Source organism: Aliarcobacter sp. (genome assembly GCF_041672065.1).
GTDB classification, from domain to species: domain Bacteria; phylum Campylobacterota; class Campylobacteria; order Campylobacterales; family Arcobacteraceae; genus Aliarcobacter; species Aliarcobacter skirrowii.
The window spans coordinates 1-56,511 of sequence record NZ_JBAZAH010000005.1; the positions used below are offsets into that span (position 1 = coordinate 1).

The 56,511-nt window shown below is 27.2% G+C and carries 58 protein-coding genes, 1 tRNA gene and 1 other RNA gene; 30 read left to right on the top strand and 30 right to left on the bottom strand.

The genetic code is table 11. The features are described from left to right. Window positions 1-103 precede the first annotated feature (103 nt). On the bottom strand, window positions 104-727 hold the full coding sequence (locus WC168_RS01415) for a class I SAM-dependent methyltransferase (RefSeq protein WP_372617129.1): 624 nt from the start codon (window positions 725-727) through the stop codon (window positions 104-106). Window positions 728-787: 60 nt separating this feature from the next. On the opposite strand from WC168_RS01415, the gene pgeF reads away from it, so the two are divergent. The 5 genes from pgeF to brnQ all read left to right on the top strand — a co-directional run bounded on the left by pgeF (window position 788) and on the right by brnQ (window position 5,347). Next, entirely contained in the window at window positions 788-1,456 is a 669-nt protein-coding gene (pgeF, locus tag WC168_RS01420; RefSeq protein ID WP_279134187.1) for a peptidoglycan editing factor PgeF, read from the top strand. Between the two features lie 64 nt (window positions 1,457-1,520). Next, complete coding sequence (locus WC168_RS01425) at window positions 1,521-2,774, top strand: malic enzyme-like NAD(P)-binding protein (protein WP_372617131.1); 1,254 nt, start codon at window positions 1,521-1,523, stop codon at window positions 2,772-2,774. Window positions 2,775-2,784: 10 nt separating this feature from the next. Then, complete coding sequence (gene purU / locus WC168_RS01430; protein WP_066356140.1) at window positions 2,785-3,618, top strand: formyltetrahydrofolate deformylase; 834 nt, start codon at window positions 2,785-2,787, stop codon at window positions 3,616-3,618. After that, window positions 3,618-4,088, top strand: a complete 471-nt coding sequence (locus tag WC168_RS01435; RefSeq protein ID WP_066161379.1) for a tRNA (cytidine(34)-2'-O)-methyltransferase — start codon at window positions 3,618-3,620, stop codon at window positions 4,086-4,088. The genes purU and WC168_RS01435 overlap by 1 nt, the downstream gene beginning before the upstream one ends. Before the next feature lie 5 nt (window positions 4,089-4,093). Then, window positions 4,094-5,347 carry a branched-chain amino acid transport system II carrier protein gene (brnQ, locus tag WC168_RS01440; protein WP_372617134.1) on the top strand — a complete coding sequence of 418 codons (1,254 nt, stop codon included), beginning with the start codon at window positions 4,094-4,096 and terminating at the stop codon, window positions 5,345-5,347. 31 nt (window positions 5,348-5,378) lie between these two features. Here the strand turns inward: brnQ and WC168_RS01445 are convergent, their stop codons facing one another. Together WC168_RS01445 and WC168_RS01450 are read right to left on the bottom strand one after the other, a co-directional pair. Then, the gene (locus tag WC168_RS01445; RefSeq protein ID WP_109066119.1) at window positions 5,379-5,645 is read right to left on the bottom strand and encodes a hypothetical protein; all 267 of its coding nucleotides are present in this window, start codon (window positions 5,643-5,645) and stop codon (window positions 5,379-5,381) included. Further along, window positions 5,632-7,395 carry a Na/Pi cotransporter family protein gene (locus WC168_RS01450; protein ID WP_372617137.1) on the bottom strand — a complete coding sequence of 588 codons (1,764 nt, stop codon included), beginning with the start codon at window positions 7,393-7,395 and terminating at the stop codon, window positions 5,632-5,634. Before WC168_RS01450 ends, WC168_RS01445 begins: the two co-directional genes overlap by 14 nt. 68 nt (window positions 7,396-7,463) lie before the next feature. Between WC168_RS01450 and WC168_RS01455 the strand changes: the two genes are divergently transcribed. The 3 genes from WC168_RS01455 to WC168_RS01465 are packed head-to-tail and all read left to right on the top strand — an operon-like array spanning window position 7,464 to window position 9,380. After that, window positions 7,464-7,868: a hypothetical protein gene (locus WC168_RS01455; RefSeq protein WP_167540776.1), complete on the top strand. Its 405-nt coding sequence runs from the start codon at window positions 7,464-7,466 to the stop codon at window positions 7,866-7,868. Window positions 7,869-7,870: 2 nt separating this feature from the next. After that, entirely contained in the window at window positions 7,871-8,536 is a 666-nt protein-coding gene (locus tag WC168_RS01460; protein WP_319082797.1) for a response regulator transcription factor, read from the top strand. Between the two features lie 31 nt (window positions 8,537-8,567). Beyond that, window positions 8,568-9,380 (top strand): sensor histidine kinase, encoded by an 813-nt coding sequence (locus WC168_RS01465; RefSeq protein WP_372617140.1) that lies wholly within the window; start codon window positions 8,568-8,570, stop codon window positions 9,378-9,380. A 19-nt stretch (window positions 9,381-9,399) separates the two neighbouring features. Here the strand turns inward: WC168_RS01465 and WC168_RS01470 are convergent, their stop codons facing one another. Continuing rightward, a complete protein-coding gene (locus tag WC168_RS01470) occupies window positions 9,400-11,361 on the bottom strand; it encodes a TonB-dependent receptor (protein ID WP_372617142.1) in 1,962 nt (653 codons plus the stop codon). A gap of 130 nt (window positions 11,362-11,491) precedes the next feature. On the opposite strand from WC168_RS01470, the gene WC168_RS01475 reads away from it, so the two are divergent. Both WC168_RS01475 and WC168_RS01480 read left to right on the top strand, forming a co-directional pair. Next, on the top strand, window positions 11,492-12,757 hold the full coding sequence (locus WC168_RS01475) for a DNA polymerase IV (RefSeq protein WP_372617144.1): 1,266 nt from the start codon (window positions 11,492-11,494) through the stop codon (window positions 12,755-12,757). A 49-nt stretch (window positions 12,758-12,806) separates the two neighbouring features. Further along, complete coding sequence (locus WC168_RS01480; RefSeq protein ID WP_066351625.1) at window positions 12,807-13,898, top strand: DUF475 domain-containing protein; 1,092 nt, start codon at window positions 12,807-12,809, stop codon at window positions 13,896-13,898. A 9-nt stretch (window positions 13,899-13,907) separates the two neighbouring features. On the opposite strand, the gene radA is transcribed toward WC168_RS01480, so the two are convergent. After that, complete coding sequence (gene radA, locus WC168_RS01485) at window positions 13,908-15,257, bottom strand: DNA repair protein RadA (protein ID WP_066161388.1); 1,350 nt, start codon at window positions 15,255-15,257, stop codon at window positions 13,908-13,910. A 114-nt stretch (window positions 15,258-15,371) separates the two neighbouring features. On the opposite strand from radA, the gene WC168_RS01490 reads away from it, so the two are divergent. After that, the gene (locus tag WC168_RS01490; RefSeq protein WP_066161389.1) at window positions 15,372-15,932 is read left to right on the top strand and encodes a YqiA/YcfP family alpha/beta fold hydrolase; all 561 of its coding nucleotides are present in this window, start codon (window positions 15,372-15,374) and stop codon (window positions 15,930-15,932) included. 7 nt (window positions 15,933-15,939) lie between these two features. Here WC168_RS01490 and WC168_RS01495 read toward each other — a convergent pair whose 3' ends face one another. Genes WC168_RS01495 through WC168_RS01505 form a run of 3 tightly spaced genes read right to left on the bottom strand, consistent with a single transcriptional unit; the run spans window position 15,940 to window position 18,303 of the window. Further along, a complete protein-coding gene (locus WC168_RS01495) occupies window positions 15,940-16,824 on the bottom strand; it encodes a hypothetical protein (RefSeq protein ID WP_319087250.1) in 885 nt (294 codons plus the stop codon). A gap of 11 nt (window positions 16,825-16,835) precedes the next feature. Continuing rightward, complete coding sequence (gene ftsY, locus WC168_RS01500; protein ID WP_066161391.1) at window positions 16,836-17,762, bottom strand: signal recognition particle-docking protein FtsY; 927 nt, start codon at window positions 17,760-17,762, stop codon at window positions 16,836-16,838. Between the two features lies 1 nt (window position 17,763). After that, entirely contained in the window at window positions 17,764-18,303 is a 540-nt protein-coding gene (locus WC168_RS01505; RefSeq protein ID WP_066161392.1) for a TlpA disulfide reductase family protein, read from the bottom strand. Window positions 18,304-18,362: 59 nt separating this feature from the next. Here WC168_RS01505 and WC168_RS01510 point away from each other — a divergent pair, with 59 nt between their 5' ends. From WC168_RS01510 to WC168_RS01525, 4 genes are read left to right on the top strand one after another with little or no spacing between them, the layout of a single operon-like run. Next, window positions 18,363-18,899: a 5-formyltetrahydrofolate cyclo-ligase gene (locus tag WC168_RS01510; protein ID WP_066161393.1), complete on the top strand. Its 537-nt coding sequence runs from the start codon at window positions 18,363-18,365 to the stop codon at window positions 18,897-18,899. A 6-nt stretch (window positions 18,900-18,905) separates the two neighbouring features. Next, window positions 18,906-20,450 (top strand): ribonuclease Y, encoded by a 1,545-nt coding sequence (gene rny / locus WC168_RS01515; RefSeq protein WP_066161394.1) that lies wholly within the window; start codon window positions 18,906-18,908, stop codon window positions 20,448-20,450. Between the two features lie 19 nt (window positions 20,451-20,469). Further along, window positions 20,470-21,063, top strand: coding sequence for a 16S rRNA (guanine(966)-N(2))-methyltransferase RsmD (rsmD, locus tag WC168_RS01520; protein WP_066161395.1), 594 nt, complete (start codon window positions 20,470-20,472; stop codon window positions 21,061-21,063). After that, window positions 21,063-21,863, top strand: coding sequence for an ABC transporter permease (locus tag WC168_RS01525; RefSeq protein ID WP_066356126.1), 801 nt, complete (start codon window positions 21,063-21,065; stop codon window positions 21,861-21,863). The genes rsmD and WC168_RS01525 overlap by 1 nt, the downstream gene beginning before the upstream one ends. Here the strand turns inward: WC168_RS01525 and WC168_RS01530 are convergent. Next, on the bottom strand, window positions 21,860-22,681 hold the full coding sequence (locus WC168_RS01530) for an SDR family NAD(P)-dependent oxidoreductase (RefSeq protein ID WP_372617150.1): 822 nt from the start codon (window positions 22,679-22,681) through the stop codon (window positions 21,860-21,862). The genes WC168_RS01525 and WC168_RS01530 overlap by 4 nt on opposite strands. Before the next feature lie 54 nt (window positions 22,682-22,735). Between WC168_RS01530 and WC168_RS01535 the strand changes: the two genes are divergently transcribed. Beyond that, entirely contained in the window at window positions 22,736-23,512 is a 777-nt protein-coding gene (locus tag WC168_RS01535) for a TIGR02757 family protein (RefSeq protein WP_319087244.1), read from the top strand. Here WC168_RS01535 and WC168_RS01540 read toward each other — a convergent pair. The 3 genes from WC168_RS01540 to WC168_RS01550 form a co-directional block, all read right to left on the bottom strand. Then, window positions 23,513-23,596: transfer RNA gene (locus WC168_RS01540), tRNA-Leu, on the bottom strand. A 69-nt stretch (window positions 23,597-23,665) separates the two neighbouring features. Continuing rightward, window positions 23,666-23,941 carry an HU family DNA-binding protein gene (locus tag WC168_RS01545; protein ID WP_279134244.1) on the bottom strand — a complete coding sequence of 92 codons (276 nt, stop codon included), beginning with the start codon at window positions 23,939-23,941 and terminating at the stop codon, window positions 23,666-23,668. Window positions 23,942-24,040: 99 nt separating this feature from the next. Beyond that, window positions 24,041-24,619: a class II aldolase and adducin N-terminal domain-containing protein gene (locus WC168_RS01550; RefSeq protein WP_066161519.1), complete on the bottom strand. Its 579-nt coding sequence runs from the start codon at window positions 24,617-24,619 to the stop codon at window positions 24,041-24,043. 56 nt (window positions 24,620-24,675) lie between these two features. Between WC168_RS01550 and rsmH the strand changes: the two genes are divergently transcribed. Beyond that, window positions 24,676-25,581 carry a 16S rRNA (cytosine(1402)-N(4))-methyltransferase RsmH gene (gene rsmH, locus WC168_RS01555; RefSeq protein WP_066407569.1) on the top strand — a complete coding sequence of 302 codons (906 nt, stop codon included), beginning with the start codon at window positions 24,676-24,678 and terminating at the stop codon, window positions 25,579-25,581. After that, a complete protein-coding gene (locus WC168_RS01560) occupies window positions 25,574-25,828 on the top strand; it encodes a hypothetical protein (RefSeq protein WP_066161517.1) in 255 nt (84 codons plus the stop codon). The genes rsmH and WC168_RS01560 overlap by 8 nt, the downstream gene beginning before the upstream one ends. Here WC168_RS01560 and WC168_RS01565 read toward each other — a convergent pair whose 3' ends face one another. Next, the gene (locus WC168_RS01565) at window positions 25,829-27,130 is read right to left on the bottom strand and encodes an SH3 domain-containing protein (protein ID WP_372617154.1); all 1,302 of its coding nucleotides are present in this window, start codon (window positions 27,128-27,130) and stop codon (window positions 25,829-25,831) included. A 77-nt stretch (window positions 27,131-27,207) separates the two neighbouring features. On the opposite strand from WC168_RS01565, the gene WC168_RS01570 reads away from it, so the two are divergent. Then, window positions 27,208-27,606, top strand: coding sequence for a hypothetical protein (locus WC168_RS01570; RefSeq protein ID WP_066161515.1), 399 nt, complete (start codon window positions 27,208-27,210; stop codon window positions 27,604-27,606). Window positions 27,607-27,623: 17 nt separating this feature from the next. On the opposite strand, the gene WC168_RS01575 is transcribed toward WC168_RS01570, so the two are convergent. The 3 genes from WC168_RS01575 to mltG form a co-directional block, all read right to left on the bottom strand. Next, window positions 27,624-27,905 (bottom strand): cytochrome c, encoded by a 282-nt coding sequence (locus WC168_RS01575; protein ID WP_372617156.1) that lies wholly within the window; start codon window positions 27,903-27,905, stop codon window positions 27,624-27,626. 132 nt (window positions 27,906-28,037) lie between these two features. After that, complete coding sequence (locus tag WC168_RS01580; protein WP_372617158.1) at window positions 28,038-30,230, bottom strand: NADP-dependent isocitrate dehydrogenase; 2,193 nt, start codon at window positions 30,228-30,230, stop codon at window positions 28,038-28,040. A gap of 117 nt (window positions 30,231-30,347) precedes the next feature. After that, a complete protein-coding gene (gene mltG / locus WC168_RS01585; RefSeq protein ID WP_119184236.1) occupies window positions 30,348-31,361 on the bottom strand; it encodes an endolytic transglycosylase MltG in 1,014 nt (337 codons plus the stop codon). A 34-nt stretch (window positions 31,362-31,395) separates the two neighbouring features. Between mltG and WC168_RS01590 the strand changes: the two genes are divergently transcribed. Then, window positions 31,396-34,323: an AsmA-like C-terminal domain-containing protein gene (locus WC168_RS01590; RefSeq protein ID WP_372617160.1), complete on the top strand. Its 2,928-nt coding sequence runs from the start codon at window positions 31,396-31,398 to the stop codon at window positions 34,321-34,323. 10 nt (window positions 34,324-34,333) lie between these two features. Here the strand turns inward: WC168_RS01590 and WC168_RS01595 are convergent, their stop codons facing one another. Next, on the bottom strand, window positions 34,334-35,539 hold the full coding sequence (locus WC168_RS01595; protein ID WP_115588299.1) for an ABC transporter permease: 1,206 nt from the start codon (window positions 35,537-35,539) through the stop codon (window positions 34,334-34,336). Between the two features lies 1 nt (window position 35,540). Beyond that, a complete protein-coding gene (gene secA, locus WC168_RS01600; RefSeq protein ID WP_372617162.1) occupies window positions 35,541-38,159 on the bottom strand; it encodes a preprotein translocase subunit SecA in 2,619 nt (872 codons plus the stop codon). A gap of 59 nt (window positions 38,160-38,218) precedes the next feature. Between secA and lolA the strand changes: the two genes are divergently transcribed. Then, window positions 38,219-38,749, top strand: coding sequence for a LolA-like outer membrane lipoprotein chaperone (gene lolA, locus WC168_RS01605; RefSeq protein WP_372617164.1), 531 nt, complete (start codon window positions 38,219-38,221; stop codon window positions 38,747-38,749). Between the two features lie 14 nt (window positions 38,750-38,763). Beyond that, window positions 38,764-39,083: RNase P RNA component class A (rnpB, locus tag WC168_RS01610), an RNA gene on the top strand. 50 nt (window positions 39,084-39,133) lie between these two features. Here the strand turns inward: rnpB and WC168_RS01615 are convergent. The 4 genes from WC168_RS01615 to WC168_RS01630 are packed head-to-tail and all read right to left on the bottom strand — an operon-like array spanning window position 39,134 to window position 42,013. Beyond that, complete coding sequence (locus WC168_RS01615) at window positions 39,134-39,706, bottom strand: 2-oxoacid:acceptor oxidoreductase family protein (protein WP_066161508.1); 573 nt, start codon at window positions 39,704-39,706, stop codon at window positions 39,134-39,136. A 9-nt stretch (window positions 39,707-39,715) separates the two neighbouring features. Beyond that, window positions 39,716-40,549: a 2-oxoglutarate ferredoxin oxidoreductase subunit beta gene (locus WC168_RS01620; RefSeq protein WP_372617167.1), complete on the bottom strand. Its 834-nt coding sequence runs from the start codon at window positions 40,547-40,549 to the stop codon at window positions 39,716-39,718. Window position 40,550: 1 nt separating this feature from the next. Continuing rightward, on the bottom strand, window positions 40,551-41,681 hold the full coding sequence (locus tag WC168_RS01625; protein ID WP_372617169.1) for a 2-oxoglutarate synthase subunit alpha: 1,131 nt from the start codon (window positions 41,679-41,681) through the stop codon (window positions 40,551-40,553). 2 nt (window positions 41,682-41,683) lie between these two features. Next, a complete protein-coding gene (locus WC168_RS01630; protein WP_066161505.1) occupies window positions 41,684-42,013 on the bottom strand; it encodes a 4Fe-4S binding protein in 330 nt (109 codons plus the stop codon). A 143-nt stretch (window positions 42,014-42,156) separates the two neighbouring features. On the opposite strand from WC168_RS01630, the gene WC168_RS01635 reads away from it, so the two are divergent. The 4 genes from WC168_RS01635 to trpC are packed head-to-tail and all read left to right on the top strand — an operon-like array spanning window position 42,157 to window position 45,373. Further along, the gene (locus tag WC168_RS01635) at window positions 42,157-42,873 is read left to right on the top strand and encodes a tRNA1(Val) (adenine(37)-N6)-methyltransferase (protein WP_066350894.1); all 717 of its coding nucleotides are present in this window, start codon (window positions 42,157-42,159) and stop codon (window positions 42,871-42,873) included. Further along, the gene (locus WC168_RS01640) at window positions 42,866-43,249 is read left to right on the top strand and encodes a YkgJ family cysteine cluster protein (protein WP_066161503.1); all 384 of its coding nucleotides are present in this window, start codon (window positions 42,866-42,868) and stop codon (window positions 43,247-43,249) included. The genes WC168_RS01635 and WC168_RS01640 overlap by 8 nt, the downstream gene beginning before the upstream one ends. After that, the gene (locus WC168_RS01645; RefSeq protein ID WP_372617172.1) at window positions 43,225-44,595 is read left to right on the top strand and encodes a hypothetical protein; all 1,371 of its coding nucleotides are present in this window, start codon (window positions 43,225-43,227) and stop codon (window positions 44,593-44,595) included. The genes WC168_RS01640 and WC168_RS01645 overlap by 25 nt, the downstream gene beginning before the upstream one ends. Next, window positions 44,582-45,373: an indole-3-glycerol phosphate synthase TrpC gene (gene trpC / locus WC168_RS01650; protein WP_066407534.1), complete on the top strand. Its 792-nt coding sequence runs from the start codon at window positions 44,582-44,584 to the stop codon at window positions 45,371-45,373. The genes WC168_RS01645 and trpC overlap by 14 nt, the downstream gene beginning before the upstream one ends. Window positions 45,374-45,417: 44 nt before the next feature. On the opposite strand, the gene WC168_RS01655 is transcribed toward trpC, so the two are convergent. From WC168_RS01655 to WC168_RS01685, 7 genes are all read right to left on the bottom strand, one after another. Then, window positions 45,418-45,888, bottom strand: coding sequence for a polymer-forming cytoskeletal protein (locus WC168_RS01655; protein ID WP_082946376.1), 471 nt, complete (start codon window positions 45,886-45,888; stop codon window positions 45,418-45,420). Further along, the gene (locus tag WC168_RS01660; protein ID WP_372617174.1) at window positions 45,801-46,745 is read right to left on the bottom strand and encodes a M23 family metallopeptidase; all 945 of its coding nucleotides are present in this window, start codon (window positions 46,743-46,745) and stop codon (window positions 45,801-45,803) included. Before WC168_RS01660 ends, WC168_RS01655 begins: the two co-directional genes overlap by 88 nt. Before the next feature lie 64 nt (window positions 46,746-46,809). After that, window positions 46,810-47,253 (bottom strand): GatB/YqeY domain-containing protein, encoded by a 444-nt coding sequence (locus tag WC168_RS01665; RefSeq protein ID WP_066161499.1) that lies wholly within the window; start codon window positions 47,251-47,253, stop codon window positions 46,810-46,812. Between the two features lie 43 nt (window positions 47,254-47,296). Continuing rightward, on the bottom strand, window positions 47,297-49,246 hold the full coding sequence (gene abc-f / locus WC168_RS01670) for a ribosomal protection-like ABC-F family protein (RefSeq protein ID WP_372617177.1): 1,950 nt from the start codon (window positions 49,244-49,246) through the stop codon (window positions 47,297-47,299). 65 nt (window positions 49,247-49,311) lie between these two features. After that, window positions 49,312-50,097, bottom strand: coding sequence for a ribonuclease H (locus WC168_RS01675; protein ID WP_372617179.1), 786 nt, complete (start codon window positions 50,095-50,097; stop codon window positions 49,312-49,314). An 11-nt stretch (window positions 50,098-50,108) separates the two neighbouring features. Next, the gene (locus tag WC168_RS01680; protein WP_066161496.1) at window positions 50,109-50,576 is read right to left on the bottom strand and encodes a DUF2721 domain-containing protein; all 468 of its coding nucleotides are present in this window, start codon (window positions 50,574-50,576) and stop codon (window positions 50,109-50,111) included. Next, the gene (locus WC168_RS01685; RefSeq protein WP_109158398.1) at window positions 50,576-50,953 is read right to left on the bottom strand and encodes a DUF302 domain-containing protein; all 378 of its coding nucleotides are present in this window, start codon (window positions 50,951-50,953) and stop codon (window positions 50,576-50,578) included. The genes WC168_RS01680 and WC168_RS01685 overlap by 1 nt, the downstream gene beginning before the upstream one ends. 76 nt (window positions 50,954-51,029) lie before the next feature. Here WC168_RS01685 and WC168_RS01690 point away from each other — a divergent pair, with 76 nt between their 5' ends. From WC168_RS01690 to WC168_RS01700, 3 genes are all read left to right on the top strand, one after another. After that, entirely contained in the window at window positions 51,030-51,407 is a 378-nt protein-coding gene (locus tag WC168_RS01690) for a hypothetical protein (protein WP_066350872.1), read from the top strand. A 66-nt stretch (window positions 51,408-51,473) separates the two neighbouring features. Beyond that, window positions 51,474-53,549, top strand: a complete 2,076-nt coding sequence (locus WC168_RS01695; RefSeq protein WP_372617182.1) for a TonB-dependent receptor — start codon at window positions 51,474-51,476, stop codon at window positions 53,547-53,549. 11 nt (window positions 53,550-53,560) lie between these two features. Then, on the top strand, window positions 53,561-54,976 hold the full coding sequence (locus WC168_RS01700; protein WP_372617184.1) for a 4Fe-4S binding protein: 1,416 nt from the start codon (window positions 53,561-53,563) through the stop codon (window positions 54,974-54,976). Here the strand turns inward: WC168_RS01700 and aat are convergent, their stop codons facing one another. Continuing rightward, complete coding sequence (gene aat / locus WC168_RS01705) at window positions 54,977-55,651, bottom strand: leucyl/phenylalanyl-tRNA--protein transferase (protein ID WP_372617186.1); 675 nt, start codon at window positions 55,649-55,651, stop codon at window positions 54,977-54,979. Between the two features lie 52 nt (window positions 55,652-55,703). On the opposite strand from aat, the gene WC168_RS01710 reads away from it, so the two are divergent. Further along, window positions 55,704-56,453: a pseudouridine synthase gene (locus tag WC168_RS01710; RefSeq protein WP_372617188.1), complete on the top strand. Its 750-nt coding sequence runs from the start codon at window positions 55,704-55,706 to the stop codon at window positions 56,451-56,453. The last annotated feature ends 58 nt before the right edge of the window (window positions 56,454-56,511 follow it).

Below are 56,511 nucleotides of genomic sequence, written 5' to 3' on the forward strand. Positions count from 1 at the left end.
CTTCAAAAATCAAACATCAGCAAGAAATATTTACTTGCAAATGTTCTTTAAAAATATATTGTTAATAAAATATTGCCTTTTTTAATTTTCTCTTCATTTTAAGTTATTCTTTATAAAAAGGCTTTTTAGCGTAGAAGTTAAATAGTGGAAAATCTCCATAATCTCTTTTGAAAACAAAAACTCTTTCATAAATAAAATTAGAAAAACCAAGTTCAAAACAGATTTCTTCTAACTCTTCTTTTGAAAATCCAAAGTGATAAACACCTTCGTTATTATATTTTTTATGAAAAGTTCCATCCTCTTTTTCTAAATCATTTATACAAAGAGTTCCACCAGTTCTTAAAGCTTTAGATGCTTTTTTAAAAAAAATATCTAAATTTTTTATATGGTGAAGTGACATTGAAGTTACTATTAAATCAAAACTATTTTCTTCAATAGAGTCGTTTTCTATGTCGTGTTTAAATGCTTTTATATTATCCAAGGCTCTCTCTTTTGCTTTATTATTAAACTCTTCTACCATTCCAATTGAATTATCAAATCCAATAACTTTATTTGAGTTATTTTTTAAAGCAAAGGATACAAGACCAGTTCCACAACCATACTCTAAAATATTTTTTACATTTTTTAAATCTACATTTTTTCTAATATTTTCTATACAAGCTTCTGTTCTATCAAGTGTTGTTTGCTTTTTATCCCAATCTTTAGCTCTATCATCAAATTTGCTCAAATCTTATCCTTAAACTAATTTTAGGCAAGATTATAACTAAAAGTGAATTAAGAGAGCAAAATGAGCATAAGATATTTTTTTAGTAATAAAAGTGATGGAAACTTAGCATTTCATGTTGATGATGATATAAAAAATGTAGAAAAAAATAGAGAAAATTTAGCAAAAAAATACTCATATAAAAATGAAAATTTAGTATATATGAATCAAATACATAGTGATAATATTGTAATTGTAGATGAAAAAAGTCCAAAATTAATTGATAGTTGTGATGCAATTATTACAAATAGAAAAAATCTTCCACTTATGGTAATGGTTGCAGATTGTATTCCAATAATAGTTTTTGATGAAAAAAAAGGTGTAATTGCAGCTATTCATGCAGGAAGAAACTCAACATTTATGCAAATAGCAAAAAAAACAGCCAAACTTTTTATTGAAAAATTTAACTCAAACCCAAAAGATATTAAAGCAATTTTAGGTCCATCTATTCAAAAGTGTTGTTATGAAGTAAGTATTGAGATGGCAAAAATTGTTGAAACATCTTTTGGAAAAGATTTTGTAAATGAAAGAAATATAGATTTACAAGGAATAAACAAAGCTCAATTAAACTCTTTAGGAGTTGAAGATATAAAAGTATCACATATTTGTACAAAGTGTGGTGGCTTTGACTATTTTTCATATAGAGAAGATAAAAAATGTGGAAGATTTGCTGCTGTTATAATGATTGAATAAACGGCACTATTAAGCTATTTTTTGATACTATCCTTGCTTATTAAAAACCAATTAGGGGAGAAGTATGAGTTTTAAAGTTACAAAAGAGTTGGCTCTTGATTATCATAAAAATGATAAAGCTGGAAAAATTGGTGTTTACACAACAAAGAGCTTTAAGAATAGAGATGATTTAAGTCTTGCATATACTCCTGGAGTTGCTTATGTTTGTGAAGAGATAAAAAGTAATCCTCAAGATGCTTTTTTATATACAACAAAAAGAAATCTTGTAGCTGTTATTTCAAATGGAACTGCTGTTTTAGGACTTGGAAATATAGGAGCACTTGCATCAAAACCTGTTATGGAAGGAAAGGCTGTATTGTTTAAAGAGTTTGCAAAAGTTGACTCTTTTGATATTGAAGTAGATGAAGATGATATTGATAGATTTTGTGATGTTGTAAAAGCAATTAGCCCAACTTTTGGTGGAATTAATCTTGAAGATATAAAAGCACCTGAGTGTTTTGCTATTGAAGAGAGACTCATTGAAGAGCTTGATATTCCTGTTATGCATGATGATCAACACGGAACGGCAATAATTACAAGTGCAGCACTTTTAAATGCTTGTGAAATTTTAAATAAAAGAGTTGAAGATTTAAAAGTAGTAGTTGTTGGAGCAGGTGCTGCTGCAATTGCTTGTTCAAAAATGTATAAAGAGCTTGGAATTACAAATTTAATTATGTGTGATTCAAAAGGTGTTTTAAATGAGACAAGAGATGATTTAAATCAATATAAAAAAGAGTTTGTAAGCGATTATGAGACTATGGAAGATGCTTTTAGAGATGCTGATATGGTTTTAGGGTTGTCAAGACCAAAAACTTTTACTCTAAAACATATAGAGCTTATGTGTGATGAACCAATTGTATTTACTCTTGCAAATCCAACTCCTGAACTATTTCCAGATGATGTAAAAAGTGTAAAACCAAAAGCAATAACTGCAACTGGAAGGTCTGATTTTGCAAATCAAGTAAATAATGTATTAGGATTTCCATTTATCTTTAGAGGTGCTTTGGATGTTCAAGCTATGAAGATTACAATGAGTATGAAAATAGCTGCAGCAAAAGCTATATCAAATTTAGCAAAAGAGCCAATAACAGATGAAGTAAGAGCTATTTTTGGAGATTTGAGTTTTGGAAAAGATTATATTATTCCAACTCCTTTTGATAAAAGATTACTTATTGAAGTATCATCAGCTGTTGCTCTTGAAGCCTTTAATTTAGGAATTACAAGAGTTAAAAAATTTGATGTAGAAAGCTATAGAAAAGAGCTTGAAAATTTAAAATAGTATGGAAAATATGGAACAATATATATTAAAAATTGCAACAAATGATGCAAAAGGACTTATTTATAATATCTCAAAAGTTCTTTTTGCAAATAATTTAAATATTGATACAAATGCTGAATATGTAGATCCCCAAACAAAAAATTTCTTTATGAGAAGTTTAATATCTGGTAATGTATCTTCAAATATTTTATTAAAAGAGTTAAAAGAGGTTTTACCGCAAGGTTCTCAAATAACTTTAAATAAAAGAACAAAAAAAGATGTTGTACTACTAGCTACAAAAGAGGCTCATGTTTTAGGTGATTTACTTATAAAATATATATCAAATGAGTTAAATGCAAATATAAAAGCTGTAATTGCAAATCATGAAGATTTAAGAAATTTAGTCGAGAAGTTTGATATTCCATTTTTCTGTATTAGTGCAGATAATCTATCAAAAGAGCAGCACGAAGAGCTTTTAAAATCAAAAATAGATGAGTTTAATCCAGAACTTATAGTTTTAGCAAAATATATGAGAATTTTAACACCAAATTTTGTTGAAAAGTACAAAGGTAAAGTTTTAAATATCCACCACTCATTTTTACCAGCATTTATAGGTGCAAATCCATATAAACAAGCCTTTGATAGAGGAGTTAAAATTATTGGTGCAACAGCTCACTTTGTAACAAATGATTTAGATGAGGGACCAATTGTTTATCAAGATGTTGTAAGAGTAGATCACACTTACTCTTGGGAGGATATGAGAAATGCTGGAAGAGATGTTGAGAAAGTAGTACTTTCAAATGCCTTTGAACTTCTTTTAAATGATAGAGTTTTTGTATTCAAAAATAAAACGGTGATTTTATAATGTTCAATATAGTACTTCATGAGCCAAGAATTCCTGGAAATGTTGGAACTATTGGAAGATTAGCCTTTGCTTTAAATTGTAAACTACATTTAATAAAACCTTATGGGTTTAAAGATATTACAGAAAAAGAGTTAAGACGAGCAGGGCTTGATTATTGGTTTGATTTGGATGTTTTTGAGTATGAAAATATTGATGATTTTTGGCAAAAAAACCCTCTCTCATCAAGACACTTTTTAGCAACAACAAAGACAAAGAGATTATACTTTGAGGAAAAATTTGAAGTAGGGGATTATTTCTATTTTGGAAGAGAGGATGCTGGATTGCCTGAAGAGATATTAAAAAAAGCAGAAAATAGTTTGGTTACAATTCCAATGACAAATAGGGCAAGAAGCTTAAATCTTGCAAATAGTGTATCAATAATAACTTATGAAGCTCTAAGACAAAATTACAACTTTTTTGAGATAAGTTAAATATAATGAAGCAAAATAGTGTCTATAAAGATAGTTTAATTCTAGGATTTGCAATATTTTCTATGTATTTTGGAGCTGGAAATGTTATTTTTCCTCCATACTTAGGATTAATTAGTGCAAGTGATTGGAAAATATCATTTTTTGCATACTTTTTAGCTGATATTGGATTTGCTACTATTGCTATGTTTGCTTTATTAAAAGCAGGTGGAAATGTTGATAATCTTACTTCAAAACTTGGAAAAATAAATGGTAAGATTTTAATGGCAATAGTAATATTGTGCATAGGACCATTGATTGCACTACCAAGAACAGGAGCTGTTACTTACGAGATGCTTATAATTCCATATTTTGGAGATAGTAGTCTAAATTCGATAATAACTTCAATTTTTTATTTTGGGCTTATTCTGTTTTTTACATTAAAACCAAGTAGTATGATAGAGATTTTGGGGAAGGTTTTATCTCCTTTGCTATTTATATCTTTGCTTATTCTTATTATAAAAGGGGTAATTACACCTTTAGGAGATATTGTAAAAAATGATAAAAATGATACTATATTTTTTGATGGATTGATTTTAGGTTATCAAACACTTGATATGTTGGCAGCTTTAGCTTTTGGAATTATTGTTGTTAAGCTTTTAAAATCAAAAGGTTATAGTGATAATAAAACAACATTTAAAGTTGTTTCAAATGCTTCAATCTTGGCTGCTTTTGGAATTATGCTTGTATATTTTGGTTTAGCATATTTGGGAGCAACTACAAGCTCTTTATATGGATCTGATATTGAAAAAGTAAAACTACTTAATTTAATCATATATAATCTTTTTGGAAGCAATGCATCAATTGTTTTAGCATTTGTTGTATTTTTAGCTTGTTTTACAACAGGAGCTGCACTTGTTAGTGTTACAGCTGAGTATTTTTCAAAAATAAGTAATGGTAAGTTTAGCTATAAACAGTTGGTTGTTTTAACATCTTTATTTGCAATATTTATTACAAATTTTGGTTTAGAAAATATTATAAATTTTGCTGCACCAATTTTATTTATAGTATATCCAGCAGTTATTGTTTTGGTTTTTTTAACTTTTTTTGATAAATATATTACAAATCAAAATATATATAAATTTACAAGCTTTGCAACTATTTTTTACTCTATTTTTGAACTTATTTCAAACTCATATTTTAAATTTGAGTTTATGCAAGAAATACCATTTTATAATGAAGGATTAGCTTGGATTATTCCAGCAATATATTTTTATTTGTAGGATATTTTGTAAAAGATAAAAAGCGAAACTCTTAAGATAGAGTTTCACTCTTTTTTGATGATTTAGATATTAAAGATTCACTCTTTTTAATAAGAATATTAATAGCTTTTAGTTTCTTCTCAAGCTCTATACTCTTTTTTAAATCATAATCTTTAAGTTCACTTATTTCAAGTTTTATCTTCTTTTTTCTTAATTGTAGATTTTCAAGAATCTCACTTATTTTCTCTTCATGAGAGTTTTTTAATATATCTTTTTTAAGATACTTTTTTACCTTATCTACAACTTTACTTAGTTTCATTTTTCACCTCACTAATTTTTTTGATAAGTTCACTATTTAAAAATAAAATACTAGCAACTTCAACAAGTTTTTTCTGAATAGCATAACCAGTTGCACTATCATTCATATATGAAGTTGCCATTGTTGATTTGATTTTATCTTCTCTAATTAGTGCATCAATCTCTTCGCTACTTGCTAAATCATTTTGTACTAATTCAGATTTTATAAACTCAAATTGAGTTAGTTGCTCTGCATCATCTTCCAAAGATTTAAGAGTATCAATATCTATTAAAATCTCTGCAAGCTCTTTTCTTAAGATATTATACTCCTCTTTAATAAAGCTATTTCTACTTTTTAAATAGAAGTTTACATTTTTTTGAATATCTCTTGTATCTTTTAAAACTTCAACAATTAAAGAAGCAGCTTTTTTGAGCTCTCCAGCCTCTTTTTGTTGAAAATCAAACATATTTGTTTGAGCAAGTGATGAGTATTTTATAATTTCACTATATAAAGATTTTAAATTTGTTTGATAAATTTCATCTATATTTGTATCAATTACTGTAAACTCTTTGTTTAGTTGAACTGCTAAAGTCTCTTTATTAAGTCCAGTCGTATGAAGACTAAGTGCGTGAAGCATTGCTTTTTGACAATTTTCATAAAGATTTATTATCTCTTTTTTTATAGATACTAAAGCAGCATCTGGACTTTCTAAAACAATAGGAGTTAAGAATTTTGGTTTTGAAGCAGATGAAACTTTTTGAGGAAGAATTCTCTCTAAAAATCTTGCTATAGAAGGTATAAAAGGAGATAAAACTAAAATACCAACTAAACTAAATAGAGTGTGAAATAGTGCAAGTTTCATTCCATAGTTATTATCACTAATTCCAAAATATGGAGCAATTAAATCAACAAAATCTTTAAATTGGTAGATAAAAATAGTAATAATAGAAGCTGTTACAAAGTTAAAAATAACATGCGAACCAGCTACTCTTTTTGCATCTTGAGTGGAAGTAAAAGATGCTACAATCGCTGTTAAAACTGTACCAAGATTTGCTCCAATTGCCAAAGATAAAGCATTTATATATGAAATACTATCTGCATTTAAAGCTGTAATAACAATTGCTAAAGTTGCTGCACTTGATTGAATAACAATTGTTACAAAAAGACCTATTAAAATATATAATAAAATTCCAGCATAACCATCCATTGCATAGCTTGCTAAATCAATTTGATCTTTAATTACATCAAATCCATCTTTCATATATGCAATTCCTAAGAAGATAAAACCAAGTCCTAAAAGAACATTTCCAGTTCCTTTAAATGAGTTTGTTTTAAAAAATCTTAAAATTACACCAAATACAAGCATAGGAAATGCATAAGCTGAGATTTTAACATCAACTCCCAAACTTGAAACTATCCAAGCTGTTGTTGTACTTCCAAGGTTTGAACCAAATATTACTCCAATTCCTTGAACTAAAGTAATTAATTCAGCTCCCACAAAAGATATTGTAAGAAGTGTTGTTATTGTTGAACTTTGAACTATAGAAGTTGCCACAAGACCAGTTGCAATTGCATAAAAACTATTATAAGTAAACTTTTGTAAAAGTCTTTCTAAAAGACCTCCTGATAGTTGTTTGAAACCATCTTGCATAAAGAACATACCAATAATAAAAATGGCAATTCCACTTAAAAGTACAGTAAAGTTTTCATAAGTGATTACTAAATAACCAAGAAGTAAAAACCCTAAACTCATAGAGATATTTTTTACCAATCAAGCCCCCTGAAGTATATTTAAAAATAAATGGGATTGTAGCCAAAAATTAATTAATAAGCAGTTTTTTGATACTATTTAAACTAAAATTAAAAGAGTGGATAAAGATGAGTTCAGTTGATATTTCAATATATATTTTTTTAATATTTTTTATGATTTTTATAATTAAAAAATATAATGTTTTCTCTATCTTATCTTATGGTGGAAAAATTAATAAAAACTTTGAAGAGTGTTATATTATAAGCTATCCTAAAAAAGCAGAACTACACAACAAAGGTGATATTTTTGAGATTGATTTGGATGAGTTTTTTAGATTAAATCCAAAACTAAAAGGGAAAATACCTGTTGAGAAAAGAAGTGGATTAAAAAGTGCCGATGAGTACGATATAAAACAAGAGATAAAAGATAGAAAACAGATACAAAATAAGTATAAAAAACTTGCAAGACAAAAAACTAAAGATAAGAAAAGATAGTTATGTATAATATTTTGATTTTGGAAGATGACTCTTTATTTGCATCTAGTATTGAGGATTTTTTAAATTGTGAAAATTTTGAAGTTGATATCGCAAAAGATTCAGAAGAGGTATTTTCATATACATACTCAAAAAATTATGACCTATATTTGTTTGATATAAATGTTCCAAAACTAAATGGACTTGAAACTTTAAAGATGTTAAGACAAAGCAATGACAACACCCCTTGTATTTTTTTAACTTCATATAAAGATAAAGATACTTTAAAAAGTGGTTTTATATCTGGATGTGATGATTATATAAAAAAACCTGTTGATTTAGATGAGTTAAATTTAAGATTAAGAGCTATTTTAAGAAGAGAAAACAAAGGTTTTTCAAAAGTTATTTTAGAAGATAATCTATATTTTAATCAAGAGGATAAAAGAGTCTATAAAGATAATGAAGATTTAAATCTTCCTTCAAAAGTTTTAGAACTACTTGAGCTTTTTATTGAAAATAGAAACAAAATTGTTACAAAAGAGATGATTTTTTCAAGACTTTATAGCAAAGAGCAGACTCACAGTGAAGGTGCTGTAAGAGTCTATATAAATCAGATTAAAAATATTTTTGAAATAAAAGATGATGTGATAAAAAATATAAAAGGTGTTGGATATAAATTTGAACTTTAAAAGACTCTTTTTTCATCTATCAAATTTTATATTGATATTTTTTTTACTTCTTTTAATACTATTTTTAAACTCTTTTTTAACTGTTAGGTTTGATTTTTTACAAAATAGTATTGTTTTTATCATTTTTTTATCACTTTTAGGTTCAATTTTATTTTTAATATTTTCAAAAAAGATTTTAAAATCACTTTTAACAAGTGATGAGAGCTTGAAAAATAGTATAAAAAATACTCTTCATGAGTTAAATATTCCAACTTCAACTATTAAAATAAATACTCAATTACTAAAAAAAAGTATAAGCGATGAAAAAACGCTTCAAAGAGTAGAGAGAATTGAAAAAGCAAATGAGAGTTTGTTTGAACTTTACAAAAATATGGAGTATGAGTTTCAAAAAGTTCTTGAAAATATAGATAAAGAGGAGTTTTGTCTGCTTGAATCTATAAATAAAACCTTAGATAAATTTGAAGATATAAAAAAAGATACAAAGATAGATTTAAACTTAAAAGATATTAGTTTATATAGCGATTATAAGGGTTTTTTAATAGTTTTAGATAATCTTATATCAAATGCAATTAAATATAATGATAAGAAAAATCCATATATAAAAATTGAATTAAATGAAAATATTTTATCTATTTTTAACAAAGGAGAAAAAATTGATGCAAAAAATTTAATGCTAGTTTTTGATAGATTTTTTCAAGAAGACTCTTCAAATATTGGTCATGGAATTGGACTTGCAGTTGTAAAAGAGTATTGTGATAGAAATAGAGTTGCTATAAATATAAACAATATTGAAGATGGTGTAAAAATAAGTTTAAATCTTAAAAACATAGTTAAACAAGCCTAAAATTGGCTTGTTTAAAATATTAGAAACTATATTTTAAATTTATATAACCATATCTTCCTGGGTCATTAAATAAAATTTCATCTCCTCCAACAGTTGTTACATATTTAATATCTTGATAAGTATTTGTTGAGTTATAAACTTTGTCAAATAGATTATCAACTCCTAAAGTTAATTCAAAGTTTTTAAATAACTCTTGAGAATATTTTAAATTTACAAGTGCATATCCAGCAATTTCCTGCTCTTTTGCACTTGCATCATAGCTATCCCATCTATCAACAGCAATTACTTCTGCTTTAAATTTTGCTTTTTTATACTCATAGTTTAAAGCAAAATTTGCTTTAAGTGGTGGAATTTCTGCTAAATCTTTATCTGTATAGTTGCCATCTTTTTTTCCTCTTAAATAAGCAAGTGAAAAATCAAGTGATAAGTCATCTGTAAAATAGTAATATCCACTTACATCTGCTCCATAAATTTTTGCATCTATATTTTCAAATTTTGAACTATTATAGATATAATCTTTTAACTCAGAGTAAAATACTCTTGGTTTAATATTAAAGTTTCCAATAGTTTTCTCAAATCCTAAATCTACCTCATAGTTTTTTGTTTGTTCTAAGTTTGGATTTGATGAAGTTGTTTGTTGATATAACTCTCTTGCATCTGGAACTCTAGAAGATTTTCCAATACCTGCAAAAACCTTATTTTTCTCATCAAAATTATATGCTGTAAACAGATATCCATTTAGTCCAGTATATTTTTTATCATCTACATTTGGTCTTTGAGTCTCTATATCTGTGTAGTCATATCTTAAACCAGCTTCAATATCTAAATTTCCAATAGATTTTTCAACCTTTGTAAAAATTGCTTTATTTGTAGTATCTGTATCATACATCCTATTCATTGTAGCATTTGGAGTAACTACACCTGTAGCTATATTTGTAGAGTGCATTTGACCTCTCCAGTTTCTAACACTTGTATCAAGACCAAGAGTAATTAAACTATCACTAATTTCTAAAGAGTTTTTAACTGTTGCTCCCCAAACTGAAGTTTTTAAGTGGTTTGTCATATATGAAGTTCCATTTCCATTTCTTAATTTTCCACTCATAGGATGATCTACTTTTGAGTAGTAATAATCCAAATTTAACTCTTTAGAAAAACTTCCTAACTCTCTTATTGTATATCCTAAAGTGTAAATATCACTATCATCCCAATCAGCATCCATAGGTCCAGCTGGATACAAAATACCATCACTTCTATTTGCACTATATGAAAGTTTTAAATCTTGATCATCTGTTAGATTAAATTGTAGTTTTGACAAAAAACTATCTTTTTCAAATGCATCTATATCATCACTTTTATATTGAGTTGCAAGAGGAACTCCTCTTTTTCTTTGTTGTTCTAAAAAGTTATCACCATTTCCATCTTTATATGGATCACTTTTTTCAGTTGAAGCAGAGATTAAAGCTTTAACTTTATCATTTCCACCTTCAATTGTTACACTTGCTTTTTTATAGTTAAAACTTCCAGCATTTAAGTTCAATTCACCATGAAATCCCTCTTTTGGATCTTTTGTTTCAACTTTTACAAGACCACTTAAAGTTCCAAAATTTTCAACATCATAAGGTCCTTCAATAATCTTTACACTTTTAATATTATTTGTAACTACATGAGAAGTTGGTGGATCCATTCTATTTGGACAAGCACCATATATTTTAGCACCATCAATTAAGATATTAATATTATCTTTTTTTTGCCCTCTTAATATAATATCATTTGCAATACCATTTCTTCTTACAATTGATATATTTGCAGAGTTTTTCATTAAAGCTTCAGCTAAATCAGCACTTTTTAACTCTTCACTATTTATATCTTTTATAAGTTTTGAGTTTGATTTTTCAACAATATTTACCTGCTCTAATTTAACAGCTTCATTAGCACTTAAAATTGCAGCTAAACCAAAAGATAAAGTAATAATCTTTTTCATAAATTTTCCCTTTTTGAAATAAATTTTGTGAAGTATTGCAAAGAGGTGTTAATTTTATATTAATTAATGAATAAATTTTATAAATTTCTCTAAATAGTTCTATTTATACATAATATAGTAAAATTTCACCATGTTTATTCACCTTGATTTAGATTGCTACTTTGTCTCTGCTCATAGAACTATTGATAAAACTTTGCTAAACATTCCAGTTGCTGTTGGAGGAAAGAGTAATGTTGATATTTTTTCAAATAAAAAGGTTCATAGAAAAGTTGCAACTAACCGTGCTAGTTTTTCAAGTAAAATTTTAGATAGTTCAAGTGTTGAAGATAGAGACTATTTTGTAGATGAAAATGGAAAAATTAGAGGAATTATAACAACTGCATCTTATGAAGCAAGAGCTTATGGAATAAAAACAGCCATGAGTGTAAATGAGGCATTGAGAGTTTGTCCAAAATTAAAAATGATAAAACCAAATTTTGAGTTATATGATAATTTATCAAATAATTTAAAAAATCTTTTAGAGCTTGAAATCCCACTAATTGAGCAATTTTCAATAGATGAGTTTTTTGGAGATTTAAGTGGATATATAGAAGAAGATGAGGCTTTTGATTTTGCCAAAAAATTAAAAGAAAAAATTGAAAAAGAGTTGGATCTTCCAGTCTCTATTGGAGTTGCACCAACAAAATATCTATCAAAACTTATGACAGATTTTGCAAAACCAAATGGAGTTAAAGTTTTAAAACAAAACGATATAGAGAGTTTCACAAAAGATATTGAAATATCAAAATTTACAGGTATTGGAAAATCTTTTGTTGAAAAACTATCTGGTTATAATATTAAAACTTTAGGAGATATTAGAAAAAACAGAACTCTTTTTTACTCTTGGGGTAAAGTTGGAGTTGATACATACAATAGAGTTTGTGGAATTAGAGATAATAGTTTAACAATAAATAAAGAGAGAAAATCTCTTGGAATTGGAAGAAGTTTTGATCCAATTTTAAGTAGAGATGAACTTAAAAGAAGAGTTATGATTTTAAGCAGATATCTTAGTTTTATTGTAAATAAAGAGGGTTATAATCCTTTGTCATATCAGTTGCAAATAAGATATGAGTACAATACAAAATCAAAATCACAATTAAATACAAATACAATTTTTAATGAATTTGATTTTAAAAACTATATGCAAGATCTATTTTTAAAAGCAGATATACATAGAAATTATAGAGTTGTACAACTTTATATAACTGTATTTAATTTTGCAAAACAAAATAGTCATACATATAATCTTTTTGAGTATGAAGATGATTTAAAAAAAGAGAAATTAACTAATAAACTGCAGATTTTAAGAGAGAAATTTGGAGTTGATATTGTAAAAAATGGTTCAGAGATAATCTAAAATAGATTCTTTTTTCGATACAATCACAAAAAAATTTTAAGGAATAAGTTTGAAACAAAAACCTATAATTTCATATTTTTATGGTCTTTTTGCAGTTTGGTTTGTAGCTTCTGTATTATTGTATTTGTATGGTGGTTTTTTTGCACTTTATCAAGGTACTATTTTATCAGTTTTGGAGCTTAGTCTATCTTTTGATAATGCAGTTGTAAATGCAACAATTTTAGCAACAATGGCAGTTGTTTGGAGAAAAAGATTTCTTATTTGGGGTATGATTATTGCTGTTTTTGGTGTTAGATTTGTATTTCCTATTTTAATTGTATATTTCTCAACTTCAATGGGACTTCTTGACTCTTTTAATTTAGCAATTAATAATCCAAGTGAGTATGAAAAAATAATTCAAAGCTCTCATCATATAATTATGTCTTTTGGTGGAATGTTCCTTTTAATGCTATTTTTAAAGTTTATTTTTGATGAGAATAAAGATGTTCATTGGATTAAATATATTGAAAATATTGCTGTTAAGTTATCAAAAGTAGGTGATATTAAAGCTTTGTTTGTTATGTTTTTAATGTTAGCAATTACCTATATAGCTCCAAATGAAGTTGTTATGGGAGATAAGTTGGTAACTATAAATAAATTAGAGATTTTAGTTCCAATGATTGTAGGTGTTATTGCTTTTTATTTGCTTGAGCTTTTAAAAGGTTTTATAGAGTTAAAAAGTGGAAATCATAAAAATAGTGACACTAAAGTTACAGAGTTAAGTGGTGGATTTATATCATTTATGTATTTAGAGATGATAGATATGAGCTTTTCACTTGATGGTGTTTTAGGGGCTTTTGCTATTACTCAAAATGTTGTAATTATTATGCTTGGACTTGGAGTTGGAGCAATGGCTGTAAGAAGCCTTACAATTTATATGGTAGAAAAAGAGGTTGTTGCTAAATATATCTATTTAGAACATGGAGCTATGTGGTCAATTGGACTTCTATCTTTATCTATGTTGATACAGATTTTTTATCATCTACCACCAATGCTAATTACAACTTTTGCAATAGTTCCAATATCTTTAGCATTTATACACTCAATTTATAAAAATAAACAGTTTATTTTAGACAATGAAAATAGTACTAGCGACAAATAGAGTCGCTAGTTAAAATAACTCTATCATCTTAGATACTTCATCAACTGCAAACACTTTTATACCAAGATCTTGTTTTATTTTTTGAGCAACAACAGCTTTTTTAATTCCTTGAGCACTTGCCTCTTTTAGTCTTATATCCAAAGAGTAAACATCTTTTATCTCACCTGTTAAACTAACCTCTCCAATAAATACAGACTCTTTTGAAATAGGTCGATTTCTAAATGAGCTAATAATTGATGCAATTACAGCTAAATCAGCACTGCTCTCTTTTATTTTTATTCCACCACTAATATTTACAAAAACATCATAGTTGTTTAGTGGTAAATCTAGTTTTTTCTCTAAAAGTGCCAAAAGCATAGTAAGTCTATTTGCATCAAATCCTGTTGCACTTCTTTTTGGATTTGGATAAGTACTCTCTGTTACAAGTGCTTGAACTTCAAGAATAATTGCACGACTTCCCTCCATAGAGACTGTTAAGCTTGAACCACTTTGGCTCTTATTTTTATCAAAAAATTTACTAGCAATATCTTTAGCACTTATAAGTCCCTCAGCAGTCATTTCAAAAATTCCAATTTCACTTGTACTTCCAAATCTATTTTTAAAACCTCGAAGCATCCTAAGCTCTCTGCTAGCTTCTCCTTCAAAATATAAAACAGTATCAACCATATGCTCTAAAACCCTAGGTCCTGCAATACTTCCATCTTTTGTGATATGTCCAATTATAAACATAGCAATATTTGACTCTTTTGCTTTTCTCATAAGCTCAAAAGTAATCTCTCGAACCTGTGAAACACTTCCAGGGCTTGAGTTTAAAAGGCTTGAATATATTGTTTGAATAGAGTCAATTATGCATACTTCATAGTTTTCTCTTAGTAACTCATCCATAATCTCTTCAAGTTTTATTTCGCTAAGTAAAAATAGATTTTCACTATTTGCATCAAGTCTATTTGCTCTTAATTTTATCTGTCCAGCACTCTCTTCTCCCGATACATATAAAACTTTTTTACCACTTTTGGCAATACTTCCAGCTACTTTTAATAAAAGTGTTGATTTTCCAACTCCTGGACTTCCACCAATAAGTGTTAAACTTCCAGGAACAACTCCTCCTCCTAAAACCAAATCAAACTCATAGTTAAAAGATGAAAATCTTTCTACATCATCTTGTTTTATATCTGTAATTGGTCTTGCTTTTGAAGCTTCACTGCTTACTTTAATAGTCTGCTTTAAGACCTCTTGTTGATCTGCATTGAGTTCTAAAAAACTATCCCATGAGTCACAATTTGGACATTTTCCAAGCCATTTGCTAGATTGTTCACCACAATGTTGACACTCAAATAGTGTATTTTTTTTCTTTGCCATAAAAAACCTTTTAAAATTTGAGTGATTCTATCGAAAATATTTTAAAAAGAGTAAAAATATTGCAAAGTGTAATCTTATTCTTAGTACAATTTATAAATTTTTTTAAGGTTTAATATGATTTTATATCTTCATGGTTTTTCAAGTTCAGGTTTTGGGAAAAAAGCTTTAGAGTTTAAAGAGTATTTTAAAGATGATTTAATACATCCTTCACTTCCTACTATTCCAAAATTAGCAATTAATAATTTAGAGCAAATAATTGAAGTTTTTTTAAAATTAAATCAAAATGTTCATTTAATTGGTTCATCTTTGGGTGGGTATTATGCACTATATTTAGCAAATAAGTATAGTTTAAAAGCTGTTTTAATAAATCCAGCAATAAAACCTCTAAATACTTTAAGTCGCTATGAAGGTGCAAACTATATAAAAAACTATTTTGATGATTCAAAGTTTGAATTTACTAAAGAGCATATAAACTCTTTAAAAGATTATGAAGTAAAAGAGCTTAAAAATCCTAAAAATATATTTACTCTTTTGCAAAGTGGTGATGAAGTTTTGGATTATAAAATTGCAGAAAATATTTTAAAAAATACAAATTTGATAGTAGAAGAGGGTGGTAATCACTCTTTTGAAAATATAGATAAATATTTTCAAAAGATAGAGAGTTTTTTAGAGTAAAATCTTATTAAAAGTTTATTTTCATTCTATAGTATCTTGGAAAAATTCCTTTTATACTCTCATCAATTTCAAGAGGAAAAACATTTTGAATCTGCTCTTTTATCATGTCGTAGTTATAGATACTACCATCTACAAAGATTAACTCCTCATATCCACCATTTTTTAAGATAGTTACTCTAATATTTACATGCTTACCTTTTTCTAAAGCAGAAGAGGGGATATTCTTTTTGATATTTTCATAAACCCTATTTCTAAAGTTAGTAAATAGTTCACCTGATTTTTTTACATCAATACTATTTTCATCTCTTTTGTAGTTTTTAGGAACTTTTTTTTGTTCTTCATTTTCTGTTATATTAAAAGATATCTCATTCTCTTTGCTCTTTTGTTCTTGAGTGTTTTCACTTAACTTTGTTTCTTCAACAACTTCAGCTTTTTCTTCTGATATTTGAGTTATATTCTTCTCTTCTAAAGAGTTAATATCATTAGTATTAGATTCTTCTTGATTTAACTCTTCTTCGCTTAAACTCTCTTTTTCTAACTTTTCTAAATTCTCTTTAGCTGATATATCTTCATTTCTAATTGATAATATTTTTTCTCTTGAGTAGTTTAGGTAGTTGTTATTTGAATTTAACTCTTCAATATTATGTATATTTTGAATATTTCTTAGCTCAATTTTTTCTTGACTTTGAATATCTGTAAATAAAGACTCTTTTATCTCTTCATATAGATTTTTAAAAAATCTATTCTCTTTTGAAACGGCAGTTGTAACAGGCTCTTTTGTTTCATTGTTATCTTTAAAAACAAAAAAATAGATTGCATAAATAACTACTAAAATTAAAGATACTAGTAGTAAATCTTCAAAAAACCCCTTAACTCTTTTTTGTTTTTTCATAACTTTCCCCCTTATTCTTCTTTTAAATATATCTCATCAAGTAAACTATCAACAAATGAATCAGGACTAAATTCAATTAAATCATCCTCTTTCTCTCCAATTCCTATATAAAAAATTGGAAGTTCTAGTTGATTTGATATTGAAAATAGTGCTCCACCTTTTGCTGTTCCATCAAGTTTTGTAACAATAATCCCATCAACTTTTACCATCTCATTAAAAGCTTTTGCTTGAGCTATTGCACTGTTTCCTTGTGTTCCATCAAGAATCATGATTTTTAAGAATGGTTTATTATTCAAAGCTTTTTCACAAATTCTAACTATTTTTTTCAACTCATTGTTTAGATTTGTTTGAGTTTGAAGTCTTCCTGCTGTATCAATTATTACATTATCAATATCTCTTGAGATTGCTGAATTTATTGTATCAAATGCAACAGCACTTGAATCGTGACCTTGTTTTGTTTTGATTATTGGAATATCAAGTCTGTTTGCCCAAGAGCTTAATTGCTCAATTGCAGCTGCTCTAAATGTATCTCCAGCTCCTAAAATAACACTTTGCCCACTTTTTTTAAGCCTATTAGCAAGTTTAGCAATAGTTGTAGTTTTACCAGCTCCATTAACTCCAATTATAAGTCTTACAAAAGGTTTTTCAAATTTTGTAAAATCAACATCAACACTATGCTCAAAAAGCATTACAAGTCTATGTCTTAACTCTCTTCTTGAAATCATTGAAGGAAGTCCATTCATAGCCTTTTCAATAATCTCATACTCAACATCAGCTTCTATTAAAAGCTCTTCAATATCTTCAAAACTAATCTTCTCTTTTTTTTGTGGAACAATAGTTTTTATAGATGAAAAAGTTTTATCTAAAGCTTTAGATAAAAAGTTTTTATTTTCAGCTTCAGTGGAACTATTTTTATCTTTTTTTAAAAATCCAAACATCTTATCTCTCTAATAATTTTTTAATTTTAATATCTAACATCTCTGTTGGAGATATCCCTGTAATTGTCTCAAATATATTACCCTCTTTATCCAAAATAAAAAGTTTTGGAATTGCTTTTATTCCACCTAACTCTTTTGCTAGTTCAATTCCATTTGAAGAGTTTGTAATAGGATGGTTTATATCATACTTTGTAATAAATTGAAGAAGCTCTTCATCTGATTTTAAATCTTCAAGTAAAATTCCAACTATAATTATATCATTTTGAAATATATCTTGTAGTTTTACTAAATTTGAAAATTGAGCCTTACAAGCTGGGCACCATGTAGTAAAGAAGTTTAAAAGAACTATCTTATTGTCACTATTTTCTAATAAAATTTTATTATCTTTTAGAGTTATATTAATTGTAGAGTTATCTGTAGTTTTTAAAGAGTATTTTTTAAACTCTTCAACTTTTTTTATCTCCTCTTTTGGTTTATTCTCGCATGCTGTAAAAAATATTGATATAAAAATTATAAAAATAGATAAAATTTTAAACTTCATTTCAATTCCTTTAGGTAAAATTGTTAATTAGGTAGTGATTTTACCTAAGAGAGGCTTAAATGATAACAAATCAAAAGAGCAGTTTTAGAAAGTTGTGTTTAAAAAGATTAAAATCTATTGCGCAAAGTTCAAGGTACTCAAAAAGTAAATTAGTTGTTAATAATTTAAAAAAAATTATCAAAAAATATAATGCAAACAATATAATGCTCTATTTGCCTTTAGATTTAGAGGTAGATATTAAGCCTTTAATTCAAGAGCTAAGAATGAATAGAAAAAATATTTATGTACCTTATATGTTTGAAGATAGCTTTAAAATTGTAAAGTATAGATTACCTTTAAATAAAAAAAGCTTCAACATAAAAGAGCCAAACAATTCATTTATAAAACCACCAAAAATAGATTTGGCAGTTGTTCCAATAGTTGGTGTTGATAAACTTAATAAAAGAATCGGTTTTGGAAAAGGGATGTATGATAGATTTTTTGATAGATTAGATTATAAACCTACAATAATATTTACTCAATTAGTACTTTGTAAAAGTGAAGAGATTTTAAGTGATAATTACGATATAAAAGCAGATTATATAATTACGGGATAGGTTAAAATGGAGAGTATAATATTAGCAATAGTTGTAGCTTTTTTAAGTTCTGCAATTACTGTTTTTGTTGTTAGAAAAATACATAAAGCAAAGTTTGAAGTATTTATTGAACAAGCAAAAGCAAAAGCAAGAATAATTGAGCATGAAGCTGAAGTTGCACTAAAAGACGCTCAGCTAAAAGCAAAGTTTGAGTGTGATAGGGAGTTTAAAAATGCTAGAAAAGAGTATGAGAATATGCTCTTTAAGATAGAGAAAAAAGAGAAAGATTTAAATGAACATTTAGAGAGTGAATTAAAAGCTATAAAAAGAGAAAAAGAGCAGATTGAAGAGAATAATAGAAAAATTAGAACTCTAAAAGATGGTTTAGAAGAGCAAAAAAAGGCTTATGAACAAAAAACTTTAGAAGCTATGAAGATCTTAGAAAATGGTTCTGGTCTTACAAAAAGTGAAGCAAAAGAGTTGATGTTAAAAAAAGTTGAAGAGGATTCACGAGCTACAATATCTTCAATATTTAGAAAAAAATATAAACTTGCTGAGCAAAACTCAAAACAGGAGATTAATAATATTTTGTCTCAAGCAGTTACTAGATATGCAGGAGAGTTTGCAGCAGAGAGACTTATAAATAATATTCCTTTAAATGATGAAGAGACAAAAGGAAAGATTATTGGAAAAGAGGGTAGAAATATAAAAGCATTAGAGATGCTTTTAGGTGTTGATATTATTATAGATGATACTCCAAATACAATTACGGTTTCATCTTTTAATCTATACAGACGTGCCATTGCTACAAGAACAATTCAAGAGCTACTTGAAGATGGAAGAATTCAACCAGCAAGAATTGAAGAAATTTACAAAAAAGTAAAAGCTGAATTTGATAAAAATATTCAAAAAGAGGGTGAAGATGTTGTTATGGAACTTGGAATTAAATCTATGCATCCTGAACTTATCAAACTTGTTGGAAGATTAAGATATAGAGCAAGTTATGGACAAAATGCACTTGCACATACACTAGAAGTTGCTCATTTAGCAGGTCTTATTGCTGCACAAATGGGTGGAGATGCAATACTTGCAAGAAGAGCTGGACTTATGCATGATATTGGAAAAGCTTTAACTCATGAAGCTCCTGGAAGTCATGTTGATTTAGGTGCTGATATTTGTAAAAGATATGGAGAGTGTGAAACTGTGATAAATGCAATTTATGCTCATCATGGTCATGAAGAGCCAATAAATGTTGAAAGTGCAGCTGTTTGTGCAGCTGATGCTTTAAGTGCTGCAAGACCAGGGGCAAGAAGAGAAGTTTTAGAGAGCTTCTTAAAACGAGTTGAAGAGATTGAAAATATAACTACAAGTAAAATTGGTGTTACAAATGCTTATGCTATTAATGCTGGACGAGAAGTGCGAGTTATAGTAAATGCAAATCTTGTAAATGATGATGAGGCAGTTTTATTGGCAACTGAGATAGCAAAAGAGATTGAAGAGAAAGTTCAATATCCAGGTGAAATAAAAATAAATGTAATAAGAGAGTTAAGAGCTGAAAGTTACGCTAGATAATCTTATAAAAGGCAAAAATATGAAAGAAGCAAAACCAACAACAAAAATTATAGCAGGTGCTTACAAAGGAAAAATTTTAGATTTACCATCTCTTGATGTTACAAGAAGTTCAAAAGCTGTTTTAAAAGAGTCAGTTTTTAATGTTTTACAATTTGATATTATTGATAAAATATTTATAGAGTCATTCGCTGGAAGTGGTTCTATTGGTCTTGAAGCTATTAGTAGAGGTGCAAAAAGAGCTTATTTTATAGAACTTGATAAGAACTCTTACTCAATTTTATTAAAAAATTGTAAAAAAGTTGATATTGAAAAGTGTCAAACAATCCAAGGAAATGCCTTTGTTCAAACACCTTTAATTTTAGACTTTTTAAAAAATTCTAAAGATGAGATAGTTTTATATGTTGATCCACCTTTTGACTATAGAGATGGAATGAATGATATTTATGATAAATCTTTTAGAATGATTGAAAATATAGAGTCAGATAATATTTTTAAAATCATAATTGAGCATGAGTCAAAACTTGAAGTTCCAAAGATTCTAGGAAAATTTAGTTTAGAAAAAACTAGAAAATTTGGCAAAAGTTCACTATCTTATTATAGTTATACTATTTGATGTTTAGATTTGCCTTTATTTTGTTGGTAACTGTTAGTTTGGCAATGTTTATTTTGCCAATTTTTTATACAGTTTCACCTTATGAGTTAAATCCACAAAAGATTCTTTTAGCCCCTAGCTTTGAACATATAATGGGAACAGATAGATTAGGAAGAGATGTTTTTGCTAGGGTTTTGCAAGGTGGTCAAACTTCACTGATTATTGGATTTTTAGCTGCTAGTTTTTCATCTTTTTTAGGACTTATTGTTGGAATAACTGCAGGTTATTTTAAAGGAAATGTTGATAAAGCAGTTACAATTATAATTGATCTATTTTTAACTTTTCCAACATTCTTTTTGCTTTTAGCATTAGTTTCATATATTGAAGCAAACACTCTTATTTTAATTGTTGTTATTTCAATAACGGGTTGGATGGGTATGTCAAGAATGATAAGAAGTGAGAGTTTTGCACTATCAAATAAACCATTTATAAAGATTCTAAAAGTATCAAGTGTGAGTAAAACAAAAATTATCTTAAAATATTTTGCTCCACTTTTAGCGCCTATTTTTTTAATCTCTTTTTCCTTTGGAGTTGCTGGTTCAATTTTAGCAGAATCAGGGCTTTCTTTTTTGGGACTTGGAATTAATCCACCACAAATGAGCTGGGGAAGTTTGTTAAGTGATGGAAAAACTGTAATAGATATTGCTTGGTGGGTTAGTTTTTTTCCTGGATTTATGATATTTATTATAACTTTTTGTCTAATTCAAATAAGTGATTATCTGCAAAATATAGCAAATAAGAAAGAGCTTGTAAAAAATTAGATTTTTACAAGCAATTTATCAAGCCAAGATGTACTTAGAACTCTCTTTGCAAAACCTAATATATATGTAGCTTTTGTTACATAGTATCTTGGTTTTGGATTAGGAGAGTTTAAAATTTTTAAAACAACTTTTGCAACGCTTATTGGTGGAAGTGTAAAAGCTCCTTTATCATCACTACTTTCAAGTCTTGCTTTTAGTTCACTCTCATAAGAGTTTTTCCAGAAACTACTTTTTATATCAATTTTTTCTTTAAAATTTTTTAAAGAGTTTTCTCTAAATTTTGAAGTAACGGATCCAGTATTTATTGTGCTTACATAAATATTACTATTTAAAGTTTCAAGTCTTAAAGTATCACACAATCCTTCAATTGCATATTTACTAGCATTATAAGCTCCTCTAAATCTTAAAGAGATAATTCCCAAAACTGAGCTGTGTTGAATAATTTTTCCATATCCTTGAGTTCTAAATATCTTCATAGCTTGAGTTGTAATCTCATGAAGTCCAAAAAAGTTTGTATCAAAAAGCTCTTTTAAATCATCAGTTTTTATATCTTCAATAGCCCCTGGAATTGCAAAACCAGCATTATTAAAAACAGAATCAAGTTTTTTATCCTCTTTTAAAATTTCATTTAAAGCAAAACTTATTTCATCTTTTTTTGTAACATCAATCTTAAAAGTTTTAAAACCTAAATTTTTTAAAATCTCTACATCTTTTTCGCATCTTGCACTTGCGTAAACTTTAATATTGTTGTTTTTTAAAAATAGTGCAGTTTCAAGTCCAATACCACTTGAACAACCTGTAATTAGTATATTTTTCATAAGATTCCTAATAAAATTTTGGCTATTATACCCAAAACTAATTTTGGAATTTAAATGACACAAAAAGATATAGAATTAAAAGAGCTTTTAGATATTGAAGTTAATGCTAGAAATAATATTTTTGAAGTAAGCTATGAAAAGCCAGATCCATTAATTGTTGCAAAAAGACAAAAATGTCACTATTCTATTTTGCTTTGTGCTTTGTTTGCTTATGGAAATGCAAAATTAATAGTTAAATTTTTAGATAGTTTAGATTTTTCGCTTCTTGATAAAAGTGATGAAATTATAGAAAAAGAGTTAAAAAATCACTACTATAGATTTCAAAATAGCTCTGATGTGATAGCTGTATTTAAAACTTTTAAAAGATTAAAAGATAAAACTAATTTAGAAGAGTTATTTTATAAAGCTTATAAAAATGAAAATAGTGTTTTAGAGGGTATTGATTTTGTTATAAAAAATATTAAAGAGGAGTCAAACTACTCATCTGCTGGATTTGATTTTTTAGTTGGAAATAGTTTTAAAAGAGATAAAAATGGAAATATAAAAGAGTCAAATTCTCCATATAAAAGATGGAATATGTATCTTAGATGGATGGTAAGAGATGATAATATAGATCTTGGGCTTTGGAAAAATATAGATAAAAAAGATTTGATTTTACCTTTAGATACTCATACTTTTAAAGTTTCACAAAAATTAGGACTTCTAAAAAACAAGACATATAATCTAAAATCAGCTTTAGAAATAACAAAAAAATTAAAAGAGTTTGAAGCAAATGATCCTATAAAATATGATTTCGCAATTTATAGATTAGGTCAAGAGAAGATTTTTTAGTGGTACCAGTGGTCGGACTCGAACCGACACGCCTTACGGCAAAAGATTTTGAATCTTCCAAGTCTACCATTCCATCACACTGGCATAATTTTAAAATTAAAAAAGAGTTTATCTAAGATAGATAAACTCTTTTACACTATAAAATAAGCGAACTTATTTTGCAACTGCTTCTTTTAAAGCTTTTCCAACTTTAAATTTAGCAACAGTTGTTGCAGGTACATTTACAGTTTTGTCTGTTCCTGGAACTTTTGCAACTCTAGCAGCTCTTGCAGCTGTAGTAAATGTTCCAAATCCTATAAAGCTTACAGAATCTTTTTTAACTAAAGCTTCTGTTATAGTTTCTAAAGCTGCATCAACTGCACCTTTTGCATCTTTTTTAGATAATCCCGCTTTTGCAGCAACTGCATCAATAAATTCAGCTTTGTTCATAGGGTAACTCCTCATATAAATTAAAATTTTAAAACTTTATTCTATTTAAACTTTAAGTTTCCTAAAATTATTATCAATTCGATGTTTTTATATAAAAAACTACTTAAAGCTACTTTTGATACTCAAAAGTCTGCAAGAATTCTCTAGTATAGCTACCTTTTTAACAAGTTCATGAATATTTCTATCATAAATATAAACCCCAATCCCTTTTATAACTAAAAGATTATGTTCTGTTTTTTTTATCTCTTTTGTTATTTCAAGTGCACTTCTTTTGCTCCATGTTTTTAAATCTCCAGGATTGTATATCCCAAGTTCTCCAAAAACCATTTTCCCAATATAATCTTCAAAAACAATATTATCATGAACCAATGTATAAGCAGTTGTATAAATAGGAGTTGCAAATGCAATATATTTTGCTTCATGAATATTTGTATAAATTGTTGAGTGAGTATATGAATCAAGACTTGCTATATTCCACCTATAGTCAACTTTATTCATATTTAAAGTACAAAATGATTTTTCATCAAGGTTATCAAACACTGCATCTTTTGAATTTATTACAAAGTGATCAAAATCTAATTTTGCAGATATTGCTCCTTGATATATCCCAAAAAAGTTTTTTGTAAACATTGATAGTGATAATTCTGATAGAAGTTTTATAGTATCTTGATTTAACATCTTATGCCTTAAATTATTTTTTGGTATCATACACCATTTTTAATAAAAGGATTAAATTGCAAGAAATTCCACATATTCCAGTTTTGTATAATGAGGTCTTGGATGCTTTTAAAACTATAAATGATGGATTTATAATAGATTGTACAACAGGCTATGCAGGACATAGTAGTGGATTATTAAAGCAAAACGACAATATTAAATTGATTTGTAATGATCAAGATATAGAGGCTTTAGAATTTTCAAAAATAAGATTAAAAGAGTTTGAAAAAAGAGTTGAGTTTAGTTTTTCAAATTTTGAAAATGTAATATCAAATTTTAAAGAGTATCCAATAAAAGGTGTTTTAGCAGATATTGGTGTATCTTCTTTACAGTTAGATAAGCTTGAAAGAGGCTTCTCTTTTAACTCTGAAAATCTTGATATGAGGATGAATCAATCTCAAAATTTAGATGCTTCAGCTGTTGTAAATAGTTATTCACAACTACAATTGGAAAATATATTAAGAGAATATGGAGAGATTAAAGAGTATAAAAAAATTGCTAATTTGATTGTTTCAAATAGACCATATTATAGCTCAAAAGAGCTTTCTGAATTTTTTTATAAAAAACTTCCAAAAGGAAAAATTCATCCAGCAACACTTATTTTTCAGGCAATAAGAATTGAGGTAAATGATGAGATTGGTGTTTTAACAAGACTTTTTGACTCTATTGAAAAAGCAAAATTTAAAAATTGTATAGTTGCTATCATATCTTTTCATTCACTAGAAGATAGAGTTGTTAAAAATTACTTTAAAAAATGGAGTCAAAGTTGTATTTGTCCAGCAGCAGTATTTAGATGCGAATGTGGAAATAATAACTCTTTAGGAAAAGTAATAACTAAAAAACCAATTGTTGCAAGCTTTGAAGAGATAAAACAAAATCCTAGAAGTAGAAGTGCAAAATTAAGGATATTTAAATTTGATTAGTTTAAATAGTAAAAACTCTTTAAAAATAGCATATTTGATATTTTTTTTATCAATACTAATATTTTTTCCAAGAATTTATGTAAAAAATAATATCTACTATACAAGCAAGGATATAAATAGACTTTATGCACATTATGTAGCATTAAAAGAGGAGAATAGCTTTTTAAGTATGCAACTAGAAGAGTTAAAATTTAAAAATCAAGTTCTTGATTCAATGATTGTAAATCCTCTATTTGATGAAGAGTAACTAAAAAATAGTTACTCCTAAAACTCTACTTAAAATACTATTTTCACTATCATACTCTTCTAGCTCTTTTCCAATTTCAAGAGTAGATATTACAGTTTTTCCAACTATTTGTCTCTTTTCATTATTATCTTTATCTTTTAGTTTTATACTCCAAATATTGTGAACTAAAAGTGGTTCACCATCTAAATTTCCAATATAAAGCATTATATGCCCTTGAAGATATACTAAAGTTGAGAATGGTTTTGCACTATTTTTTATAAATCTTTTTTTCTCTTCGTTTGATTTATCACTCAAATCAATATACTCTCCAAATGAAGTTTGAGCCTTTGAGTTTCTTGCAATTAATTTTCCAAAAATAGAAAAGTAGTCTTGAGTGAAACTAGAGCAATCTCTGTTTGTTAAAAGTCCACCCCAACCATAAGGCTCATTTAAAAACTCTTTTAATACTATTACTCTATTTTCTAAATTAAATTCAAGTGGAAAAGAGCTAATATAATCATCTTTTATATCTATAAAATCGATTCTTGCATTCATAAATCTATCTTTTGTTGCTATTAAATATCTATTCTCTTTTTTAGGAAAAATTGTGCTAGCTTTTATATATTCAATAAAATTTGGATTGTAAATTGCAAAATCTTCTTTTATAGTAATAAAATAGTTTTCATTTTTAAACTCATTTATAAATTTATCATCAACAAAAGCAATATCATCTATTTTAACCCAACCATAAACAAATCCTGATTCAATAAAAGCCCAAGCTCTGTCTTTTGAAAGATGAGAAACCATTAATGGAGAGTTTATTTTTAGAAGTGAATTTTGATTATAATCAAATGGAAAACCTTCTCCTAGAGTTTCTGGATTTTTAAATATAGGTGATATTGTAGGAAAAACTCTTATATTTGTATTTTTTATTGTTATTGCTTTTTTATTTAGAGTATTAAACTCTTCAAAATTTGAATTAATCTTCTCTTTTTCTAGCCATTCTGAGTCTATTTTAGAGAAGTTTTCTAAATATCTTGTAACATCTTTGATTGAAAATCCCCATAAAGCATCCTCTTTAGAGATACTTATATTATCTTGTTCCCAAACTAAAAAATATTTTTTTAAAAACTCTTTGCTCTCTTTTTCTTGATCAATTGCACTATTTTTTGCTTTTTTTGATAGTGATAAAAGTTCAATATCCTCAAGCTCAAAAATTGTTTGAGTCACTTTTTTATCACTAAAAATATAGAATAGAATAGATGCTAAAGCAATAAAAACTAATAAAATTTTCACTCTTTTACTAAAAAAACTTTTAATCATAAAACTACCTTTTTTATTTTATTTTACCATTTATAAAGTTATTTCAATATAATAGAGCTTTTAAAAAGAGGTGGGTTTTGTATAAGTTATCTATAAATAAAGATTTATTTGAAAAAATATATTTAAAAAAAGAGAAAACAGTAGTTAAACCAGCAACAACTTACTGGAAAAAAGAGTTGTTTAATCCAAAAATAATTGATGATGCAATTTTTTATGAAATAAAAGATATAAAAAAATTGTTATTACAAAACAGTTTAGGTGAAGATAAGCCACAAATTGTAATTGAGTGTAATAAGCTAGAGTATAAAAAAGATGATAATGTTTTTTTATTTCATTTAGGAAAGATTTTGGAGCAAAAAAATATAGAAAATATTGAAGATGACAAAGATATTATTATAAAAAACTTGTTAAAAGAGAGAGAAGATTTAAAAAAATTATTAGAAGAGTTAAAATATATAGGATTAAAAAATAGCTAGATAACTAGCTATTTTTATTATTTTATAATTATATCTGCAATCTCTTTCATTGTAGCTTCATCCATTCCTTTTACTTGAGGAATCATTAAAGCTTTTTGTGCTCCACCATAAGTTCCATTTTGATAACCTTTTAAAGCAGCTATAAAATCCTCTTTTGTCATATCTTTAATGATTTTAGATTTTCCACCTGGAGCTACTTTTTCTCCATTTGCACCATGACATACCGCACATTTTGCATAAGGATTTGCAAATGCAAATGTTGCTGCTAGAATTGTTGAAACTATAACTATTTTTTTCATTTTTTCCCTTTTTTATGAAGTAATAAATTATAGATTAAAGAAAATTAAAATTTGTTGATTTTTGTCAAGAAATATTTAAAAAATAGATTAAGAGTAAAATAATTCAAGAGAAAACTCTCTTGAATTAAAAAATTATCCAATAATTTTGTTTAAAGTTGCAGAAGGTCTCATAACTTTTGAAGTTAATTCATCATCAAATAGGTAGTAACCACCTGTATTTGCTGGTTTTCCTTGAACTTCAGTAAGCTCTTTTAAAATTTGAGCTTCATTTTCATTCATTGCTTTTGCAATTGGAGTAAATTCAGCTTTTAATTCAGCATCATCATTCTGTTTTGCTAACTCATCTGCCCAGTACATTGCAAGATAGAAATGACTTCCTCTATTATCAATGCTTCCAATTTTTCTAGCAGGTGATTTATCGTTGATTAGGAAAGTTCCAGTAGCTTTATCTAAAGTTTTTGCTAAAACAGCTGCTTTTTTATTATTTTGAGTATTTGCTAAATGATCAAATGAAGCAGCAAGTGCCATAAACTCACCTAAACTATCCCATCTTAAATAGTTCTCTTCTTGAAGTTGTTGAACATGTTTAGGAGCAGATCCACCAGCTCCTGTTTCAAACAGTCCTCCACCATTCATAAGTGGAACAATTGATAACATTTTAGCACTTGTTCCAAGCTCTAAAATTGGGAATAGATCTGTATTATAATCTCTAAATACATTTCCAGTAACAGAAATTGTATCAAGACCTTTTCTCATTCTATCAAGAGAGTATTGCATAGCATCATCAGGAGATTTGATAGAGATTTCAAGACCAGTTAAATCATAATCTTTTAAGTATTTTTCAACTTTTTCAATCATTTTAGCATCATGACCTCTATTTTTATCTAACCAGAATACTGCTGGAGTATTTGATAATCTTGCTCTATTAACTGCTAGTTTTACCCAGTCTTTAATTGGTTCATCTTTAGCTTGGCACATTCTAAAGATATCACCATTATCAACATCAAAACTAAATACAGTCTCACCAGCCTTATTTGTTACAACTATTTTACCATCAGCTTTTGCTTGGAAAGTTTTATCGTGACTTCCATACTCTTCAGCTTTTTTAGCCATTAATCCAACATTTGGAACTGAACCCATAGTTTTTGGATCAAGTGCTCCATTTTTCTTACAATCATCAATTATAACTTGATAAGTTGTAGCATAACATCTATCAGGAATCATAGCTAAAGTATCTTCTTCTTTATCCTCTTTATTCCACATTTTTCCACCACCTCTAATCATAGCAGGCATAGATGCATCAATAATAACATCAGATGGAACATGTAAATTTGTGATACCTTTTGCAGAGTTTACCATAGCAAGTCTTGGTTGAGAAGCATACACTGCATCAATATCAGCTAAAATTTGTGCTCTAGTTGCATCATCAACTTGGTCAAGTTTTGAGTATAAATCACCTAAACCGTTGTTAAAGTTTACGCCAATTTTTTCAAAAGTTGCGCTATGTTTTGCAATTAAATCTTTGAAATATACTTTTACTGCAAATCCAAACATAATTGGATCAGAAACTTTCATCATTGTAGCTTTTAAGTGAAGTGATAATAAAACATCTCTTTTTTTAGCTTCATCAATTCCTTTTTGATAGAACTCTTGTAAAGATTTTGCAGAAAGTTTAGTTGCGTCAACAACTTCTCCTTTTTCAAGTGGTAAAGATGCTTTTAAAACAGTCTCTTTTCCATCTTTTCCAACAAAAGAAATTTTAAAGTTATCTTCTTTGTCTAGGATTGTTGAAACTTCTGTTCCATAAAAATCATCAGCATTCATATGAGCAACATCAGTTTTAGAATCTTTTGCCCAAACACCCATTTTGTGTGGATTATTTTTTGCATAGTTTTTTACAGCACTTGGAGCTCTTCTATCTGAATTTCCTTCTCTTAATACTGGATTTACAGCACTTCCTAATATTTTTGAGTATCTTGCATTTACTTCTTCACTTGAGTCATAATCTGGAATGTTATAACCTTTTGATTGAAGTTCAGCAATAGCTGCTTTTAATTGAGGGATTGATGCAGAGATATTTGGTAGTTTAATAATATTTGCATCTGGATTTTGAGTCATATCACCAAGCTCAGCTAAAGCATCACCAATTTTTTGCTCAGGTTTTAAGTTTTCAGGGAAAGCTGCGATAATTCTTCCAGCTAGTGAAATATCTTTTTGAACCATTTGTATACCAGAACTTTTTGTAAAAGCTTGTACGATTGGTAAAAAAGAGTATGTTGCTAAAGCTGGTGCTTCATCAACTTTTGTGTAAATAATTTGTGCCATTTTTCCATCCTAATTTTTAAAATATATTTTGGGATTGTACTCTTTGTTTGGTTTAAAACTATTGAAATTGAATATTTAAGAAGATGCAAATATTTGATTGTTTCAAATATTCACATATTAATTTATATTATTAAAGAGATCTTTTATAGATGGAACTTTTTGTTTAGTTATATCATTTTTCATAATATCACTAGCCTCTTTATCTATATCTGTAGGATTTTCATTTATTTTTGAATAATTTTTTATAACTCCAATATTTGAATTTATGTTACTTTTATGGTCACTATATGTTGATGAAAATTTATGTAAACCAGTTGTCTTGTCTCTTACAAAATATAAATAGTTGCTTTTTACAGGAAATATTGCAGCTTTGATTGCATCTAAACTTACAGCACAAACTGGATTTTTAGGAATACCTCTATTTTTATAAGTATTATATGAACTATTATCCTCTTTTATTCTCATAGCAGTTACAATAGAGTTTGAATACTCACCATAATTTAAAGTTCCATCCATTTGAAGTGGCATTTTTCTTTTTAATCTATTATAAATTACACTTGAAACTATAGGCATTTCATTAATAGTTGCAGCCTCTTTTTGAATAATTGATGCTAAAGTTACATATTTATACCACTGCTCTTTATCATAAGTTCCAAAAATTTTATTTGAATACTCTTCATATTTTTGATTGGTATGTGATAGAAGATATAAAATAATCTCCTCTTCACTCATTCCTATTGGTAGAGAGTAAGTTTCTGCTAATATATTTCCATCTAACCTAAATGCGTATTTATTATATGTTTCATACAATTTTTTTTCATCTAGATTAAACTCACTAGCAATTTTTTTTATAAAAAAGTAATAAGTATCTCCAGGTATTAAAGTAATAGATTTTAAAGCAGCTTTAGATTTTAAAAGTTTGATTAAAAAATCCATTTTTGTAAGTTCATTAACTTTTAGGTCAATCCAGCCACTTTGAACATAACCAAAACGACTTAATATTATCTCATCTATCTTATTTAGTTCGTAAGAATTTTTATTTAAGTATGATATAATTGACTTTGTACTGCCTTGTGGAATATATAAAACCTTCGATGTAACTACTGGCATAGTAAGATAATAAAGTATCATAATAAAAGCAATAAGGATAATATTTACAGTGTTTATGAGTCTTAAAAAAGCATTAGTTCTACTTTTAATTTTTCCAATATTTTTAACATTTATGCTTTTATCTTCAGGTATATTTATCAACTCATTCTCACTTTTTGGTATTAAGATTTCGCAATTTTATATTAAGTTAGATAAAAAGCTTATATTAAAAGTTGATAATATTGAATATAAGTATATTTCAAGTAAAGCAGAAGACTCTTTTGAAGCTTCAAAAAAAGATTTAACAATTCTTCCAAAAATTATAACTCTGTTTAAAGAGATAGATATAAAAAACTTATCTATAAATAATAATAATTTTTCAATACTCTTTAAAAATAATAATCTTCACTTAGAGAATAATTTTTTATCTGTTTTAGTAAAAATAAGTGGTACAAAAAGTAAGATTTTTTTAGATCTTGAGAATCTATATTTAAAAGATTATCAAGTTAATTTTCAAGGTAGAGCAAATCTTGACTATTTTGATAAAGAGTTAAACTATAATGGTTTTATATATTTCAAAGATATGGTTTTAGAATCAAATATTGGAATTAAAGATGGACTTATGAAATTCTTTATAAATAGTAAGGAGTTTAGTAATTTACACTTTCTAAGAAAATATTTAGATTTACCTGAAGTTGCTAACTCTTGGTTGTATGACAATATAGATGGAAAATTTAAATTAGACTCATTTTATGGAGAGTATGATTTAAATAATCAAAATATGATTCTTGGCTCTTTGGAAGGCTTGCTTACAATAACTGATGCAAATATTAAGTTTCATAAAGATTTAGATGCTATTAAAGCAAAAAGATTAGATGCAAAATTTGAAGATGGTTTTTTAAAGATCTCATTAGTTGATGCTTTTTACAAGAGTAAAGAGCTAAAAAATAGTTTTGTTCAAATAAACAATATTGAAGATAGTAAAAAAGGTGAAGTATTAATAAATATTGAGACAAAAACTTCTTTAGATATGGAAATTTTAGATATTTTAAGTGCTTATCATATAAATTTACCACTTATTCAAAAAAGTGGAAAAACAGATGCAAAACTACTTTTAACTATTCCATATAACAGTGAAAAACAAATAGGAGTTAATGGTAATTTTGATCTTACCCCTTCAACTATTGCTATTGGAACTTTTGAGTTTAAAACTAATAACTCAAAAGTTATTTTGGATAATAATAAATTGTATATTAAAGATTCAAGATTTATCTATAAAGATATTGTTGATGCAAAAACAGATTTAATTTTTGACTTAAAAAATTTAAAAGCTGTTGGTGAAGTTGATATTAGAAAAATATATTTGGCTGTAAAAGATGATTCAATTATTGATTTAAAATCAAAAAAAAGTGATATTTCAATGGATTTTAAAGATAAAATAGAGATATCTTTGAAAGAGCTTGGTGTAGATATAAATTATGATGAAAAATTAAATATCAAAATTGATGATTTATCAAAATTTTACAACTATTCAACTATTTTAAAATCAAATTCTATAAAAGATGGAAATATTTTAATAAATATTTTTGATGAAAATAGAATACATTTTGAGGCAAATATTAGTGGACTGGAACTTCCTTTAAAAAAAGATGGTAAAAAAGTTGATTCATTGGAAGTTTATGCAGATATTATAAATAATAGTGTAAAAATCTCTTCAATAGATGAGAGCCTAAAATTAAATATTGATAAGTATATATCTATTTATTTAGACAGTTATGAAGTAGTAGTTGAAAATAGATCTTCAAAAGGTAAAAAAGATGGAATAAAAAATATTAAAGTAGATTTAAAAAACTCAATTCTTGATATATTTTCACAAAAATTTTATATAAAAAATGGAGAAGTTAAGATTGAAGATGATGAATCCATATTATTTAATGCATTAGTTGCAACTCCAAAACTTCCTATTATTTTACACAAAAATAAAAAAGAGGTAGATTATTTTGATATAAAAGGTAGATATAAAGATGATATTGTTGATATTTCAACTATAAATGATGATTTACTTTTTAATATTGATAAAAATAACTATACAATTTTTACAAAAGAGTATGAAATTTTTTACAATACGCCAAATAAAGATAAAAGTATTGAAGAAGATAGCGATAGTAAACTTGGAATTAAGTTATTTGTAAGTGGCGAAGATACAACTTTCATTTTAAATAATAAAAATAGAGTTATAGCTACAAAATATGAGTTAAATGTTGATGATAATAGAAAATTTATATATCTAGAAAATCAAGATATGAAATTTACATATAGTGAGGATAAAGAGGGTTATTTGGATATCTTTTTATATGATGCAAATAGTAGCTTTATAAATGCACTTTCAGATAAAAAAATTTTACAAAATGGTAGTATTGATATGTTTGCAAGTGGAACAATGCAAGATTTAAAAGGTGAACTTTTTGTTAAAGATAGTTTAATAAAAGATCTATCTTTGATAAATAACATTCTATTTTTTGTACAAACTTCTCCTGCTTTAATAAACCCTTTATTTGCTATACCATCAGCTTTAAATATAAATAATATTGGAAATTATAGTATTCAAAAGGGTAGAGTAGAGTTTTCTTATAGTAATAAAACAAATATTTTAGATTTGAAGAATATTAATGTTATTGGAAATGGAATGGATTTTGAAGGTAATGCTAAAATATTTTTAGATAATCACACTATAGATTCATCGTTAAATCTTATATTTATGAAAACATACTCAAATGTTGTAAATGTTTTACCTATTGTAAACTATATACTTCTTGGAGATAATAAAAGAGTTGAGAGTAAAATACATTTAAGTGGCGATTTAAGTGATCCAAAAATAGACTCAAACTTTTTAAAAGATAGTGTAAATGCTCCTGTTAATATTTTTAAAAGAGTTATTAATTCACCATTTGATATATTTAATAGTTTAATGAAAAAAGATGAAGAGAAAAAAGAAGATGAGTAGAGATTAATCTCTACTCATTTCTTAAAACATCAATAACATCGATTTTTGTAGCACGACTAGCTGGATAGTAAGATGATAAAAATACAATAATCATTGCACCAATTATAATTGAAAAGAAGTCAGATATTGCTAAATCTAAAGGTAGTTTTGCACTTCCATAAACATCTGCTGGTAAAGATACTATATCAAAAGTATCTAATAAAAAATAACCTATGAATCCTAAAATAATTCCTAAAATAATTCCACCAAATCCAATAGTAATTCCAAGCTTTAAAAATATTGATTTTATCTCTTTAGAACTAGCCCCCATTGATAAAAGTAGGGCTATCTCTTTTCTTCTACTCATAACAGTCATAAGAAGTGAAGAGATGATATTTAGTGAAGCTATTAGAATAATTAGCATTAAAACAATAAACAAAGCTCTTTTCTCCATCTTCATAGCTGCAAAAAAGTTACCATTTTGTTGCCACCAACCTACAACTCCAACATCTACATCTTCTAAAAAAGTTCTTAATTTTTCAATATCACTAAATGCATTTTCTGAGTGTATGTGAATTCCATCATAAATATTTTCATCTTTTTGTAAAATAGTTTGTAAAGCTTCAATTGATGTGTACATATAAGCTTTATCATAAGCGCTTAAGCCTGAGCTAAATGATGATATATATTCAAATCTTTTCATTTTTGGCATTAAAGAGAAACCAGCTGGATTTAAATCTGTAAAATATAAAGTTGCTTTAGCAGATTCAAAAAGATATAGTTTATCGCTTATTCCAACACCTGTTATAATATCAAACTTATTTGGAACTAAATCTTTTAAGGCATCTTTGTATATTGGGTTTATCTCTTTTTCTAAGTTTGGAACAACTCCAAAAACAACTCCACCACTCATATTATCACCATTTTGAATAATGGCTTGAGTTGATATAAATGGTGAAAATTTTAAATCTTTAAACTCTTTTTGTAAAGATTGTAAAAGCTCTTTATCTACAGCATTTGAAGTTTTTTCATATATTGTAAGTGGATAGTTCATTGTAAATAGTTTATTTTCAAACTCTTTTGCAGTTCCATTCATAATGGCCATTGATAAAATTAAAACCATAACACCAACAGCAACACCAATAAATGCTAAAATTGCACTTATTGATATAAATGGATTTTTTTTATCAAATTTTAGATATTTTTTTACAATAAAATTTATAAGTTTTTTATTCAAACTAGTTTCCTACTACCAAACCTCTTTTAGGTCCACTTTTCCCACAACACTGTTTATATTTTAAACCACTTCCACAAGGACAAGGTTCATTTCTTGCAATTTTTTTCTCACTACTTTTTACAGCATCTTGAGCAACATTTGTAGTTGTGTGTTCATTTGATTTTTCCATGTTAGCTTTGATTTTTTCTAAAGCTTCTTGCTCTTTTTTTGCATCCTCTTTACTTTGAAGTTGAATTGTAAATAGTATTTTTATAATCTCAATTTTAATATTAGAAACAAGCTCAACAAATAGATTGTAAGACTCTTTTTTATACTCAACTAATGGATCTTTTTGGTTATAACCTCTTAGTCCAATACCAGTTTTTAAAGTATCCATAGAGTATAGATGCTCTCTCCAAGCATTGTCTAAAATTTGAAGATATAGTATTCTTTCAATTTCACTTCTTTGTTTTTGTGTTGTTACACTCATTTTTTCTTCATAAACTTCTTTTAAAACTTGAGCTATTCTATTTTTTAAACTCTCATAATCTTCACTTTTAATATTTTCAACTGTTAAGATTAAATGAAGTTCCTCTTTTATTTTTGCAATAATTTGTTCATAGTTAAAATCCTCTTCACTTTGTGATGCAAAAACATTTGATTCAGCTAGAAGATACTCTACATAATCATAGCTATTCTCTTCAATTTTTGAAGATATATCATAATCCTCTTTTAAAAGGTCATTTCTAAAGTTATATATAACTTTTCTTTGTTCATTTGCAACATCATCATACTCTAAAAGATGTTTTCTACTTTCAAAGTGCATAGATTCAACTTTCTTTTGGGCATTTTCAACAGCTCTTGTAACCATTCTTGACTCAATATATTCACCCTCTTGAATACCAAGTCTCTCCATGATAGTTCTAATTTTATCACTTCCAAATATTCTTAAAAGATTATCCTCTAAAGATAGATAAAATTGTGATTCTCCAACATCTCCTTGTCTTCCACTTCTTCCTCTTAATTGATTGTCAATTCTTCTACTTTCATGTCTTTCGGTTCCAATAATTGCTAATCCACCAAGTTCTAAAATTTCAGGTGTAAGTTTGATATCAACTCCTCGTCCTGCCATATTTGTAGCAATTGTTACAGCACCTTTTTGACCAGCATCAGCAATAATTTTTCCCTCTTTTTCATGTTGTTTTGCATTTAAAACAGTGTGAGGAATTTTTTTATCTGATAAAATTTTATGAAGTTTTTCACTCTTTTCAATACTTGCAGTTCCAACAAGAACAGGTTGTCCCTTTTCATGATAATATTTTATTTTTTCACAAACAGCATTAAATTTTTCTCTCTCTGTTTTATAGATTAAATCACTTTTATCAACTCTTTTAATTGGAACATTAGTTGGAATTGATACAACATCGAGATTATAAATTTGTGCAAACTCTGTTGCTTCTGTTTGTGCAGTTCCTGTCATACCAGAGAGTTTTTTATACATTCTAAAGTAGTTTTGATATGTTGTATCAGCTAAAGTTTGACTCTCATCTTGAATAGCCACTTTCTCTTTTGCCTCAAGTGCTTGATGAAGACCCTCACTAAATCTTCTTCCCTCGCTAAGTCTTCCTGTAAACTCATCAACAATAATAATTTGATCATCTTTTACAACATAATCAACATCTTTTACAAAAAGATAGTTTGCTTTTAGTGCTTGATCAAGTGAGTGTGAAAGCATTGCATTCTCTATTGAGTATAAGTTATCAACTCCAAAAAGTTCTTCAGCTCTTATATGACCAGCTTCAGTTAAACTAACTGTTCTATTTTTCTCATCAACAATAAAATCACCTGTAGTAATAGCTTTTTCTGTAGGATTTGTAGGTTCTGTTATAGTTCCACGCTCTAATTTTAAAGCTATCTCATTTGCTTTTATATAGTTTGAGTTTTTATGATTTGTTGGACCACTTATAATTAGTGGAGTTCTAGCCTCATCAATCAATATAGAGTCAACTTCATCTACAATTACGAAGTTATGACCTCTTTGAACTTTTTCATTTAAGTCATAAACCATATTATCTCTTAGATAATCAAATCCAAAAGAGCTATTTGTTCCATAAGTAATATCACAAGCGTATTGCTCTTTTCTTGTAAAATCATCTTTTATGCTATCAATTATAGCTCCAACACTAAATCCTAAAAACTCATATAAAGGTTTTAATTCATTAGCATCTCTTTGAGCTAGATAATCATTTACTGTTACAACATGAACACCTTTTCCTTCCATTGCGTTTAAACAAACAGCAATTGCTCCAACAAGAGTTTTTCCCTCTCCTGTTTTCATCTCAGCAATATCACCTTTATGTAAAACCATAGCACCAATTAATTGAACATCATAAGGTCTCATTTTTAAAACTCTATGACTAGCCTCTCTAACAATTGCGAAAGTATCATTTAAAATATCATCTAAAGATTTTTCCTCATTTTGTACAAGTTTTTTTAGATTGTTAAACTCATTTTTTAACTCATCATCACTCATTTTTTTGTACTTATCTTCTAAAAGAGTAATTTCATTTGCTCTTTTTCTATATTTTTTTACTACTCTATCATTTCTTGTACCAAAAACTTTTGAAAAAACATTTAGCATATAATTTAGTTCCTTTTCGTTATAATGAAGCTAGATTATATATAAAAAAAGGTTAAAAAATGTTTTATAGAGTTACTTTATTGCTATTATTATCAACAATCTTTCTACAAGCATCAATAAAAGAGTTTCAAAACTTAAAAACTCTTCAATCAAAATTCATACAAACTATTACTTCAAGTAGTAATACAAAAATTGATTATAAAGGTGAGTTATTTATAAAAAATAGTGGAAAAATTTTATGGAGCTATCAAGAACCAGTTAGAAAAGATGTATTTGTAAATGGTAGTGAAGTTATAATAAATGAACCTGATTTAGAGCAAGCTATTATTACAAAGTTAGATAAAGAGATAGATATGTTAAAGATGTTAAATGAGGCTAAAAAAATAGATGAAAATATATATAGTTCTAAAATAGATAATACAGAGTATAAAATAGTTTTAAAAAATGGAAAAATAGATAAGATTTTGTATAAAGATGAGATTGAAAACAGTGTTGAAATAAAGTTTATTAATACTGTTTTAGATGGTCAAATTTCTGATAATAAATTTATATTTAATATTCCTTTAGGGTATGATTTAATTAGAAAATAGATATAATTATCTCTTAGGTAGATTAGACAATAGCTTGAATTCAAGAGGAAAGTCCGTGCTACAGTGAAGCAAGGTTCCATCTAACGGATGGCTAGAGTAATCTAAGGGATAGTGCAACAGAGAGAAGACAGCCAATTTATTGGTGATGGTGAAAGGGTAGGGTAAGAGCCTACCAGTGTTTTGAGCAATCTTAACAGCTATGTAAACCCAACTTGTAGCAAGAAGACCTGGTATAAGCTTCACATTTTTGGTCTTCGCAGGAAAGCTAAAGTGATTTGGCTTCTAGATAAATTATTGTCAAATACATAACACGGCTTACAAATCTACCTATTAAAAATTATATTTTTATATTATATTTTGAGAGTAAAACAAGCAGATTTTAATCTACTTGCTTCTATTATCAGCCTCTTTAGCATATTTATAACCTAAATCATAAGCTTTATTATTCATATCATGTAGTTTTGCAGGAACTTTTGAAAGCATAGCCTCTCTTAAAACCTCTTTTGGAATTGTTTCGTTTGTAAAATAGTTTGCAATTGCTAATGCTAAAATTGATTGAGTAATAACATTTCCAACTTCATCTTTTGCAATTGTAATAATTGGAATTTCAATAATATTCCATCTTTTTCTATCTTCATCACTTGGTTTTACTAAGTTTGGTTCAATTACAATTGTTGCACCATCCTTAACACCTTTTTTAAACTGATTAAAAGATATTTGTGCAACTGAAAGCATAAAATCAATTTCACCATCATTTGCATATGGATAAATAATCTCTTCATCTTGCAAAGTAATATCAACAACAGTTGGACCACCTCTTACTTGTGATGTATAAGTAGCAGTTTTTAAACCATATCCGCCGTTATTTATTTTAGCAGTTGCAAAAATTTCACCAGCAAGTAAAACTCCTTGTCCACCAACTCCTGTAAATCTCATTAAAGTTCGATTTTGTGACATTTTAGCTCCTTACAACTCAACCATAGTTTTATTTTTGTGAGCCTCTTGAACTTTTTTATAAGCTTCACAATACTCTACTGCATTCTCATCTTGTTTTAAAACTCCTGTTGGGAATTTTCCAATTTTTTGATCATCTTCAAGCATTTCAAATTTTGTTTTTGCTAAAGAGATAGAGTCTATCCACTCTAGATTTGCAGTTGCACTTGCCATTTTATTTTTTCTTCCTAAATTTACATGGCAGTTTGAAAATACCTCTACAAATGAGAAACCTTTGTGTTCAAGTGCTTTTACCAAACTTTTTTCTAATTTTTTAGGATCAATCATTGTCTCTCTTGCTACAAAAGATGCTCCTGCTGCTTCAACTAACTTACAAGCATCAAAAGTTGGATCAATATTACCTCTTTCCATTGTTGCTGTCCACATTCCTTTTGGGGTAGTTGGACTTGTTTGAGAGTTTGTAAGACCATAAATAAAGTTATTTATAACAATATAAGTTAAATCAATATTTCTTCTAGCTGCATGAATTGTATGATTTCCACCAATTGCAAGACCATCACCGTCTCCACCAACAACAATTACTTTTTTATCTGGATTTACCATTTTAATTCCAGTTGCATAAGGAAGAGTTCTTCCGTGAGTTGTGTGAACAGTATTACAGTTGATGTATGAGCTAAATCTTCCAGAACATCCAATTCCAGAAACTACACAAACATCATCCATATTCCATCCAAGTTTATCAATTGCTCTTATTAAAGCTTTTAATATAACTCCATCTCCACATCCCCAACACCAAAGCGTTGGCATTTTATCTGTTCTTAAATATTCATCATAGTTAAAAGCCATATTACATTCCTTTTACTTTTTCTATTATTTCAATAGGTGATAGAGGTCTTCCATTTGCTTTTAAAAGTGTATCAAAATCTCTTCTTCCACTAACTCTTTGCACCTCTTGAGTATATTGTCCCATATTAAGCTCTGCAACTAATACTTTTTCAAATCTGTTTACAAGTTCATTTAATCTTTTTTCAGGACTTGGCCAAACTGTTCTTGGTCTAAACATTCCAGCTTTTATTCCCTCTTTTCTTAATCTGTTTACAGCCTCTTTAGCACCAAGTGAAACAGAACCATAAGCAATGATTAAAATTTCTGCATCATCTAACATATACTCTTCATTTGATTCTAACTCATCTGTATGATTTTCAACTTTTTTAAACAGTCTATTCATTAAAGCATCACAAACAACAGCATCTTCTGTTGGATGACCTGTTGGTCCATGGTGAAGCCCAGTAAAGTGATATCTATATCCTTCAAACATTGGATTTAAAACAGCTGGTTCATCATCTTTTACACCATAAGGAAGATAATCTTTTTTATCTCCATCAAATCTTTTTCTATAAACTCTATTTTTTTCTACCTCATTTAAATCAGGAATTATAGCCTTACCAGCCATATGCCCAATTGTCTCATCAAGTAAAACAAAAACAGGTTGCATAAATCTATCTGCTAGATTAAAAGCACGTACTACTTCTGTGTAACATTCACTTAAATTTCCAGGCATTAATGTAATAGATTTTACATCTCCATGAGTTGGATTTTTTGCTTGTAAAAGGTCACCTTGAGAAACTCTTGTAGGAAGACCAGTCGAAGGTCCACCTCTCATTACATTTATAACTACAAGTGGAACTTCAGCAATATATCCAAGCCCTAAATTTTCAGCTTTTAGTGAAATTCCAGGACCTGAAGTTGCAGTTAAACTTCTTTTTCCACTCATAGCTGCACCTAGAGCTGTACAAATTCCAGAAATCTCATCTTCCATTTGCATACAAACTCCACCATTTGCAGGTAGTTTAGAAGATAAAACATGCATTACTTCACTTGAAGGAGTAATGGGATAACCACCAAAAAATTCACACTTTGAATCAATAGCTGCTAGTGCTGCTAACTCATTTCCAGTTGATATTAACTCTCTTGCCATAATTAAACCTTTTTATCTTCATCTAATAATTTATAATTATTTTTTATAATTCTCTCTTGTCTCTGCTTTGATTCTGGAGTCAATTTTGAGAATTTAAACTCTTTTTTATCTGCTACAAAAATAGCAAAATCAGGACAAGATAATTCACAGTCGCTACAACCAATACAAGATTCAGGATTTACAACAGTAGCCATAGCACCAAGTGTTGAGTGAATCTCTTGTCTCATTGCAAGAACTCCAGCTGGACAAACAGAAACACATCTATCGCAAGCCTTACATCTACTTTCATCAACCCAAACAGGGGTATTTAAAGGAGCTTCAAAATTTGACATATTTTTCCTTTATAAAATATAATAAAAATTTATAAACTTTATAATTTTTACAAGAATAATACCAAAGTCAAGCTTATTTTATTAAAAGTAAATATATAAAAAGTTTGGATATAATTGAAATTTTAAAAAATAAGGATTAGTTTTTGTTACTCTATCAACCTATAAATGGTTATTGCTATAATAGTGATACGCATTTTTTATTTAACTTCATATGTAAAAATTTAGAAAAATATAAAAATATAAGTGGAGAGCTTTTAGATATTGGAAGTGGAAGTGGAATATTAGGACTACTTGTAGCAAAAAAATTTTCAAAACTTAGACTAAATCAAGTTGAAATTCAAGAGATTTTTCAGTTTTTTTCAAATAAAAATAGCTCTACAAATAAAATTGATTCAAATATGTTTTGTGGATCTTTTTTTGATATTGATTTTCCTATAAAGTTTGATTATTTAGTTTCAAATCCACCATTTTATCACTCAGATGTTATAAAAAGTGAAAATGAAAATCTAAAAATAGCAAGATATAACTCATCAATGCCACTAAAAAATTTTATAGAAAAATCATCAAAAATATTAAAACCAAATGGAAAACTATTTTTTTGTTATGATGCTAAACAGTTATCACAGATTATTATTTATTTAAATGAGTATAGATTAAATATTGAGTCAATACAGTTTGTTTATCCCAAAAAAGATAGTGATGCTAATTTGGTTTTAATATTTGCAAAAAAAGATTCAAAATCACTGCTTAAAGTTTTACCTGCTTTAATAGTTTTTAAAAAAGATTCAACATTTAAAAATGAGATTAAAAAAATATATAAAAATATAAATACTCATAGTATAAAGGCTAGTATTGAGTAATTTGCTAAAAAAAGATGGATATAGTTTTTCATTTAATCCAAAAGCTTGTGAGAGTTGTGGTGGAAAGTGTTGCACAGGAGATAGTGGTTATATTTGGATAAATATTGTTGAAATAGAGCGACTTAGTAAACATTTGAATCTTACTATTGATGAGTTTAGTAAAAAGTATTTATATAAAGTAGGGTATAAATATAGTTTAAAAGAGATAGAATTAGAACCAAATGTTTATTCTTGTTGTTTTTTTGATAACACTAATAAAATGTGTAGCATATATGAATTTAGACCAAATCAGTGTAGAACATTTCCTTTTTGGGACTATTTTAAAACAAATAAAGAGGAGCTTAAAAAAGAGTGTATAGGTATATTAGATTTATAACTGTTATTGCTATTCTATTTTTTTTAGGCTCTTGTACAAAAGATATTTTTAGTATTGAAAATAGAGATAAAAATATTAAAAATGAGGATAACTTTTCCAAAGAGAATATTGATAAAAATTATAAAAAAATAGATATAAAAAAATATTATTTAGAAGATTTTTTTATATTAAGTGCTTATGATTTAGAGGCACAAAATAGTTATGAAGAGGCTAGAGAGATATATTTAAATCTTTTTTTTAAGACTAATAATTCAATATATTTAGTAAACTATTTAAGAGTTTCATTGCTTATGAATGATTATAAATCTATTATTGAAAATAGTCAAAAATACTATTTTGATAATATAAAAGATGAAGAGGAGATTTTAAGGCTCTATAGTTTTGCACTTTTAAATCAAAAAGATTTTGAAAATGCTTTAAAATATGGTTTAATTTTAGTTAAAAAATATAAAAACTCAAATAATTATGAGCTTTTAGGAAATATATATCTAGTAAAAGAGGATTTTAAAAACTCTTATGAATCATATTTAAAAGCAAATAAATATTCAAATAGTGCTAGTTCTATTCATGCTCTAAGTGGAATAGAGTTTTTTAAGTTTAATCAAAAAGATAAAGCAATTAATAGATTGCAAATAGCAATTAAAGATAAAAACTATAACTATCTTTTAGTGTTACAAGCACTTCTATTTTTTGATACATTAAAAGATGATGAGAAGGTTAATAATCTACTAAAAGATAGTTATAAATTTTATTTAGAAAATAATCTATTTTATGAAAAACAAGAGCTTATAAATCTTATTTTCGAACGATTTAAAACTGAAGATAAAATTATAGATTTTTTAGTAACAAACGGTATTGAAGATGATTTTTTATTAAATCTATATATATCAAAAGGTGATAAAAAAAATGGTTTGAAATTAGCCTCAAAACTATATGATATAAATCAAATAGATGATTTTTTGGCATATCAAGCTATGTTTAGATATGAAATTGCTTTAGAAGATAATAATTTAAATAATAAAGAGCTAGAAGATATTATATTTATGCTTGAAGAGGTTGTTGAAACTTCTTCAAGAGCACTATATCAAAACTATTTAGCATATATTTTAATTGACAATGATAAAGATTATTTAAAAGGTATAGCTCTTGTAAAAGATGCTTTATCTCAAGATCCTGAAAATTATGCTTATATTGATACTTTAGCTTGGGGTGAGTATAAAATTAAAAATTGTAAAAAAGCTCTTGAGTTAATAAAGATTGTAATTGAAAAAGTTGGTCTTGATGATAAAGAGGTAAAACTACATTATGAAAAAATTAAGGAGTGTACAAAGAATGATATTAGATAAAATAAATCAACAAACTTTAGAGGATGTAAGAAAAAGAGAGAAAGATATCTCTTTTGAGGAGCTTGAAAATATTATTAAAGATGGTAAGTTTCCTACAAAAGATGTAAAAAAGTTTTTAAAATCAACAAAAGATGAACCTATTAGAATAATTGCTGAAGTTAAAAAAGCAAGTCCAAGCAAAGGTGTTATAAAAGATGATTTCAATCATTTGACTATAGCAAAAGAGTATAATGAATTTGGTGCAAATGCAATATCTGTATTAACAGAACCACACTTTTTTCTAGGTAATTTAGAGTATTTAAAAGAGATAAAAAAAGTTACAAATATTCCACTTTTAAGAAAAGATTTTATTCTTACAAAATATCAAATAGCAGAAGCTTTAATATATGGAGCTGATTTTATTTTATTAATTGCTAAATCTTTAGAACAAAAAGAGTTAAATGATTTATATAATTATGCAAGAAGTTTAGATTTAGAAGTTTTAGTAGAGATTCATGATAAAGAGGATTTGAAGAAGGCTTTAAATAGTGAAGCTAACATAATTGGAATAAATCATAGAAATTTAAAAACATTTGAGATGGATATGAATTTATGTGATGAGTTAATACCAATTATTCCAAAAGAAAAAATTATAGTTGCAGAATCAGGTGTATCAAACAAAGATGTTATAAAAAGGCTTCATGGTATTGGTGCTGATGCGTTTTTAATAGGTGAGCATTTTATGAGAGTATCTAGTATAAAAGATGAGTTAGTTGAGTTTAAAAACTCTTTAAAATAAGTTAATTAATAAAACTCAAGCTATATTTAGCTTGAGAATATTTACTATTTTTTATCTTTTTCAATAGTAGCTTCAGTTGCTACACTTGAATCTTTTTTATCAAAGATATTCTTAGACTTTGATTCGTCTTTTAAACTATTTTCTTCTTTATCGCTCTTTTTAATAAGGCTATTACCTTCAAAAATACCTTTAGCTTCAATAATGAACTCTTCAGATTCTACAGTTCCTTTTACTTTACCTTCAGGTTTAATATCTACTTTAGTAGCATTAATCATACCTTCTGCTAAACCTTGAACTACAACTCTATGAGCATTTATTTCACCTTTTACTTGACCATTTACACCAATATTTATCTCTTTTTGAGAGTAGATATTTCCTTCAAAAAAACCATCAATGTATAGATTACAAGATAGTCTTATATCACCTGTTATTTTAGTTCCTGAAGTGATAATTGTAGTTGAGGAGTCGGCTCCTGAACTCGTAAGTTGCTTATCGCTGTTATTAAAGAATGCCATGATATATCAGTTTCCTTTTCAAAAATTTCTGTATAGTTTTTTATATCCCATTTCGCAAATGTTACAGGATCTAAAGTCTTTGTTAAAAAACGAACCTCATAATGTAAATGAGGACCACTGCTTCGCCCTGTATTTCCAGAGTAAGCTATCAAATCCCCTTTTTTAACAAAGTCGCCAGATTTTACCACATTCTTGTTTAAATGTGAGTAATAAGTTTGAAATCCATAAATATGTTGAAGAACTATTAAATTACCATTAAATTTATCATAAGATGATTTTTTAACAACTCCATCGGCAGTTGCATAAACAGGTGTTCCCATAGAGGCTCTTAAATCAACACCCATATGAAATAATTTTTTATCTAAAATTGGATGTTGTCTATATCCATAAGGACTTGTAACCCCTTTATATTCAATTGGATAACCATTTGGAACTAGTTGTAAAATAGTTGCTCTTTGTTCAGAATCTAGTTTTGCTATATCAACTCTTTTTTTCAAAGAGCTCTCTTCTTCTGTAGTTGAAAGACCTATTAAGTTCTCTATTTTTGATAAGTAACTAGCAGCTTCTGATATCTCTTCATTTTTTTCAAGTAGTTCAGATTGAGTTTGACTTACAAGAGAGCTTAGCTCTTCATTTACTTTTTGTGTTTCTAATAACTCATACTCTAAATTAATCTTCTCTTTATCTATTTTGTTTAAAGAGTAATTTAGAAAAAAAGTTGTTATTAAAGATATTAAAAATATTGATACCAATGAAATTAATGTATAAAAAAGAGGTTTTTGTGGCACTCTTAGTTGATGAATACCTCTTTCATAATTAATTGTTATAGTAAAATACTCTTTTTTAGGTTTCTCCATGTTTTCTCCTACAATTAAGTAACAATTTTAGCTAAATGAAATAAAATTTATCTTAAGTAAAATACTATGCTAAAAGTTTTTTCACCATCTCATTTATTCTTTTTCCATCCGCAACACCAGCAAACTTTTTAGAAGCAGCTCCCATAACTTTACCCATATCTTTTAAGCTAGTTGCTCCAACTTCACTTATTATCTCTTTCATTCCATTTTCAAGTTCAACATCACTTAATTGTTTAGGAAGATAAAGCATAAAAACATCAACTTGTTCTTGCTCTTTTTGAACTAAATCATCTCTTGAAGCAGCGCTATATTGAGAAATTGCCTCTTCTCTTTGTTTTATTCCTCTTTGAATTAGTTTTATAACTTCAGCATCATCTAAAACTCTTCTTTCATCAACTTCAACTTGTTTAATCATTGTATTTATGGCTCGTATAGAGTCTCTTTTTACAACCTCTTTATCTCTCATTGCTTGTTTTAAATCTTCATTTAATTTCTCTTTTAAACTCACTTTTGCTCCTTTTAGATTTTAAAATTTATTGAATTATACTTTTTTAAGAATTAAAACTCTCAACTAGCTCTTCAAGAGTTAAAAATCTCTCAACTTTCTCTTCATAAATAGCTTTTTTCTCTTCAAGCTCTTTTGAAAGTGCTACAATTCCAATTTTTTCATAACATTTTGGGTCTGCTAAACAGCTGTTTAACTCTTCTATTTTAGCTTCAAGCTCTTCAAGCTCATTTGGTAAACTATCATACTCTCTTTGATCTTTATATGATAATTTTGTCTGTTTTTTAGGTTCGTTTATAACTTTTACAGATGTTTTCTCTTTTTGTATTTCAACTTCTAAATTATCCAGCTCTTTTAACTCTTTTTCTATTTGTAAATATTCACTATATGGTTGGAAACTCTCCATAATATGACCATTTCCAGTAAATACAAATAGTTTTTTAGCAATTTTATCTACAAAATATCTATCATGAGATACAAATATTAAAGCACCTTGAAAGTTTTGTAAGTACTCTTCTAAAATATTAATTGTTGGAATATCTAAGTCATTTGTAGGTTCATCCAAAATCATACAATCAACTCTTTTTGTAAAAAGTAGGGCAAGTGCAACTCTATTTTTCTCTCCACCACTTAAAACACCAACTTTTTTATCTAAATACTCTTTTGGAAAAAGAAAGTTTTTTAAGTATCCAAAAACATGCATATTTCTTCCATCATCTAAAACAACTCTATCTCCACCATTTGGACAAAAAATCTCTAAAATAGTTTTATCATCATCAAGCATCTCTCGTTGTTGATCAAAGTATGCTATTTGAAAATCCCCTTTTTTAAAACTTCCTTTATCAATTTTCATTTTTTCCATAAAAATTTTAAGAAGTGTTGATTTTCCACTTCCATTTGGACCAACAATTGCAATAGTATCTTTTTGTAAAATTCTTGTTGTAAAATCTTTGATTAGCTCTTTATCACCCAATGTTTTATAAATATTATCAAGCTCATAAAGCATTTTTTTCTTATTTTGTTGTTTCTCTTCACTATTAAAAGATTTTTGCTCTCTTTGAAGCTCTATGCTCATCTTTTTTATTGCTGCTGGATTTGATTTTGCTTTTTGTTTTAAATCAAAATATTCAGCTTTTCTTCTTTCATTTCTTTTTCTTCGTGCAGTTACTCCGTGTTGCATCCAGTGAGCTTCTTGTTTTACAAGTCTAAGTAAGTTTTCATGCTCTTTTTGCATATTTGATAAAATTTGTGCTTTTTGTTCTAAGTATGATGAGTATCCACCATTGAATCTTCTTAGTTCTCCACCATCAACTTCAATAACATTTGTAGCAATATTATCAATAAAATATCTATCATGAGATATAAAAAGTAGGGTAAAGTTGTTTTTTAAAAGTAACTCTTCTAAAAACTCAACCATATAAACATCAAGGTGGTTTGTAGGCTCATCTAAAAGTAAAATATCTGGTTTTTTTAAAATCAAACCAGCTAAACTAACACGACGCTGCTCTCCACCACTTAGTAAATTTACATCTTTAAACTCATACTGTTTTAATTGAAATTCAACTAAAACTCTCTCAATCATATTGTCTAAATCCCAAGCATTATGAAACTCTAAAAAAGATGCTAAATCACTCTGTCTTCTTAGTAGATTTTCATCTTCATAGTTTGTCATTAGCTCATTTGTGATTTTTTCATACTCTAATTTTGCACTTTTAAGTTCAACTAATTGATTTTCAATAGCATCTCTTACACTCAAATTTGCTTTGAATTTTGGTTGTTGGTCTAGCATCTCTATTTTTACAGATCTATCAATAGAGATTTCACCACTATCAGGTTCAACTAATCTCATAATAATTTTAAATAGAGTTGATTTTCCTTGTCCATTTTGACCAATAACAGCAACTCTTTGTCCAGATTGAAGGGTAAAGTTTGCATCTTTTAAAATAACTTTTGTGTCATACTGCTTTGAAATGTTTTGTAAGTCGATTAGTGCCATATAAAGAGTGTTTTTCCTAAAAAATAAAAAAGAGTTTATCTAAAAACTCTTTAGAGCTAAATAAGTTAATAAGATTTTAGTTTTAGCACATCTTCTATATTTGTATATTCAAACTCTTTAAAATCAATAGTTTTTTCTAAAATAGCGTTTACAGCCATTCTATCAGCAAGTTCATTTCCCTCAACTCCACTATGACCCTTTACATGATTTAATTCAATACTGTTTTTAATATCTTCATATAAAAAGTGAGCCTCTTTTATAAGTTCAAGATTTTTTATCTCGCCACCTTTTTTGCTCCAGCCATTTTTTTTCCAAGAGTATGCCCAAGTTTTTATACAATCAATTGAGTATTTAGAATCTGAAAAAATTATAATTTTTTCTTCACTAATATTTTGTGAAGCTATTTGAAGTGCTTTTAATAAAGCATTTAGTTCAGCTATATTGTTTGTTCCATTTTCAACAAATGCTCCATATAGTAAAACTGGTTTTTTATTGTTTTTATAAATTGCCAATCCACTTCCAGCAAATCCAGGATTTCCAGAACAAGCTCCATCACAATAAATTGTTAAATTAAAATTTTGATTTGTTTTTTCATTTTTATAAATTGTTGCTTTTATCTTGTTATATTCTAAAATTTTATGATAATTTTCAACTATTTGATTTTGTGCTTCAAGTGATTTAATCCCTTTTAAAAGCATAAGTAAATTGAAATCATTTTTTGAAATCTCTTTTGAGAATATAATATCTTTATAATTTATATTATCATTTGATATTTGTAAAATATCAAGTTGTGTCTGATTTAATTTATCATTAAAAGTAATTAGTTTTAAAATTTCTTTATCTATTGTCATTTTTTCTCATTTTATGGAATATAGCTCTCTTTGTTATTTATAAATTTTGTTGTATAAAACAGCTCTTTTAGGAATAGAATCAAAGATATAACCAAAGAACACATTGCTAAAATGAATAAAATAGCTATAAAAATAGTATATTCAAAATGAAAAAATGAGCTTAAAAATATTGTAATAATTACAAGTGCAATCAAAAGTCCAGTTGTTGTTCCAAAAAATATAGCTAAATTTGTGTTATTCATCCTCATTGTTAAAAAATCTCTTCTAGCTTTAATCATATTTTTTAAATCATTGCTCATATTATTTAAAGATTTTTGTTCTTGTTCAAATTTATCAAGTCTATCGACTTTATCTATAATTCTAATAAGTCTTGTAGAAAATAGATTCAAAATTCCAGCAACACCTGCAAGCAAAAAAACAGGTGCAACTGATAGTTGAATCATACTTGTAATTGAGTCTATTTCAACTGATGTTATCACTATTTTGCTTCATCAATAATTTTTAAAAGCTCATTTTGAGCCTCTAAAGCAATTTCTATAAAGTCTGGATTTACATCATCTATTAATTGAGTAAAAGAGTTTAAAGATATATTTGTTTTACCATCTTTTGTATAAACAGCAATTTTACAAGGCAGTATACAAGCTATTGTAATATCACCATTTAAAAACTTTTCTGCATAGTTTGGATTACAAATATCAACTACTTGACAATCCTCATTTAGCTCTTTTCCTTTTGAATTTAGTGTGGCTTTAATATTGTGTACATGTTGAACTCCAAAACTATATTTTGGTGCTATTTGTTTTAAACTCTCTACAACTTCATCTACACTTTTATTTGAAACTTCTATATATTGCATATTTTAACCTTTTAAATTTTTGTAAAAGTATAACTAATAAAGAGTTATAAATTGATATTTAGATAATATTTTTTTTATGATTAATGAAAATAAAAAAGAGAAAATAGAGATTTATTTTGATAAAGAGTGCCCATTTTGTAACTCTTATGTAAACTACTTAAAACTAAAAGATGGTTATCTTTTAGTTTTAAAAAATGCTAGAGAGCATAAAGATGAATTAGATTTTACAAAATTAGATATAAACAAGGGATTTATAGTTGTTTATAAAGATAACTTTTATCAAGCAGATATGGCATTAAAATTTATAAATAGTATTGTAAAAAAAGATACTTTTATAGGGAAAATGCACTTTTTATTTAAGTATGACAACTTTTTTAGTAGATTTTTGTATAAATTTTTATTAATAATCAGAAAGCTTTTTCTGTATAGTCTAAAAATAAAATCTAATATTTAGAAGTTTTAACAGTAAATTAACAAAGCTTCGAAATAATCTCATAAATTTTTATAAAGGATAGAATTTATGAGATTAAAATACTCAATATTTGCATGTCTTCTTTTGCATTCAAATATAGTTGCCCAAGATAGAATATCTTTAGATACAGTTTCTGTAACAGCTACAAAATATGAAAAAGCTACAAAATATATTAGCGAAAGTATTGCTGTTGTTGATGAAAAAACAATAGAGGATAAAAATATCTTAAATGTTCAAGATGCACTACAAACAATTCCTGGAGTAATAGCAGAATCAACTTCAAATAGCCCTAGTCCAAAATTAATTATTAGAGGTGCAGGTCTAAAAGCTAGATTTGGTGTAAGAGAGATAATGGTTATGAAAGATGGAATTCCTATGACAGATCCAGATTCATTTACAAGATTTGATTTTATAGATATGCAAGATGTTTCAAATATCGAGGTTCAAAAAGGACCTGGTTCAATAAATGCAATTAATTCAACTGGTGGAGTAATTCAGCTTATTACAAAATCAGTATTTGAAGAGGATAAAAATCGTATAAAATTTGGTGTTGGAAATGAGAATCAGAGAAATGTAAATATTAAACTAAGAGAAAAACTTGATGAGAACAATTTTGTATCATTAACTTTTAGTAAAAGAAAAACTGATAACTCATGGAGAGATAATAATGAGTTTGATACTACTCAAGCAACTTTAAAATATGGATATATATTTAAAGATTACTCATCAATAGAGAATGAGATATCTTATACAGAATCAAATTTAAATCTTCCAGCATCTATGAATCAAACTGAGTTTGATGAGTTTAAAAGAAGCAAAGAGCAACATAATACCTCATATGCTTGGCAAAATAGTGCTAGAGACTCTAAAATCTTCTCATTTAGTAGTAAATATGAGAAAGAGATAGGAGATTTGCTATTAAAACCAAGATTGTATTTTAACTCTTGGGAGCATTTTCATCCAGTTACAGGATTGATTAATGATAGTGATGATAATAAAGTTTTTGGAACAGATTTAGAATTTAATATATCACATAATCTATTTAAACAAGATGCAATGTTTGTTGGTGGATTAACTTTAAAAATGGATAGAACAAAAGATGCTAAGAAGTATGAGTATAGAGATTATTCTACTTTTGGTGGAAGAATTAGTAAAACATTATCAAATGAGAAGGGTAGTTTAGCAAATATTGAAGACTCTAAAACTACTTTATATGGTATATATTTAATGGAGAGTTTTAAAATAAATGATGATTTAGGTTTTGATATTAGCACAAGAGTTGATAAATTAAAATTTGATATAGAAGGTAATGAAATATCTAAGTATGATTATCCAACAGGTAAATATATATCTGGACAAGGAGAGTATAATATTGATAACTCTTTTACACTTTTATCATCAAAACTAGGATCTAGTTATGCAATAAGTGATTTTACAAATGTTTATGCTTCAGTTGCATTTGCTAATCAAGCCCCAACAACAAGTGAGCTAGATGAGACAAGTGATTTAAAAAAATCATCTAGTACAAATTATGAAGTTGGAGTAAAAACAAGAACAAACAATCTATCTTATGATTTAGCTTTATATCAAAACTATGTAGATGATGAGATTATACAGATAAAAGATGCAAGTGGTAATTCTATATATGATAATGCAGGGAAAACTAATAAAAAAGGCTTAGAGTTTAATCTGTCTTATGATTTAACATCAACTTTAGAAGTTGGTGGATCTTATTCTTATAGTAAATTTAAATTTGATAAATTTAATGAGAAAGTATGGGCTAATTTAGTTTCAAGAGATGGAAACTATCTACCATCAATTCCAAAAAATCAATATGCGCTATATTTAGCTTATAATCAAAATGGTTTTAAAACAAGAGTTACAACAAGAACTTTTGGAAGTTACTACATGGATAATGCAAATACACAAAAGTATGAAGGGTATAAATTTATTACAGATTTAATGATTGGGTATGAGTTTAAAGCTCACAATATTCAATTAAATGTAAATAACTTATTTGACAAATATTACGCCTCTGAAGCTTCTAAAGACACAGGTTCAGGAGTTTCATATAAAGCAGCTAGTCCTAGAATGACAATGCTTACATATAGTTATAAATTTTAAGGAAGGTAGATATGATAAAGTTTATAAAAAGAGATAAAAATGATATATTTGGAATGCCAATTCTAAAGATTATATTTAAAAATAAAATTTTTCACAGAACAGTCCAAGTATCTGTACTTTTTTTATTTATTTATGCCATTTATTTTGGATTTATACATCCTACAAAAGAGAATAATATATTTACAACAGCACTTTTTTGGGGATTGTTTTGGCCATTTTTTATGGTTACAACTTTAGCTACTTTTGGAAGAATATTTTGTGGAGTTTGTCCACATGGTTTTATTGGAAAATATATCACAAAAATTGGTTTGAAAAAGAAAATACCAAATAAGTTGGCAAATCCATTTATTGGATTATTACTACTATTTTTTGCTTGGTGGTTTGTATATTATATGTTTCCACAATTTTTTAAAACACCATATGCAACTGCAATCTTATTTTTTGTTATGACAATTATTGCATCTATTTTTTATTATCTTTATGATGAAATGTCATATTGTAAATATATTTGCCCAATTGGAACTGTTACAAAAGTATATTCAAAAGTTGGTTTTACAAAATTACAGACTTATAAACAAGAGTGTCAAAACTGTAGAACTTTTGATTGTGCAAAAGTTTGTAGTTATAATTTAAAACCATTTACATTTGAGAAAAAAAACTCTATGGAAGATTGTACTTTATGTATGGATTGTGCAAGAGAGTGTGAAAGTGTAGCTTTTAAATTCAATAAACCATCAAATACACTTTTTAATAAATTTAAGACTTCAAAAGCTGAGGTTTGGGCTTTAATTTTATTAACTGCAGCTATTAGTATTACAATGAGTTTTCACCACTCTTTAGGAAGAAGTGCAATAGTTGAAGAGTTTTTCTGGGTTAAAACAGCTAGATATTTCGAAACTATAATTTATTTTGGTTCAATTGATACTATTGGACTTTTTGCTTTTGTTTATGCGGTATTAATTTCAATATTTTTAAGTGTTGTAGGAATATTTATAGCTTCAAAAATTATGAGAGTTGAATTTTCAAATACTTTTTATACTTTAGGGTACGCTTTTGCACCACTATTTATAATTGGTGGATTATCTCATATTGGAGAGTTTTTCTTTTATTCTTATGCTTCAAATATTGTAAATGGATTTAATCAAGCTTTTAGTTTAGGATTTGAGACTATGAAACCACTTGCTAGTAGAAAAGATGAGTGGGTACATATTTTCAATATTTTTACTCATATAGGATATATTTGGGCATTTATTATTATGATAAATAGATTAAAATTAATAGAGACTAAAAGATATTTAAAAATAGTAGCTTTTCCATTTGCATCTGCACTTATAATTTTTTATATGAGTCTAAACTTTTATAAGGTTTACATATTCGATACTTATGGGAAAATTAATTCACACAACCATATGAATCATAAAAAATAATCAAAAAATAGGAGTATTTAAAATTTTTAAATACTCCTCTCTACTTATCTCATAAGCTCCAAGTGAGGCTAAATGTGGGTTATAAACTTGACAATCTATAAGTTTTATATCATTTTTTAAAGCCCACTTGCAAAGATGATAAAAGGCAACTTTTGAAGCATCATTTACAAGTGAAAACATACTCTCTCCACAAAAAACATTGTTTATAAGAATTCCATACAATCCACCAACAAGTTTTTTGTCTAAATAAACTTCAATAGAGTTTGCAAAATCTAAATTATGCATTAAAGTATAGGCTTTTATAAAATTCTCATCAATCCAAGTATCGCTTTCATGTTTTCTTTTTACATCTGAACAATTTTGTATAACTTCAATAAAGTTTGTATTTGATTTTACCTCAAAACCTCTATTAAAGATAGATTTTTTAAGGCTTTTAGATACTTTCATCTCATTTGGTTTTAAAACCATTCTTTTTTGTGGACAAAACCAGTGAATATAACCTAAATCATCAATAAACCAAGGGAAAAGTCCATTTGAATATGCATTTATTAATCTTTGAGGATGAAAATTTCCTCCAATTGCAACTAAATCATCTTTCATATCTTTTAATGTTGGAAAATTATAATCCTCATCATCAAGTAGCCAAATTTTATTTTTTTTATCAAGTAATTCCATTTGCTAATTTTAGTCAAAATTATGTTAATATCCCGCATTTAAAGGAAGAAAAATGAAGAGAATTGAAGCATATTTATCAAGTTTAGGTTATTGTAGTAGAAGTGAAGCTAGAAAATTTATGAAACAAAATGAGGTTTTTGTTTTGAATAAAAGAGTTTTTAATCCAAGTATTAAAGCAGAGCATAAAGATATATTTGTAAATGGTGAAAAACTTGATAGCCAAAAGCTTACAATTTTAATGAATAAACCAAATAAAGTTATCTGCTCTCACAATGATGCTGGAAAATTAATATATTCTCTTCTTCCACAAAGATGGCAAAATAGAAATCCAAAAATATCAACTATTGGAAGACTTGATATGGATACAACAGGAGCTATTATTTTAACAGATGATGGAGAGTTAAATCATAAACTAACAAGCCCTAAAAAAGATGTAAAAAAAGTTTATGAAGTAACTTTACAAAATCCACTAAAAGGTGATGAACAAGAGCTTTTTGAAAGTGGAACTATTATTTTAAATGGTGAAGAAAAAGCTTTAAAACCAGCATTTTTAAAAATTATTAATCCAAATTTAGTTCATTTAGAGATTGTTGAGGGTAAATACCATCAAGTAAAAAGAATGTTTGCTTATACAGGAAACAGAGTTATAAAGCTTCATAGATTAGAGTTTGCTGGTTTTAGGGTTGAAGATTTAAAAGAGGGTGAGTTTAAGATTATAGATTTATCAAATTTTTGCGAAAAACCTCTTCTTTTAAGGAGAGGATGTAAGCATATTAAACTTAGAAAACGAGATATTAATTAGATGTTTCTTGACTTTCAATATATTGTTTAACTACTTCAAGAGAAGCACCACCGCAACT

Coding starts and splice junctions, on each gene's coding strand:
- WC168_RS01425 (WP_372617131.1), top strand. CDS start 1,521: ATGAGTTTTAAAGTTACAAAAGAGTTGGCTCTTGATTATCATAAAAAT.
- WC168_RS01535 (WP_319087244.1), top strand. CDS start 22,736: ATGACACAAAAAGATATAGAATTAAAAGAGCTTTTAGATATTGAAGTT.
- radA (WP_066161388.1), bottom strand. CDS start 15,257: ATGGCAAAGAAAAAAAATACACTATTTGAGTGTCAACATTGTGGTGAA.
- rny (WP_066161394.1), top strand. CDS start 18,906: ATGGAGAGTATAATATTAGCAATAGTTGTAGCTTTTTTAAGTTCTGCA.
- WC168_RS01575 (WP_372617156.1), bottom strand. CDS start 27,905: ATGAAAAAAATAGTTATAGTTTCAACAATTCTAGCAGCAACATTTGCA.
- WC168_RS01495 (WP_319087250.1), bottom strand. CDS start 16,824: ATGAAAAAACAAAAAAGAGTTAAGGGGTTTTTTGAAGATTTACTACTA.
- WC168_RS01490 (WP_066161389.1), top strand. CDS start 15,372: ATGATTTTATATCTTCATGGTTTTTCAAGTTCAGGTTTTGGGAAAAAA.
- WC168_RS01615 (WP_066161508.1), bottom strand. CDS start 39,706: ATGTCACAAAATCGAACTTTAATGAGATTTACAGGAGTTGGTGGACAA.
- WC168_RS01470 (WP_372617142.1), bottom strand. CDS start 11,361: ATGAAAAAGATTATTACTTTATCTTTTGGTTTAGCTGCAATTTTAAGT.
- WC168_RS01530 (WP_372617150.1), bottom strand. CDS start 22,681: ATGAAAAATATACTAATTACAGGTTGTTCAAGTGGTATTGGACTTGAA.
- WC168_RS01545 (WP_279134244.1), bottom strand. CDS start 23,941: ATGAACAAAGCTGAATTTATTGATGCAGTTGCTGCAAAAGCGGGATTA.
- WC168_RS01700 (WP_372617184.1), top strand. CDS start 53,561: ATGATAAAGTTTATAAAAAGAGATAAAAATGATATATTTGGAATGCCA.
- WC168_RS01620 (WP_372617167.1), bottom strand. CDS start 40,549: ATGGCTTTTAACTATGATGAATATTTAAGAACAGATAAAATGCCAACG.
- purU (WP_066356140.1), top strand. CDS start 2,785: ATGGAACAATATATATTAAAAATTGCAACAAATGATGCAAAAGGACTT.
- mltG (WP_119184236.1), bottom strand. CDS start 31,361: ATGATACTTTATTATCTTACTATGCCAGTAGTTACATCGAAGGTTTTA.
- WC168_RS01580 (WP_372617158.1), bottom strand. CDS start 30,230: ATGGCACAAATTATTTACACAAAAGTTGATGAAGCACCAGCTTTAGCA.
- WC168_RS01625 (WP_372617169.1), bottom strand. CDS start 41,681: ATGGCAAGAGAGTTAATATCAACTGGAAATGAGTTAGCAGCACTAGCA.
- trpC (WP_066407534.1), top strand. CDS start 44,582: ATGATATTAGATAAAATAAATCAACAAACTTTAGAGGATGTAAGAAAA.
- WC168_RS01630 (WP_066161505.1), bottom strand. CDS start 42,013: ATGTCAAATTTTGAAGCTCCTTTAAATACCCCTGTTTGGGTTGATGAA.
- WC168_RS01590 (WP_372617160.1), top strand. CDS start 31,396: ATGAGTCTTAAAAAAGCATTAGTTCTACTTTTAATTTTTCCAATATTT.
- WC168_RS01565 (WP_372617154.1), bottom strand. CDS start 27,130: ATGATTAAAAGTTTTTTTAGTAAAAGAGTGAAAATTTTATTAGTTTTT.
- WC168_RS01550 (WP_066161519.1), bottom strand. CDS start 24,619: ATGTTAAATCAAGATACTATAAAACTTCTATCAGAATTATCACTATCA.
- WC168_RS01505 (WP_066161392.1), bottom strand. CDS start 18,303: ATGAAGTTTAAAATTTTATCTATTTTTATAATTTTTATATCAATATTT.
- WC168_RS01710 (WP_372617188.1), top strand. CDS start 55,704: ATGAAGAGAATTGAAGCATATTTATCAAGTTTAGGTTATTGTAGTAGA.
- aat (WP_372617186.1), bottom strand. CDS start 55,651: ATGGAATTACTTGATAAAAAAAATAAAATTTGGCTACTTGATGATGAG.
- WC168_RS01690 (WP_066350872.1), top strand. CDS start 51,030: ATGATTAATGAAAATAAAAAAGAGAAAATAGAGATTTATTTTGATAAA.
- WC168_RS01475 (WP_372617144.1), top strand. CDS start 11,492: ATGTTTATTCACCTTGATTTAGATTGCTACTTTGTCTCTGCTCATAGA.
- brnQ (WP_372617134.1), top strand. CDS start 4,094: ATGAAGCAAAATAGTGTCTATAAAGATAGTTTAATTCTAGGATTTGCA.
- WC168_RS01460 (WP_319082797.1), top strand. CDS start 7,871: ATGTATAATATTTTGATTTTGGAAGATGACTCTTTATTTGCATCTAGT.
- secA (WP_372617162.1), bottom strand. CDS start 38,159: ATGCTAAATGTTTTTTCAAAAGTTTTTGGTACAAGAAATGATAGAGTA.
- abc-f (WP_372617177.1), bottom strand. CDS start 49,246: ATGGCACTAATCGACTTACAAAACATTTCAAAGCAGTATGACACAAAA.
- WC168_RS01695 (WP_372617182.1), top strand. CDS start 51,474: ATGAGATTAAAATACTCAATATTTGCATGTCTTCTTTTGCATTCAAAT.
- WC168_RS01685 (WP_109158398.1), bottom strand. CDS start 50,953: ATGCAATATATAGAAGTTTCAAATAAAAGTGTAGATGAAGTTGTAGAG.
- WC168_RS01655 (WP_082946376.1), bottom strand. CDS start 45,888: ATGGCATTCTTTAATAACAGCGATAAGCAACTTACGAGTTCAGGAGCC.
- WC168_RS01510 (WP_066161393.1), top strand. CDS start 18,363: ATGATAACAAATCAAAAGAGCAGTTTTAGAAAGTTGTGTTTAAAAAGA.
- lolA (WP_372617164.1), top strand. CDS start 38,219: ATGTTTTATAGAGTTACTTTATTGCTATTATTATCAACAATCTTTCTA.
- rsmD (WP_066161395.1), top strand. CDS start 20,470: ATGAAAGAAGCAAAACCAACAACAAAAATTATAGCAGGTGCTTACAAA.
- WC168_RS01660 (WP_372617174.1), bottom strand. CDS start 46,745: ATGGAGAAACCTAAAAAAGAGTATTTTACTATAACAATTAATTATGAA.
- WC168_RS01435 (WP_066161379.1), top strand. CDS start 3,618: ATGTTCAATATAGTACTTCATGAGCCAAGAATTCCTGGAAATGTTGGA.
- ftsY (WP_066161391.1), bottom strand. CDS start 17,762: ATGTTTGGATTTTTAAAAAAAGATAAAAATAGTTCCACTGAAGCTGAA.
- WC168_RS01525 (WP_066356126.1), top strand. CDS start 21,063: ATGTTTAGATTTGCCTTTATTTTGTTGGTAACTGTTAGTTTGGCAATG.
- WC168_RS01675 (WP_372617179.1), bottom strand. CDS start 50,097: ATGACAATAGATAAAGAAATTTTAAAACTAATTACTTTTAATGATAAA.
- pgeF (WP_279134187.1), top strand. CDS start 788: ATGAGCATAAGATATTTTTTTAGTAATAAAAGTGATGGAAACTTAGCA.
- WC168_RS01445 (WP_109066119.1), bottom strand. CDS start 5,645: ATGAAACTAAGTAAAGTTGTAGATAAGGTAAAAAAGTATCTTAAAAAA.